The organism is uncultured Arcobacter sp. (assembly GCF_937982575.1).
Classification (GTDB): domain Bacteria; phylum Campylobacterota; class Campylobacteria; order Campylobacterales; family Arcobacteraceae; genus Arcobacter.
Window position 1 is genome coordinate 115,344 of sequence record NZ_CALJLR010000005.1, and the last position, 57,671, is coordinate 173,014.

General features: G+C 29.3%; 68 protein-coding genes (2 of these 68 cut by a window edge). 10 read left to right on the forward strand and 58 right to left on the reverse strand.

All coding sequences use genetic code 11. The features are described 5' to 3' along the window. The 4 genes in view from gltX to bamA are tightly spaced (at most 52 nt apart) and all read right to left on the reverse strand, a layout consistent with a single transcriptional unit that may run on beyond the window. A protein-coding gene (gene gltX, locus Q0617_RS04085) for a glutamate--tRNA ligase (RefSeq protein ID WP_298750753.1) crosses the window boundary here: on the reverse strand, positions 1 to 873 show its 5' portion. It extends 408 nt beyond the left edge of the window; 873 of the gene's 1,281 nt are visible here — the first part of the coding sequence; its start codon is at positions 871 to 873; its stop codon lies off the left edge, out of view. Between the two features lies 1 nt (position 874). Next, positions 875 to 2,113: a pitrilysin family protein gene (locus Q0617_RS04090; RefSeq protein WP_298750755.1), complete on the reverse strand. Its 1,239-nt coding sequence runs from the start codon at positions 2,111 to 2,113 to the stop codon at positions 875 to 877. 52 nt (positions 2,114 to 2,165) lie between these two features. Continuing rightward, entirely contained in the window at positions 2,166 to 3,212 is a 1,047-nt protein-coding gene (locus Q0617_RS04095) for a dehypoxanthine futalosine cyclase (RefSeq protein WP_298751185.1), read from the reverse strand. Between the two features lie 38 nt (positions 3,213 to 3,250). Then, positions 3,251 to 5,512 (reverse strand): outer membrane protein assembly factor BamA, encoded by a 2,262-nt coding sequence (gene bamA / locus Q0617_RS04100; protein ID WP_298750757.1) that lies wholly within the window; start codon positions 5,510 to 5,512, stop codon positions 3,251 to 3,253. Positions 5,513 to 5,620: 108 nt separating this feature from the next. Between bamA and Q0617_RS04105 the strand changes: the two genes are divergently transcribed. Further along, positions 5,621 to 6,451, forward strand: coding sequence for a prephenate dehydrogenase (locus tag Q0617_RS04105; RefSeq protein WP_298750759.1), 831 nt, complete (start codon positions 5,621 to 5,623; stop codon positions 6,449 to 6,451). On the opposite strand, the gene folP is transcribed toward Q0617_RS04105, so the two are convergent. From folP to Q0617_RS04130, 5 genes are read right to left on the reverse strand one after another with little or no spacing between them, the layout of a single operon-like run. Next, a complete protein-coding gene (gene folP, locus Q0617_RS04110) occupies positions 6,448 to 7,257 on the reverse strand; it encodes a dihydropteroate synthase (RefSeq protein WP_298750761.1) in 810 nt (269 codons plus the stop codon). The two genes, Q0617_RS04105 and folP, sit on opposite strands and share 4 nt — an antisense overlap. Before the next feature lie 8 nt (positions 7,258 to 7,265). After that, positions 7,266 to 7,889, reverse strand: coding sequence for a DNA polymerase III subunit delta' (locus Q0617_RS04115; protein ID WP_298750763.1), 624 nt, complete (start codon positions 7,887 to 7,889; stop codon positions 7,266 to 7,268). A 2-nt stretch (positions 7,890 to 7,891) separates the two neighbouring features. After that, positions 7,892 to 8,443, reverse strand: coding sequence for a HobA family DNA replication regulator (locus Q0617_RS04120; RefSeq protein WP_298750765.1), 552 nt, complete (start codon positions 8,441 to 8,443; stop codon positions 7,892 to 7,894). 2 nt (positions 8,444 to 8,445) lie between these two features. Next, positions 8,446 to 9,654 (reverse strand): aspartate kinase, encoded by a 1,209-nt coding sequence (locus Q0617_RS04125; protein WP_298750767.1) that lies wholly within the window; start codon positions 9,652 to 9,654, stop codon positions 8,446 to 8,448. A gap of 17 nt (positions 9,655 to 9,671) precedes the next feature. Next, the gene (locus Q0617_RS04130; protein WP_298750770.1) at positions 9,672 to 10,175 is read right to left on the reverse strand and encodes an RNA pyrophosphohydrolase; all 504 of its coding nucleotides are present in this window, start codon (positions 10,173 to 10,175) and stop codon (positions 9,672 to 9,674) included. 55 nt (positions 10,176 to 10,230) lie between these two features. Between Q0617_RS04130 and hemW the strand changes: the two genes are divergently transcribed. The 5 genes from hemW to Q0617_RS04155 are packed head-to-tail and all read left to right on the forward strand — an operon-like array spanning position 10,231 to position 14,983. Next, positions 10,231 to 11,292 carry a radical SAM family heme chaperone HemW gene (gene hemW / locus Q0617_RS04135; RefSeq protein WP_298750772.1) on the forward strand — a complete coding sequence of 354 codons (1,062 nt, stop codon included), beginning with the start codon at positions 10,231 to 10,233 and terminating at the stop codon, positions 11,290 to 11,292. Between the two features lie 59 nt (positions 11,293 to 11,351). After that, the gene (prmC, locus tag Q0617_RS04140) at positions 11,352 to 12,173 is read left to right on the forward strand and encodes a peptide chain release factor N(5)-glutamine methyltransferase (protein WP_298750774.1); all 822 of its coding nucleotides are present in this window, start codon (positions 11,352 to 11,354) and stop codon (positions 12,171 to 12,173) included. A gap of 13 nt (positions 12,174 to 12,186) precedes the next feature. Beyond that, a complete protein-coding gene (locus tag Q0617_RS04145; RefSeq protein ID WP_298750776.1) occupies positions 12,187 to 14,154 on the forward strand; it encodes a M3 family metallopeptidase in 1,968 nt (655 codons plus the stop codon). Positions 14,155 to 14,200: 46 nt separating this feature from the next. Beyond that, the gene (locus tag Q0617_RS04150; protein ID WP_298750778.1) at positions 14,201 to 14,695 is read left to right on the forward strand and encodes a hypothetical protein; all 495 of its coding nucleotides are present in this window, start codon (positions 14,201 to 14,203) and stop codon (positions 14,693 to 14,695) included. A gap of 12 nt (positions 14,696 to 14,707) precedes the next feature. Further along, positions 14,708 to 14,983 carry a hypothetical protein gene (locus tag Q0617_RS04155; protein ID WP_298750780.1) on the forward strand — a complete coding sequence of 92 codons (276 nt, stop codon included), beginning with the start codon at positions 14,708 to 14,710 and terminating at the stop codon, positions 14,981 to 14,983. Here the strand turns inward: Q0617_RS04155 and Q0617_RS04160 are convergent, their stop codons facing one another. The 39 genes from Q0617_RS04160 to Q0617_RS04350 form a co-directional block, all read right to left on the reverse strand. After that, entirely contained in the window at positions 14,984 to 16,039 is a 1,056-nt protein-coding gene (locus tag Q0617_RS04160; protein WP_298750781.1) for a tyrosine-type recombinase/integrase, read from the reverse strand. It abuts the gene before it with no gap. A 164-nt stretch (positions 16,040 to 16,203) separates the two neighbouring features. After that, complete coding sequence (locus tag Q0617_RS04165) at positions 16,204 to 16,482, reverse strand: hypothetical protein (protein WP_298750784.1); 279 nt, start codon at positions 16,480 to 16,482, stop codon at positions 16,204 to 16,206. A gap of 881 nt (positions 16,483 to 17,363) precedes the next feature. After that, complete coding sequence (locus Q0617_RS04170; protein WP_298750786.1) at positions 17,364 to 17,501, reverse strand: hypothetical protein; 138 nt, start codon at positions 17,499 to 17,501, stop codon at positions 17,364 to 17,366. Positions 17,502 to 17,504: 3 nt separating this feature from the next. After that, positions 17,505 to 17,669 carry a hypothetical protein gene (locus Q0617_RS04175; RefSeq protein WP_298750788.1) on the reverse strand — a complete coding sequence of 55 codons (165 nt, stop codon included), beginning with the start codon at positions 17,667 to 17,669 and terminating at the stop codon, positions 17,505 to 17,507. Next, a complete protein-coding gene (locus Q0617_RS04180) occupies positions 17,666 to 17,974 on the reverse strand; it encodes a hypothetical protein (RefSeq protein WP_298750790.1) in 309 nt (102 codons plus the stop codon). Before Q0617_RS04180 ends, Q0617_RS04175 begins: the two co-directional genes overlap by 4 nt. 3 nt (positions 17,975 to 17,977) lie before the next feature. Next, on the reverse strand, positions 17,978 to 18,544 hold the full coding sequence (locus Q0617_RS04185) for a hypothetical protein (RefSeq protein WP_298750792.1): 567 nt from the start codon (positions 18,542 to 18,544) through the stop codon (positions 17,978 to 17,980). Between the two features lie 11 nt (positions 18,545 to 18,555). After that, positions 18,556 to 18,741 carry a hypothetical protein gene (locus Q0617_RS04190; protein WP_298750794.1) on the reverse strand — a complete coding sequence of 62 codons (186 nt, stop codon included), beginning with the start codon at positions 18,739 to 18,741 and terminating at the stop codon, positions 18,556 to 18,558. A gap of 2 nt (positions 18,742 to 18,743) precedes the next feature. Continuing rightward, entirely contained in the window at positions 18,744 to 19,442 is a 699-nt protein-coding gene (locus Q0617_RS04195; protein WP_298750797.1) for a hypothetical protein, read from the reverse strand. 2 nt (positions 19,443 to 19,444) lie between these two features. After that, positions 19,445 to 19,735, reverse strand: a complete 291-nt coding sequence (locus Q0617_RS04200) for a hypothetical protein (protein WP_298750799.1) — start codon at positions 19,733 to 19,735, stop codon at positions 19,445 to 19,447. After that, entirely contained in the window at positions 19,735 to 20,079 is a 345-nt protein-coding gene (locus Q0617_RS04205; protein ID WP_298750802.1) for a hypothetical protein, read from the reverse strand. Before Q0617_RS04205 ends, Q0617_RS04200 begins: the two co-directional genes overlap by 1 nt. Next, positions 20,079 to 20,444 (reverse strand): LPXTG cell wall anchor domain-containing protein, encoded by a 366-nt coding sequence (locus Q0617_RS04210; protein WP_298750804.1) that lies wholly within the window; start codon positions 20,442 to 20,444, stop codon positions 20,079 to 20,081. The genes Q0617_RS04205 and Q0617_RS04210 overlap by 1 nt, the downstream gene beginning before the upstream one ends. Beyond that, entirely contained in the window at positions 20,444 to 20,737 is a 294-nt protein-coding gene (locus Q0617_RS04215; protein WP_298750805.1) for a hypothetical protein, read from the reverse strand. Before Q0617_RS04215 ends, Q0617_RS04210 begins: the two co-directional genes overlap by 1 nt. A 9-nt stretch (positions 20,738 to 20,746) precedes the next feature. Then, positions 20,747 to 21,694, reverse strand: a complete 948-nt coding sequence (locus Q0617_RS04220; RefSeq protein ID WP_298750807.1) for a hypothetical protein — start codon at positions 21,692 to 21,694, stop codon at positions 20,747 to 20,749. 336 nt (positions 21,695 to 22,030) lie between these two features. Then, positions 22,031 to 22,669 (reverse strand): hypothetical protein, encoded by a 639-nt coding sequence (locus Q0617_RS04225; protein WP_298750809.1) that lies wholly within the window; start codon positions 22,667 to 22,669, stop codon positions 22,031 to 22,033. After that, positions 22,666 to 22,845 carry a sporulation protein Cse60 gene (locus tag Q0617_RS04230; RefSeq protein WP_298750811.1) on the reverse strand — a complete coding sequence of 60 codons (180 nt, stop codon included), beginning with the start codon at positions 22,843 to 22,845 and terminating at the stop codon, positions 22,666 to 22,668. The genes Q0617_RS04225 and Q0617_RS04230 overlap by 4 nt, the downstream gene beginning before the upstream one ends. Positions 22,846 to 22,941: 96 nt before the next feature. Further along, entirely contained in the window at positions 22,942 to 23,217 is a 276-nt protein-coding gene (locus tag Q0617_RS04235; RefSeq protein ID WP_298750813.1) for a hypothetical protein, read from the reverse strand. 1 nt (position 23,218) lies between these two features. After that, positions 23,219 to 23,785 (reverse strand): hypothetical protein, encoded by a 567-nt coding sequence (locus Q0617_RS04240; protein ID WP_298750815.1) that lies wholly within the window; start codon positions 23,783 to 23,785, stop codon positions 23,219 to 23,221. A 16-nt stretch (positions 23,786 to 23,801) separates the two neighbouring features. After that, positions 23,802 to 24,179 carry a hypothetical protein gene (locus Q0617_RS04245; protein ID WP_298750817.1) on the reverse strand — a complete coding sequence of 126 codons (378 nt, stop codon included), beginning with the start codon at positions 24,177 to 24,179 and terminating at the stop codon, positions 23,802 to 23,804. A 3-nt stretch (positions 24,180 to 24,182) separates the two neighbouring features. Beyond that, positions 24,183 to 24,422 carry a hypothetical protein gene (locus Q0617_RS04250; RefSeq protein WP_298750820.1) on the reverse strand — a complete coding sequence of 80 codons (240 nt, stop codon included), beginning with the start codon at positions 24,420 to 24,422 and terminating at the stop codon, positions 24,183 to 24,185. Further along, complete coding sequence (locus Q0617_RS04255; RefSeq protein ID WP_298750822.1) at positions 24,419 to 24,601, reverse strand: hypothetical protein; 183 nt, start codon at positions 24,599 to 24,601, stop codon at positions 24,419 to 24,421. The genes Q0617_RS04250 and Q0617_RS04255 overlap by 4 nt, the downstream gene beginning before the upstream one ends. Continuing rightward, the gene (locus Q0617_RS04260; protein WP_298750824.1) at positions 24,591 to 25,205 is read right to left on the reverse strand and encodes a hypothetical protein; all 615 of its coding nucleotides are present in this window, start codon (positions 25,203 to 25,205) and stop codon (positions 24,591 to 24,593) included. Before Q0617_RS04260 ends, Q0617_RS04255 begins: the two co-directional genes overlap by 11 nt. A gap of 199 nt (positions 25,206 to 25,404) precedes the next feature. Further along, positions 25,405 to 26,481 carry a chemotaxis-specific protein-glutamate methyltransferase CheB gene (gene cheB, locus Q0617_RS04265; protein ID WP_298750826.1) on the reverse strand — a complete coding sequence of 359 codons (1,077 nt, stop codon included), beginning with the start codon at positions 26,479 to 26,481 and terminating at the stop codon, positions 25,405 to 25,407. Between the two features lie 13 nt (positions 26,482 to 26,494). Continuing rightward, entirely contained in the window at positions 26,495 to 27,172 is a 678-nt protein-coding gene (locus Q0617_RS04270) for a chemotaxis protein CheD (RefSeq protein WP_298750828.1), read from the reverse strand. Next, positions 27,166 to 28,011, reverse strand: coding sequence for a protein-glutamate O-methyltransferase CheR (locus Q0617_RS04275; RefSeq protein ID WP_298750830.1), 846 nt, complete (start codon positions 28,009 to 28,011; stop codon positions 27,166 to 27,168). The genes Q0617_RS04270 and Q0617_RS04275 overlap by 7 nt, the downstream gene beginning before the upstream one ends. Before the next feature lie 2 nt (positions 28,012 to 28,013). Continuing rightward, positions 28,014 to 30,077 (reverse strand): chemotaxis protein CheA, encoded by a 2,064-nt coding sequence (locus Q0617_RS04280; protein ID WP_298750832.1) that lies wholly within the window; start codon positions 30,075 to 30,077, stop codon positions 28,014 to 28,016. Between the two features lie 14 nt (positions 30,078 to 30,091). Further along, positions 30,092 to 30,460 carry a response regulator gene (locus Q0617_RS04285; RefSeq protein ID WP_298750834.1) on the reverse strand — a complete coding sequence of 123 codons (369 nt, stop codon included), beginning with the start codon at positions 30,458 to 30,460 and terminating at the stop codon, positions 30,092 to 30,094. A gap of 71 nt (positions 30,461 to 30,531) precedes the next feature. Then, positions 30,532 to 32,709: a polyribonucleotide nucleotidyltransferase gene (locus tag Q0617_RS04290; RefSeq protein ID WP_298750836.1), complete on the reverse strand. Its 2,178-nt coding sequence runs from the start codon at positions 32,707 to 32,709 to the stop codon at positions 30,532 to 30,534. A 2-nt stretch (positions 32,710 to 32,711) separates the two neighbouring features. Beyond that, complete coding sequence (locus Q0617_RS04295; RefSeq protein WP_298750838.1) at positions 32,712 to 33,380, reverse strand: phosphoribosyltransferase family protein; 669 nt, start codon at positions 33,378 to 33,380, stop codon at positions 32,712 to 32,714. Beyond that, entirely contained in the window at positions 33,381 to 35,477 is a 2,097-nt protein-coding gene (lptD, locus tag Q0617_RS04300) for an LPS assembly protein LptD (protein WP_298750840.1), read from the reverse strand. It lies immediately after the preceding gene. Beyond that, positions 35,470 to 35,910 carry an RDD family protein gene (locus Q0617_RS04305; protein ID WP_298750842.1) on the reverse strand — a complete coding sequence of 147 codons (441 nt, stop codon included), beginning with the start codon at positions 35,908 to 35,910 and terminating at the stop codon, positions 35,470 to 35,472. The genes lptD and Q0617_RS04305 overlap by 8 nt, the downstream gene beginning before the upstream one ends. 4 nt (positions 35,911 to 35,914) lie before the next feature. Next, positions 35,915 to 37,183 carry a phosphoribosylamine--glycine ligase gene (purD, locus tag Q0617_RS04310; protein WP_298750844.1) on the reverse strand — a complete coding sequence of 423 codons (1,269 nt, stop codon included), beginning with the start codon at positions 37,181 to 37,183 and terminating at the stop codon, positions 35,915 to 35,917. A gap of 237 nt (positions 37,184 to 37,420) precedes the next feature. Continuing rightward, positions 37,421 to 38,053 (reverse strand): uroporphyrinogen-III synthase, encoded by a 633-nt coding sequence (locus tag Q0617_RS04315; RefSeq protein WP_298750846.1) that lies wholly within the window; start codon positions 38,051 to 38,053, stop codon positions 37,421 to 37,423. Beyond that, positions 38,046 to 39,629, reverse strand: a complete 1,584-nt coding sequence (locus Q0617_RS04320) for a SulP family inorganic anion transporter (protein WP_298750848.1) — start codon at positions 39,627 to 39,629, stop codon at positions 38,046 to 38,048. The genes Q0617_RS04315 and Q0617_RS04320 overlap by 8 nt, the downstream gene beginning before the upstream one ends. Before the next feature lie 15 nt (positions 39,630 to 39,644). Beyond that, complete coding sequence (gene der / locus Q0617_RS04325) at positions 39,645 to 41,087, reverse strand: ribosome biogenesis GTPase Der (protein WP_298750850.1); 1,443 nt, start codon at positions 41,085 to 41,087, stop codon at positions 39,645 to 39,647. 93 nt (positions 41,088 to 41,180) lie between these two features. Then, the gene (gene raiA / locus Q0617_RS04330; RefSeq protein ID WP_298750852.1) at positions 41,181 to 41,723 is read right to left on the reverse strand and encodes a ribosome-associated translation inhibitor RaiA; all 543 of its coding nucleotides are present in this window, start codon (positions 41,721 to 41,723) and stop codon (positions 41,181 to 41,183) included. A 95-nt stretch (positions 41,724 to 41,818) separates the two neighbouring features. Further along, positions 41,819 to 43,858, reverse strand: coding sequence for a DNA translocase FtsK (locus tag Q0617_RS04335; protein WP_298751187.1), 2,040 nt, complete (start codon positions 43,856 to 43,858; stop codon positions 41,819 to 41,821). A gap of 103 nt (positions 43,859 to 43,961) precedes the next feature. After that, positions 43,962 to 44,906, reverse strand: a complete 945-nt coding sequence (lpxD, locus tag Q0617_RS04340) for a UDP-3-O-(3-hydroxymyristoyl)glucosamine N-acyltransferase (RefSeq protein ID WP_298750854.1) — start codon at positions 44,904 to 44,906, stop codon at positions 43,962 to 43,964. A 36-nt stretch (positions 44,907 to 44,942) separates the two neighbouring features. After that, a complete protein-coding gene (ilvN, locus tag Q0617_RS04345; protein WP_298750856.1) occupies positions 44,943 to 45,440 on the reverse strand; it encodes an acetolactate synthase small subunit in 498 nt (165 codons plus the stop codon). Next, positions 45,433 to 47,127, reverse strand: coding sequence for an acetolactate synthase large subunit (locus Q0617_RS04350; protein ID WP_298750859.1), 1,695 nt, complete (start codon positions 47,125 to 47,127; stop codon positions 45,433 to 45,435). The genes ilvN and Q0617_RS04350 overlap by 8 nt, the downstream gene beginning before the upstream one ends. A gap of 146 nt (positions 47,128 to 47,273) precedes the next feature. On the opposite strand from Q0617_RS04350, the gene Q0617_RS04355 reads away from it, so the two are divergent. After that, on the forward strand, positions 47,274 to 48,086 hold the full coding sequence (locus Q0617_RS04355; RefSeq protein WP_298750861.1) for a hypothetical protein: 813 nt from the start codon (positions 47,274 to 47,276) through the stop codon (positions 48,084 to 48,086). Here the strand turns inward: Q0617_RS04355 and Q0617_RS04360 are convergent. The 3 genes from Q0617_RS04360 to Q0617_RS04370 are packed head-to-tail and all read right to left on the reverse strand — an operon-like array spanning position 48,075 to position 50,653. Further along, positions 48,075 to 48,989, reverse strand: a complete 915-nt coding sequence (locus tag Q0617_RS04360) for an exopolyphosphatase (protein WP_298750862.1) — start codon at positions 48,987 to 48,989, stop codon at positions 48,075 to 48,077. The genes Q0617_RS04355 and Q0617_RS04360 overlap by 12 nt on opposite strands. Next, positions 48,989 to 49,546 (reverse strand): CDP-alcohol phosphatidyltransferase family protein, encoded by a 558-nt coding sequence (locus Q0617_RS04365; RefSeq protein ID WP_298750865.1) that lies wholly within the window; start codon positions 49,544 to 49,546, stop codon positions 48,989 to 48,991. The genes Q0617_RS04360 and Q0617_RS04365 overlap by 1 nt, the downstream gene beginning before the upstream one ends. 9 nt (positions 49,547 to 49,555) lie before the next feature. Continuing rightward, a complete protein-coding gene (locus tag Q0617_RS04370; protein ID WP_298750867.1) occupies positions 49,556 to 50,653 on the reverse strand; it encodes a diguanylate cyclase in 1,098 nt (365 codons plus the stop codon). 104 nt (positions 50,654 to 50,757) lie between these two features. On the opposite strand from Q0617_RS04370, the gene Q0617_RS04375 reads away from it, so the two are divergent. After that, positions 50,758 to 51,003 carry a hypothetical protein gene (locus tag Q0617_RS04375; RefSeq protein WP_298750869.1) on the forward strand — a complete coding sequence of 82 codons (246 nt, stop codon included), beginning with the start codon at positions 50,758 to 50,760 and terminating at the stop codon, positions 51,001 to 51,003. A gap of 4 nt (positions 51,004 to 51,007) precedes the next feature. Beyond that, positions 51,008 to 51,439, forward strand: a complete 432-nt coding sequence (gene trxC, locus Q0617_RS04380) for a thioredoxin TrxC (RefSeq protein ID WP_298750871.1) — start codon at positions 51,008 to 51,010, stop codon at positions 51,437 to 51,439. Here trxC and Q0617_RS04385 read toward each other — a convergent pair. Next, a complete protein-coding gene (locus Q0617_RS04385) occupies positions 51,436 to 52,188 on the reverse strand; it encodes an ATP-binding protein (protein ID WP_298750874.1) in 753 nt (250 codons plus the stop codon). The genes trxC and Q0617_RS04385 overlap by 4 nt on opposite strands. Positions 52,189 to 52,342: 154 nt before the next feature. Here Q0617_RS04385 and Q0617_RS04390 point away from each other — a divergent pair, with 154 nt between their 5' ends. Beyond that, on the forward strand, positions 52,343 to 52,528 hold the full coding sequence (locus tag Q0617_RS04390) for a hypothetical protein (protein WP_298750876.1): 186 nt from the start codon (positions 52,343 to 52,345) through the stop codon (positions 52,526 to 52,528). A 33-nt stretch (positions 52,529 to 52,561) separates the two neighbouring features. Here Q0617_RS04390 and Q0617_RS04395 read toward each other — a convergent pair whose 3' ends face one another. The 6 genes from Q0617_RS04395 to soxB all read right to left on the reverse strand — a co-directional run. Beyond that, the gene (locus Q0617_RS04395; protein ID WP_298750878.1) at positions 52,562 to 53,728 is read right to left on the reverse strand and encodes an HD domain-containing phosphohydrolase; all 1,167 of its coding nucleotides are present in this window, start codon (positions 53,726 to 53,728) and stop codon (positions 52,562 to 52,564) included. Between the two features lie 5 nt (positions 53,729 to 53,733). Beyond that, positions 53,734 to 54,519 (reverse strand): alpha/beta hydrolase, encoded by a 786-nt coding sequence (locus Q0617_RS04400; protein ID WP_298750879.1) that lies wholly within the window; start codon positions 54,517 to 54,519, stop codon positions 53,734 to 53,736. Between the two features lie 17 nt (positions 54,520 to 54,536). Then, entirely contained in the window at positions 54,537 to 54,974 is a 438-nt protein-coding gene (locus tag Q0617_RS04405) for a DsrE family protein (RefSeq protein WP_298750881.1), read from the reverse strand. 1 nt (position 54,975) lies between these two features. Next, positions 54,976 to 55,425, reverse strand: a complete 450-nt coding sequence (locus Q0617_RS04410) for an MOSC domain-containing protein (RefSeq protein ID WP_298750883.1) — start codon at positions 55,423 to 55,425, stop codon at positions 54,976 to 54,978. Next, positions 55,422 to 56,225 carry a thioredoxin fold domain-containing protein gene (locus Q0617_RS04415; protein WP_298750885.1) on the reverse strand — a complete coding sequence of 268 codons (804 nt, stop codon included), beginning with the start codon at positions 56,223 to 56,225 and terminating at the stop codon, positions 55,422 to 55,424. The genes Q0617_RS04410 and Q0617_RS04415 overlap by 4 nt, the downstream gene beginning before the upstream one ends. Positions 56,226 to 56,319: 94 nt before the next feature. Beyond that, positions 56,320 to 57,671 carry the 3' portion of a thiosulfohydrolase SoxB gene (soxB, locus tag Q0617_RS04420; RefSeq protein ID WP_298750887.1) on the reverse strand. The gene runs 415 nt beyond the window's last position, so only the last 1,352 of its 1,767 coding nucleotides appear in the window; its start codon lies beyond the right edge, outside the window; it ends in the stop codon at positions 56,320 to 56,322.

Sequence of the window (57,671 nt, forward strand, 5' to 3'; positions counted from 1 at the left end):
TATATCAAATTTTGTAGCAGAGTTTGATATTTTTGTAATATTAAACCACTCAATTGCCTCTTCAATAGTAAAGATTTCAATAGGAGTTTCATTTCCTAGTAATACTAAATAATTGGCAATGGCACTTGGTAAAAAACCTTCATCAATAAGCCATTTCAGGCTATTTTTTTCTTCCGTTAATTCATTTAAAATTACTGGAAGATGTATATAGTCTATATTCTTAGTATAATTAAGTGTATTTCTTACATGAATTTGTTTAGGAGCATCTAAAATGTCCTCTTCAGTACAAATCACTGTTGATATATCATAAAGCATATCATCTACAGCACTAGCATAATTAGCTGTAGCTGTTTTGTCATGTTTTAATATAAAAAAAGAGTCTACTTCATCTGGTTCGTATGAAGAAACACCCTTTAATAAATCTTTAAACTTTATAGCCTCTTCTGGCTTCTTTATTCTAACAGTAAAGGGCGCATTGCAGTTTATAACAGTCTCATCAGATAGAGTTTCACAAAATCCATCATACACATATGGTTTGTCATCTTTTTTTGCTTTTGCTTTAATTTCTTCTAATTTTTCTTCAGAACAAAAACATGAAAATGCTTTTTTTTGACTCATAAGTTGCATAGCCATTTTTTGATGGTACTTTAAGTTCTCACTTTGATATACAACTGCTTTATATTCAATTGAAAAAAGAGTTAAGAGTTCTAATATCTCCTTATCTTTTCCTTCAATATTTTTATCTTTATTTGTATCATCTATTCTTATTAAAAGTTCTTCATTTAATTGCTTTGAAACAATATAATTAAATAAAGCAAGCTTCATATCTTCTATATTCATATCTTTTGTTGGACTTAGTGCAAATCTTAACAATCTATTTCCTTACTATTGAAAATGATAAATTTTTTATTTCAGTATGAGATTTAATATACTCATTAATCTCTTTTAAAGTCAGTTTTTCTATTTTTTCTAGCTCTTTATTTGAATAATCTTGTTCTAAACCTCTATAAAATAAGGTAAAAGCACGATTTAATCTTTGACTTAATGTTTCAACTCTTAAAGGTTCGCTTCCTGTTAAAAAGTTTTTTGCTGCTTTTAATTCATCTTTTGTAATACCATTTTTTACAAAATCATTAACTATTTTAACAACTAAATCTTTAGCCCCATCAGCTGATTCATTTTTAGTTTGTAAATAGCCTGTAAAGTAAGAGTGAGACTTGTTAATTGAAATTTGCCCATATGCACTATATGCTAAACCTCTTTTTACACGAATCTCTTCCATAAGTCTAGAACCAAAACCACTACCACCAAGTACAAAAGATGCAACCTTTGCAATATAATTATTTTCATCATTAACTTTTGTATTAAAAGGGCTTCCAAAATAGATATATGCTTGTTGGGTATCTTTAATCAACTTTTTTACTGTTTTTTCATTTGAAGCTTGAATATTGATTATTTTTGACTCTTTTCCTTTTGGTAAAATTGTCAAAAGAGGTTCTAGTTTACTCTTCATATCTTCTAGATTTATATCACCACCAACTACAACTATTAAGTTCTCTAAAACTAAAGTTGAATCAATAAACTCTTTAATATCATCTAATGAGATTTTTGAAATAGATTCAATTGTACCATTTGTTGGGTTTTCTAAAGCTGTATCTTTAAAAAGTATTTTATGTAATTCATTTCTAGATACGTAATCATAATCATTCTCTTTTCTTTTTAAAGATCCATTTAATATTGTTTTTATTTTTTCTAATGTTTCATCTTTATAGTTGGGCGATTTTAGTAATTGATTTAATAGATCTAAAGAATCAGTGTAAACATCCTTTATTGATGATAATTCAATAACAAAGGTCTCAAAACCATGAGAAACATTTAAAGAAATTGCTAAATTTTCTAATTTTTGAGCAAATTTTGTACTTCCGTCTTTTAGTGTACCTTCATTTAAAAGTCTAGAAGCTAAAGTTGCTAATCCATTTTTATCTTTATCTTTTATTGAGCCACTATTTTTAAAAACTAGTTGTAAATTAAATGTCGGTAATGAGTGTTGTTCTTCAATAACTACTGGTATATTTATATTTTTTATTTTAATATGCTCAATTTGGGCACCCATTAAAAATCCTTGTATTAAAATTATGATTAGTATTATATTTTTCATATTAGAACTAAAATCTTTCTAATATCTCGTATGCAGTATTTCTTTTTGCTGGTTTTTCTCCAACATCACGTATTAATTGAATCATTTCATCTTGATTCATACAGTTTGTAGCACCTGCAGCTGCTACAACATTTTCTTCCATCATTGTACTTCCAAGGTCATTTGCACCAAACTTAAGTGCCATTTGTCCTATATAACTTCCTTGGGTTACCCATGAGCTTTGAATATTTTTAAAATTATCTAAGAAAAGTCTAGAAACTGCTAGAAGTCTTAAGTATCTATTAGAAGATTGTGGTTTTATGTCAGGTAACTCTTCTATTAGTTTTGTATTTCCACTTTGAAAAGACCACATAATAAAGGCTCTAAATCCACCTGTTTCATCTTGTAACTGTCTAATTAAATCCCAATGTTCAATAATCTCTTCATTGGTTTCAACAGTACCAAACATCATAGTTGCAGTTGTTTTCATACCAATTGAGTGGGCAAGTCTATGTACTTCTAACCATTGGCTAGCATCAATTTTTTTAGGTGCAATGATATCTCTTACTCTATCACTTAATATTTCAGCTCCAGCTCCTGGAATAGAACTCAAACCTTTAGCTTGTAATCTTTTTAAAACTTCAAGTATTGTGATTTTTGATACTTTTGCAATATATACTATTTCAATAGCAGAAAAAGAGTGCAAGGTAATTTGAGGAAATTTTGTATGAATATGCTCAACTAAATCTTCATAATAATCAATTTTTAGTTTTGGATGAACTCCACCTTGCATAAGAATTTGTGTTCCACCAATTTCAAGAAGTTCTTCTATTTTTTTGTCTATTTCTTCATATGATAATACATATGAATCACCATCTCGTCCATGTCTATAAAAAGCACAAAATTTACAATCTACCCAACAAACATTTGTATAGTTAATATTTCTATCCACTACAAAAGATGTTATTTTTTCAGGGTGAAGTTCAGCTTTTCTTTTTGTAGCCATTTCACCTAACTCAACTAAAGAGGCATTTTCAATTAAATCCAATGCCTCTTTTTTAGTAAGTCGATTTATTATACTCATTTTTTTAACCATTCTTTACTCTTTTATTTTTAAAAAGATGAACCTAAAGCGAATTCAAATGATGATGTTTTATCACCCGCTTCATCATCTAATGCTTGAGAGAATATAAATTGAAGTGGTCCAAATGGAGAAACCCATTCAAATAGTGCTCCTGTTCCACTTCTTGATATCTCTGACATAGAGTTCTTCCCTATCATACCATAGTCATAAAAAACTCCCCATCTCATTTTAGATTTTGTTACTAATGGAAATGATAACTCAATACTATTAGTAAACATTTGTTTATATACTGTTTTATTAATTAAGGCATCGTCAGGACCAAAGGCATAAGATTCATATCCTCTTAAGGATTTTGGTCCACCCATATAAAGTGAATCTCCACGAGTAAGTTTTCCATTATCAACTAAGAAATTTAAATTTGCTCTGTATCTAAAAATCCAATCACTATCGATATAATCTTCCAAGGAATGAAAATATTTAAAATTTGTTAAACTTTTCATATACCTTGAATCTCCACCAATACCAGCATACTCTAAAGACGTTCCTGCATTTATACCACTTCTTGGTAACATATAATCATCAGTATTATTAAAATTAAGATAAGGAGTAATTGAACTTGTAATATAATCTTGATTAACTCCTGAAGGTAAGACTTTACCATCACTTGTATTTGTATCTGTATATGTCTCTTCAACCATATCAAATCTATATTTTGCACCAGCATATAAATTTCTTACAATTTCACGTCCAGCAGAAACTGAAAAACCATTTGATACTTTAGATAGTTCATAAGCTCCATCTACTGTTCCAGAGTAATCAATTTCATCTTCTCTATTATGAATTTCAACTGTTCCATTGTATTTACTGTCATAAATTGCTGGATTTGTCAACGATAGAGAATAATTCTGAGTTTTTTCAGAGAAGTCCACATTTACATTAACTGCTAAACCTGAACCAAATATATTTTTCTCATTAATTCCTGCATTTATCATTAATCCATCATAAGAGCCATATCCTCCACCTAAGGTAATAGTACCTGTTGGAGCTTCTTTAACTTTTACAATTAAATCCATAGTCTCTTCTGAAACTCTTTTTTGCTCAATTGTTACATCATCAAAATAACCTGTTCGTTTTAACTTACTTCTTGAATCTTCAAAATCAGTAAGACTAAACAGATCCCCGTGTGCTAAATATACATCTCTTCTAATAACTCTATCTAGTGTTCTATGATTACCAGAGATAATTACATCATTAATATAGACTTTTTTACCTGGAATAATATTAAAAACAATATCTGCAGTTGCTTTTTTCTCATCTTTTTTTATATCATATACAACTTGAGTAAAAGCATATCCTAAGTCTGCAACTTTTGTTTTTAAGAATTTTTGATCTTTTCTAAGCTTTTCAATATTAAATACATCACCTTTTGAAAGTTTTAATTCACTATATAAACTCTCTGGATCTATGATTGAAGCATCAACATAAATTTTAATATCATTTGTTTTATATTGTTGCCCCTCTGATATAAAAAAGTCTAACACAGCGTCATTGGAAGCAAAATTAATCTTTAAAAATGGATCTTTTACAACAGAATCTAAATAACCATTTTTAAAGTATTGATCCCTTATTCTTGGGCCATCAATTTCTAATTGTTCTAAATTAACCTCTCCACTGTTTTGTCCAAACCACCATGATACAAAATCTTCTTCATTATTTACTGTAACTTCTTCAAAATCACCCACATCTAAACTGTCTGAACCATAATAGTTTACTTTTTTAATGATAATTTCATCACCAACATTTACATTAAATGTAACAGCAACAGCATCTTGTCCTAAGTTTTCTATTTCTACTTCAACAACAGAATTAACATAACCTTCACGCTCTAAATTTTTTAGTAAAATTTCTTTTGCTTGTTTAATTCTTGAAGTTGTATACATATTCCCTTTTTTTATACCCATCATTGAGTACAAGGCCTCTTTATCTTCATCTCTACTTTTATAGTTGTTTATTTCTATATTTGCAATTGAAGGTTTTTCTTTAAATATAAATTCTAAATTTCCATCATTATTATTAACAGAGATATCATCAAAATATCCAAATTTATAAAACTTTTTAATTGCACTATTTATTGATTTATTATTAATTTCATCACCAACTCTAAGTTCAATTGTATCATCAGCAATATCCTGAGAAATTTTTGATAAATTTACATATTTTATAGACTGTATCTCTTGTGCATGTAAAAATGTAGCAAGTACTAAAGAGGTATATAAAGCAGATTTTTTCACGTTAATCCTTATAGCTATTCTTATTAAAGTAGTTAATATAACTAAATAAAGTTTATAGGATGGTTAAGATATAATCTTTTTTTATATAATTTAATAAAGGGTAAAATAGTGAATATAGGAATTGTAGGACTAGGGCTTATGGGTGGTTCTATTGCCAAAGCTGTCAAAAAATATGCAATTGCAAAAAATGTGTATGGATATGCAAGAAATGAACAAACAGCAAAAGAGATAAAAGAGTTAAATTTAGTTGATAAACTTATGAGTTTAGAGGAACTAAAAAAGAATTCAGATGTAATCATTTTAGCTATTCCAGTTGACTCAATAATTTCAATGTTTGATGATTTAAAAGATGTTCCACAAAATACCACTATTATGGACTTAGGCTCAACAAAAGAGTTTATAGTTAAAAATATACCAAAAGAAATTAGAAAAAACTTTATAGCAGCTCATCCTATGACAGGAACTGAAAAGTTTGGTCCAAAATCAGCAATGGATGGACTCTATGAAGGAAAAACTGTTGTTTTATGTGACCTGGAAGAAAATGATGAACTTCATAAAAATAGAGCAATAAAAATATTTCAAGATATAGGGATGAGACTAGTTTTTATGAAAGCAAGTGACCATGATATTCATGCTTGTTATATGTCTCATTTACCCCATGCAATTTCATACTCTTTAGCAAATACTGTAATGAATCATGAAGACCCAAGATCCATTATTGCCTTAGCTGCAGGGGGATTTAAAGATATGAGTAGAATAGCAAAATCAAGCCCTAATATGTGGATAGATATTTTTAAACAAAATAGAGAAAATCTTTTAGACTCAATTGATTTATTTGAAGTTCATATGAAAAAAGTTAGACAAATGGTTGAAAATGAAGATTATGAAGAACTAAATAAATGGATGAAAAAAGCAAATAGCCTACATGAGATACTTTAAAGTATCTCAACATCATTTATAGCTTCTTGTACTTTAATAGCCTGAAAATGTTCTTTTACATCATGACACCTTACAATAGAAGCTCCATTTTTTATTGATGCTAAATGAATAGCCAAAGTTCCAGGAAGTCTCTCTTGGGGTGAAGATTCCACAATACTATTTATCATAGACTTTCTACTTGCTGCCATTAATAATTCAAAGCCAAAATGAGTAAAATACTCTAGGTTTTTAATCAGTGTTAAATTATGCTCTAAATTTTTTCCAAAACCAATGCCTACATCTAATATGATGTCATTTATTCCAAATTTTTTTGCTTTTTCAACTCTTTGTTTAAAAAATTTATCAATATCAAAAACTACATTTTCATACTTAGGACTTTTTTGCATATCTTGTGGATTGTTTTGCATGTGCATGATGATAACTTGGGCATTATACGATGAAGCTATTTTACACACTTCATCATTTTCTAATCCTGTAATATCATTAACTATGCTAAAACCTCTACTTAAAGCATAATCTAAAACTTTTGGAGCATAAGAATCTAAAGAAAATTTTACTTTTTCATATAGTTTCTCTTCATAGATTAAATCAATTATTGGTTTAACTCTACTAAGTTCTTCCTCCCATGATACAGCAACACTTCCAGGACGACTTGAAACACCACCTAAATCTATAATATCTGCACCATCAATAATCATTTGTTCTATTTTTAAAACTGCATTTGAACCATAAAATCTACTATTTTTAAAAAATGAATCTTCATTGGCATTTATAATGCCCATTATTTTTGTTTTATTTTTTTTCATAAAGTTTTTTATCTATGCTTTCTATGAATTACTGTTAAAAGTAGAGTAGTTAAAATATGAATTGGTCTAGAGTTTAACTCAAGTAGTTTTATAGCATTTGAAAATGCATCTAACTCTTTTTTTGTAAGTTTTATTTTTTGAGAGTTTATTTTAAATAAAATTGACTCTATGATTGCTTTTGATTCTTTTTTCCCAATTTTTTGATTATCTTTCAAAAATTGATACAGACTTTTTAAATCCATTCTAAAAAAGTCAAAATCTACTTCAACTCTCTCAATTCTCTTTTTTAAATATTTATGCGGCATACGAGAAAGAATAGTTGGTAAAATATTTGATTTTGAGGTTGTAACAATTATAAATACAATATTTTTAGGTGGTTCTTCTAAAACTTTTAATAAAGAGTTCTGAGCTTCTGTTCGAAAACTACTTCCACAAAGAATTATATATTTTGTTTCATTTGATGAAATATATGCTTCTTTTATGGTTTGTTGAGCTTGTGCAGTTAAAAAATCATCTTTTTCTTCATTTCTCACAACCCTATAACTATGTAAGGGTAAGGTTTGAATTAAGTCTTTTAAAGTTTCATCTATATTATTAACAATAAGTATTGTTGAATTATTATTCTCAATCAAGATTAACTCTCAACATTTATCTCTGCAAAAAGTGCTGCACTTAATGTTTTATTATATAATCTAAACATTTGTAAAAGCTTCATATCAAGTGCTATATCACTGCTTTTTAAGTTAAAAGCATCTTGCTTTTCTTCATCCAATAGCCAAAGAAAAGAGGATTTAGAAACTTTTGGAATAAAAGCTCTTGAATCCTGGCTTCTTCCTATGTACCAAAAACAATAACCATTTGGAAAAGAGATATTTAACATATCTTTTAAGTAACTAACATCATCTTCACTTTGCACATTATCTAAGAGTTTGTAAAAAGATTTAAAGTCATAGAAAGGCAGATAAGGTCTATTTAAACTTTTTTTATTGATATTTGTGAGGATATACTCTAAGAACCAATTTCTTTCATCATCACTTATAACAATAACTGAACATCCTTTATCTAAAATACTACTTATAGATTTTGAAACTAAAGGAGTCCATTCATATTTTTTTTCTTCCAACCAAGGAGATAATAGCTTATCATCTCTTATTGTATCAACCGTCCAGTTTAAAAACTCTTGCACGTCTATTTATCCAAATCATAAGCATCATGTAAAGCACGAACTGCTAACTCTGCATATTTTTCTTCAACAATCATTGATATTTTTATTTCACTTGTAGAGATAATTCTTATATTAATATTTTCATTTGCAAGGGCTGTAAATGCTTTTGAGGCAACACCAGTATGAGATTTCATTCCAACACCAACAATAGAGACTTTACAAATCTTCTCATTATAATCGACATTTTCAACTTCATCTTTAAAATTTACCATTACATTTTTACAAATTTCCCAATCACTTGTTGGAATTGTAAAATCTAAAGCTGTTTTACCATCTACTGCAACTGTTTGAACAATCATATCAACATTGATATTTGCATCAGCAAGGGCAGTAAAAATTGATGAAGCAATACCTGGTCTATCAATAACCCCATACATTCCAACTCTAACTTGATTTTTATCCAAAGCAATTCCACTTACTATTGGTTGTTCCATAATATTCTCTTCCTTTGTTATTAAAGTACCTTCAACTTCAGGAGTAAAGCTACTTCTTGATACTAAATTTACATTTAATTTTTTTGCCATTTCAACTGATCTATTTTGTAATACCTTAGCTCCTAAACTAGCTAGCTCTAACATCTCATCATAAGATATTTTTTCTAGTTTTTTAGCTTTTGGTTCAATTCTAGGATCTGTTGTATAAATACCATCTACATCTGTGTATATTTCACAAAAGTCTGCTTCAATTGCTCCTGCGATGGCAACTGCAGTTAAATCAGAACCACCTCGTCCTAAAGTTGTAACTTTACCTTTTTGAGTAACACCTTGAAAACCCGCAACAACAATTATTTTACCATCAGCTATTGCATTTTTCATATTTGTTGTATCTATATGTTCAATTCTAGCCTTTGTATGCTTTTCATCGGTTACAATACCTGCTTCTCCACCACTCATTGAAACAGCACTATATCCAGCTTCATTTAAAGCAATTGAAAGTAGGGCTGAAGTGACTCGCTCACCTGAGCTTAACAACATATCAATTTCACAAGGAGTAGGTTTTTTAGAATAACTCTCAGCATATTCGATTAACTTGTTAGTCTCTCCACTCATAGCAGAAACTACAGCAATAACATCATGACCTTCATCTTTGATTTTTTTTATAATAGTTGCAACATTTTGAATTCTATCTAGAGTACCTACACTAGTACCACCAAATTTTAATACTTTTAACATTTAACTCATAATCCTTTTTAAATATAACCCTCGTTTTTAAAATACTTCAATACTTGTTTATATACAGTTCTTTTAAAAAAAGTTATATAATCATAAATATTTTTTGTTGGAACAAATTTATATTCACTAAACTCAGGAGTATGATGAGTATAAATATCTATTTTTGCACCTACATTTAACTTAACTAAATAGTACTTCTGTATTTGGCCATCATATGGCTTCATTTTTTCAGCAATTGCAGGAGGAAAGTCGTAACTTACCCATTCTGGATACTCTGCGATAATTTTTATATCATCTGTACCAATCTCTTCTTTTAATTCTCTAAACAGAGCTTCTTTTGCACTTTCTCCTTCATCAATTCCCCCTTGAGGAAACTGCCAGGCATTTTCAACGTCAGTTCTTGAAGCTATGAAAAGCTCACACTTTTGAGGATACTTTGCTGATAAAACAATTGCTGCTACATTAGGTCTGTAATTTTTACCATTTACACTTGTAGGTATTTTCTCACTTTTATCAATCATAAATATCTTTTCCCTTATAATAAGGGAAATATTATAATAAACTTAGGATTAAAAATTGCTTTTATACATACATATTCCATTTTGTGATAGTAAATGCTTTTATTGCGCATTTAACTCATATGTAGATAGGTTTCACTTGAAACAAACTTATATGAAAGCTATTGAAAAACAACTAATTTACGACATTGAACACTATTTAAAAGATGAAAAGATAGAAACAGTATTTATAGGAGGAGGGACTCCTAGTTGTGTAGATTTTAAAGAGTATGAAAATATTTTTAAAATCATATCACCACATTTAATTGAAAACTGTGAAATAACTAGTGAAGCTAACCCAAATTCTGCAACAAAAGAATGGCTTCAAGGTATGAAAAACTTAGGTGTAAATAGAATCAGCTTTGGAGTACAAAGTTTTAATGATAAAAAACTAAAATACTTAAATCGTGCACATAATAGTAATAGTGCTATAAGTGCTATACAAAATGCAAAGTGTATAGGTTTTAATAGTATTAACTGTGACATTATTTATGGAGTTCAAGGTGATAGCTTTGAAAAATTAAAGTATGATTTTAATATGATAAATAAACAAAATATTGATCATATAAGTGCATATTCTTTAACCTTAGAAGAGGGAACAAAGTTCTTTAATAAATCTCATGTAAAAATAGATGACGAAGAGTTATCTTATAAACTATTTGATTACTTAAAAGAGTTAGGTTATGAGCAATATGAAATTTCAAACTTCGCAAAGTCTCAAGATACTCAATCTAAACACAATTTTGGTTATTGGAAGTATACAAACTACTTAGGCATTGGAACAGGTGCTGTTGGATTTATAGATAATTTTAGATACTATCCCAATAAAAACATTGAAGAATACATAGAAAACCCCCTTGCTTATGAAAAAGAGTATATGGAGGATGTTGATATAAAAACAGAAAAGGTATTATTAGGACTGAGGTCTAATGTAGGAGTAAAGTTAACTGTTTTTAATGAAAATGAATTAAAAAAAATTAAAATATTAATAGATGAAAAAAAGATATACAAAATAGATAATAAAGTTTATAATTACAATTTTTTACTCGCAGATGAGATATCTTTATTTGTATTAGATTAGATTCTATTAAAGAGTAATTTATACACTATTAGTATAATACGTTTTTTAAAGGAGTTTAGTTGACAATAAAAGAGTGCATAAAAAAATATTCACAAGAACTTAAAAATGTAACCCATATACCAGCAAAAGAGATAGAAATATTGATTATGTTTTTATTAGAAAAAAATGTTATTTGGATGCATTTAAATGGAAATGAAGACTTTACAAAAGAAAAAGAACTAAAAAATTTAGTGAAAAAAAGAGCTACTCATTACCCCTTGGAGTATCTAACAAAAAGAGTCTCTTTTTATGGAGAAAATTTTCTTATCAAAGAGAATGTACTAATTCCAAGACCAGAGACTGAGATATTAGTTGAGAAAGCATTTGAAACATTAAAGCAAATAAAAAATCCTAAAATTGTAGAAGTCGGAACTGGGAGTGGAATAATTTCTGTAATGCTATCAAAACTTCTGCCAGAACTAAAAGTTGTAGCAGTAGATATAAATAATGATGCATTAGATTTAGCAAAAGAAAATGCAATAAAACATAATGTAGAGAGTCAAATTTCTTTTATAAAATCTGATTTATTAAAAGAAGTAGACGAAGATTTTGATATGTGTATATCAAATCCTCCTTATATATCAGATAATTATGTTTTACCACATAATGTTAAATTTGAGCCTACTAATGCTTTGTTTGGAGGAACAATTGGTGATGAACTACTAAAGGATTTAATCCAAGAAGTTATATCTAAAAAAATAAAATATCTATATTGTGAGTATGGATATGATCAAAAAGAATCAATAAAAAATTATATGAAAAAATTCAATGTCAAATCACTAGAGTTTTATAAAGACTATAGTGATTTTGATAGGGGATTTTTAATAGAGTTTAATAATTAATAAAAGGAATAATATGTTTGAAGAATTCAATATAAATGATTTAGAGAGTAAAAAAGAGTTATTAGAAGTAAAACTAAAAGAATCAAAAGAGCAAATAGATAAGCTTTTAGAAATAGATAATAAGAGTTTTGATAATTTTGTAAAACCATATCAGGAAATAGGGGAGAGCATAAATATATTCTTAACACCTATTTTTCATATCGATTCTGTTAAGAACTCAAAAATAACAACAAAAGTGTATGAAGAATGCCTTCCTTTAATCTCCAACTACGAAACTGAGCTAAGTCAAAATGTAAATATTTATACATCTTTAAAAGATATACAAGATAACTATAAAGATACATTAAGTACTATACAAAATAAAGTGCTTGAAAATGAAATAAGAGACTTTGAATTATCTGGTTGCCATTTAAATAATAATTTAAAAGCTAGACTAAAAGATATAAATTTAAGACAAAGTGAGTTATCTCATAAGTTTTCACACAACCTATTAAATGCAACAAATTCTTATGAAATGATAATTGAAGATTATGAGGATGTAAGAGAAATCCCAGAATCAGACTTACAATTGGCAAGTTTTGAAGAAGAGGGTAAAACAAAATACAAATTCACCCTACAAATGCCTTCATATGTAGCTTATATTACCTATGGTACAAATAGAGAAAAAAGAGAAGAGATTTATAAAGCATATTGTACTAGAGCACCAGAAAATGGGAAAATCATAGAAGAGATACTAGCATTAAAGGATGAAAAGTCAAAAATACTGGGCTTTTCTTCTTATGCACAGTACTCATTAAGTACTAAAATGGCCAAAACAGAAGATGATGTTATAAATTTTCTGTATGAATTAGCCAAAAAAGGTAAAGATGGCGGTAAAAAAGAGATAGAAGAGATTAAAGAGTTTGCAAAAAAAGATGGAATAGAAGAACTAAAATCTTTTGATATCTCTTACTATTCAGAAAAATTAAAAAAAGAAAAATATGATTTAGATGAAGAGTTTTATAGACCATACTTTGAAAAAGAATCTGTTTTAAAAGGATTCTTTGAGTTTTTAAATTCTATATTTAACATAGAGTTTAAAGAAGCAAATACAGCTACTTGGGATGATAAAGCAACTGCATATGATATCTATGAAAAAGGAAAATTATCTTCTAGAATTTATATTGATTTAGAATCAAGAAAAGATAAAAGAGGAGGTGCATGGATGAATAACTGGAACTCATATTATGTTGATAAACATAATAATTTACATTTGCCAACAGCTTATATAGTATGTAACTTTCCTCAATCTAGTAATCAAACAAAATCACTCTTAAGACACTCAGATGTAGTTACTCTTTTTCATGAAATGGGTCATGCCTTACATCATCTTTTAAGTAAAGTTTCCGAACCATTTATTAGTGGAATCGCTGGTGTTGCTTGGGATACGGTAGAATTTCCTTCACAGTTTTTAGAATATTTTTCTTATGATAAAACAGTTTTAAAACAGTTTGCAAAACATTATAAAACAGGTGAAACTTTATCAGATGAGGCTATTGATAAAATCATAAAAGCAAGAAACTTTCAGTCATCTTTAAACATGATAAGACAGGTAGAATTTGCACTTTTTGATTTTAAACTCCATCAAAAATTATACAAAAGTGAGGATGAAGTTCAAAAATTATTAAATGAGATTAGAGATGAAATTTCACTAATAAAACCACCAAAATATAATAAATTTCAAAATAGTTTTTCACACATATTTGGAGGAGGATATGCAGCTGGTTATTACTCTTATAAATGGGCAGAAGTATTAAGTGCAGATGCATATTATATGTTTATAGAATCAGAAAATACCTTCAATAAAGAGCTGGCTTTAAAGTATAAAGAAACAATTTTAGAAAAAGGTGGTTCATCTGATATGAATGAACTTTTTTATGAATTTGCACAAAGAGAACCAAGTGTTGATTCTTTATTAAAAATTGATGGAATTATTAGCTAATTTTTGGCACAATAGCACTTGATATAATATCAGATAAGGATAGTTAATGAGTAATAATAGTGATACAATTTCTAAATTGAGCGATGCTCTTTCAAATTTAATAAATGCATATGAAACTTTACAAAAAGAAAAAGAAGAGTTAGAAAAAGAGAACCAAAAATTAAAAAATGATATAGAAGATTTAGATGCCTTAAATGGTGATTTAAATAGTAAATTAAATGATATAAACTCTACAAATGAAAAGCAGGGAAGTAACATAAACTCTATGTTGAGTAAGATAGAAACTATATTAAATGTAGGTGATAGAAAAAAAGAAACTAACCAAAATGAAGTAGCAGAATCTTCTTATTCAAAGGAGACCTCTTTAAATATTGAAGAAGAGGAAGAGTTCTTAACTACACCAGTTGTATCTAGTGATACTTTTGCAAAACCAAAAGCAGAAGCTGTAAAAGTTGATGATATTCAACTAGAAAAAAAATCAGATGAAAAAATTGACCTAAATAGGATGGCTTCTTTACTCAATGGATTTAATAATAAGTAGTAATAGTTTAGTATGATATTACTTTTAAATAAAATATCTCTATATTCAACATTTGGAGTGGATGATTTTGACTCTTTAGATGGAGCTATAAATAACATGGCTCCATCAATGGTTGAATACTATTTGTCAGATTTATCAAATGGTATTGAAAATATATATCTAAATAAAAGAAACATACAAAATAGCCTAAATATAGGAGACTTTGCCATATATTTAGACTATGAAGATGAAATATACTTAGAAATAAATGATGAAAAAGAAGATTTTGAAACATCTAGTTTATGGTAGCTAGTCCATTAAATTAGTAGTTGCTTTCAATCTTTCTTTGTCAAAATGGGTGTAAATACGTGAAGTATTTATATCAGCATGCCCTAAAGCTTCTTGTACAAGAATAAGATCATGGTGTTTTTGATATAAAAGTGTTGCAAAGCTATGTCTTAGCATATGGGCACCGTTTTTTTCTTTTCTTATTCCACAACTTATTAATAGCTTTTCAACTATTCTACTTATATAGGCTTGAGTCAATCTATTTCCTTTTTTATTACAAACTAAAAAATCATCTTCACAAACCCTTTGATTTAGCCAATAGTTCAACTCATTTTGAATTATTTTTGCTTTTATCATAACAACTCTTGGTTTATTTCCTTTTCCTCTTACTTGTATTATAAATACATCATCTTCTTTATATATATCTTTTAATTTTAGATTTAGCATCTCAGAGACACGAATTCCTGTATAAATTATAATTTTTAGAATTAATCTATTTCGATACATAACATCTTCTGAAAACTCAAAACTTTCAATAGCATCTAAAAACCTTGTAATCTCATCTTTATTCATGTAAGAGGGTAGTTTAGTACCAGATTTACCACTTAACCCACCCCAATTTTTTAGTTCTATTTTAAACATGTATGAATTATTGTCTTTAGTTTCATTTTGTTTGTCAATATATGAAAAAAGAGCAAGTAGGGCAATCCTATGGTTTTTTTTAGAGGCATCGGATAGTCCACTTGTACTTGTGGCTAAAAAATCACTCAAAAGCTCTTCATCAATCTCTTTCATAGAAGCCAAACCTAAATCTGTCAAAAACTTATATAATTTTGCTATTGGATTATAATATGTATTGATTCCTGATAAACCTATATTTCTAGCACTTTTTACTAATATTGTTAATTCATCTAAATTCTTTGTACCTTTAACCAAATCTTTAATTATCATGGCTAATTTATCTTTATCATTTACATTTGAGTTGCTAAGTGATGTTAATTTATTTCTTATAAATCTTTCAATCCAAAAGAGAAGTGTTTTGTCAAAAGTATCACAAAAGTCTAAATCATATCTCATAAGAGTACCTTTATATTAAAGTTTGAAAATTATAGTTGCCAATTTCAGCTAGGATTAAAGAGAGAAATAATAAAATTATTAATGTTTTAAACATTAAATGACCTCCGGTATAGGTTGTTTATCAGATAAGAAAAAGCGCCAACTTTTTCTTATCATCTTTGAGTTTATTTTTTTAATCTATCACTTGGTAATAAATTAAGAAAGCAAATCAATTCTTCGTCATCTAAATTTAGCAAAACTTTCCTTAAAACTTCAGCCCTAGTTAGTCCATCGTACTTAATTCTTAAGCTCTTGGTCTTACGTTTTATTATAGCAATCTCGTACTTTTTAAACCTCATATTGAAATTTATTTCAGCAGTAAGTTTACTTGACTTTAGTCTTTCAGCGGTCTTTTTTTGTAGCTCTTCAAGCTTTTTTTTGTCTTCTATTTTTCTAGTAGCCATTTTATAGCCTTATTTCTTTATTTATACTTAATAAGCATATATCTTACAAATTTATAGTGAAATTTTTGTGTAACTTTAACATTATTTTACTCATTATACCATAGGGTCAAAATGACCTTATCTTAATAGGGTCAAAATGACCTTACCCATAGGGTCAAAATGACCTTATCTTCTATATTAATAAGTAAAGGTCTTAAGAAGTAACTATATGTCTTAGTCTTACTATAACTTAATTAAGGATATCAGACAGTAGCATTTCGCCCGGTGGGCTTCATGCATGATAAGGTTTTCGCCCCAAGGGCTCAAATATGAGTTCGCCCCGTGGGCTCACAAGATGGCAAAAAGGATATTTATGCTCCATGCGTCGCAAAATAAAGAATTTAATGAGGGCTAAAGCCCAATAATGAGTTTTGACAAGCAAAACTTTTTTTAATAGTATCTTCTAGAGAAGATATAACGAAACGTTATATCTTCAGTTTATGAAGTTTTATTTGTATAGGTTAGTGTTGATATGTTTTAAAGAAGTTTTTGATTATTTAGTGTCATTGCGTTTGATTATGATATGTTTTAAAGTTACTTTCTAACCATTTGAGAAAGAAGAGAGAATTTTTAAAAAAAGAAAAGAAAAGTTTGATTATAAAATAGGGCCACCCGCGGGCTCATTTTTTAGTATTGAAATTGTAAATTTTCAAACTATTTACGTGATTAACGTTTTTAAAACGTGATTTACATAAAATATGTGTGATTTACATAAGTAAAGTTCATTTTGGTATTCCTGGAGAAGAGATATCTAACTGGAGTAAGTCCAAAACGGACTTATTTTGTCAGCTCGAGAAGTTAACAGGTGGCTCATTTTGAGATAAAAGGCAAAGATTATATCTTTACCTTTTTCTAAATGCAGTAGCTAAAGCAATAAGAGCTAAACCAATCAAAACATTTTGAGCTATTTTATCAATACTTTTGTTTAGTTCTAGTGCGTGAGCTGTTGCTACGTTTTCAAGTTCTAGTTTATCAAACATTGTTTACCCTTTGTTTTTCTTTAGCATTTCAATTTCTGCTTCATGAACTGCGACTATTTTTTCTAAATTTGTATGACTTCTTGACATATCTTTTAAATATTTAAGTCCGTACAAAAAGCCTACTTGCCAATTTTCTTGGATAAATTGCATTAAATCTAATTCATTCATGCGTGAGCCTTTGAGTAGAAATAATACCCACCACCTACAAGAGCTAAAATAGGAAGATATCTTAATAATTTAGCTCCACTTTTTACACCTGCTCCAATATCTGACAAAGTATCATTTATTGTAGTTCCAGTTGTTGCAACTTCTTTTTTTAAATCAGTTCCAAGAGCTGTTGCTTTTTCTAGTGTATCAAATTTATATCCAGTGGTTTCTTCTATGGTCTGCATTTTGTCATAAGACATATCAACACCTTTTGGCTCTAATACTTCAATATTACTTCCGTTAATTGTAGTCCATGCACCAAACATGATTTACACTTTATAAACTGAAAATTTTTTGGCGTTCATGTATTTGCTTTCAGTTGTTGCACCTAGTGAACTATTAAACCATCTTTTATAATATGCCCATCTTCCAAAATCTGTATCAGGGATAGATTCGGGAACTCTTAAATATAATAATCTTGCCATTACGATTGATAACATCGGGCTTTTTCTTAAATCTTCATATTCAGCAGTTAGAATATCAACATTTAAAAAAGTTTTAATTCTTTTCAAGAGCTCTACGTGTTTGATGTCTGAAAATGTTTTTTTAACATCTATAAAAGTAGGTTTATCAAATTGAGTTAAACCCTCGCCATAAGTAAGACTATTGTCTGCTACTTGTCCGTTTTTTGATTCTACTGCAATAGTTTCTGCAAGTAGTAATTTTGCATTTTCTACGGTTGTAGGAGATATAACCTTACACGCCATATAAATATAAGCTTGTATTTGTACATTTCCACCTATTAAACCATAGTTTTTATACTCTGTTGAATTCATGATATAAATTCCTCCTAATAGACTAGCCCCAAGTAGGGCTAATTTTGTATTTTTGTTCATATGAACACCTTTTAAGCTTCACTTTGTGGGCTTAAATCTTCTAAAATTGCCGTTTTTTCATCTTCTGAAATAGAAACTAATTTAAAATTTGTAAAAAGTTGTCCTGCTAAATCTACAAATTTATACTCAAATAAAGGATTATTATCCTTATCTTTTCCAATTTCATTTTTTAATATATTTGCTATTAAATTAGCCATAATTAAGCCTTTAAATCATATTTGATTAAAGTATAATGAATTACTCCGTAAGTGTTGGAGCTATTACCTTTTACTTTTATATTCATTCCTCTGACATTTGGCAAAGAGATTACTCCGTCATTAATACTGTATATATTACTAATAAGTTCTTTGGCAACGACAGCACCATCAATTTCGCAATAAATAGAGGTATAGGCTACCGTTGAATGCCCAAGATTAGAAGATGATAGGATAATATCAACCCTATCACAGTCTAAAGTGGTATCTAATAAAGTTGAAAAAGGACTTAAATTATAATTACCTTTTATGATCTCTTTAAAATCGTATGGATTAGAAATTTTGTCTAAAGCAGTTAAAAGTGCAGAACTAAAACCAGTTACCTCTGCAACGCTTCCAATAGTATCAATTTGGCTTACTACTGGAGAAGTTAAGATTTGAAAATTTTCGATAGTATCACTTTGACCTATTAAAATAGCTCCATCTTCAACTACATCAGCACTTACAAAAATTTCTGTAACATCTTTTGCACTTATTGCAAAATTTACATTTAATGGAATTTCAGATGCTGTGTTATCATTTAATCTAATTCTTACATTTGCGTTTGCTGGTGCTTTCATTAAGATAATATAATCAAAACTTCCAGCGATTTTTTTGTTATCCAATCCATTATTAATGGATAATGGAACCATGTTATATCTCATGATTATCCTTTCTTTAAATGTTTATATATGTAAGAGCCACCGATTATTAATCCAACTAACATTAGTTGTTCATGAGCTTTTGTTTTTTGCAAAAAGTTCGCAGTTTCTAGCTGTTGCTTTTGTTGCTCTTGCTCTAACCCAGCTTTTACAAGTGCTAATTTAACTCGTTCAATATCATTACCATTTTCAATGGCATCTGCTATTACTTTTGTATCAATATCAACATTGGTTACGGGTTTAATATCTAAAGTAGTGTATGTGTAAGTGCTTTGACTTCCTCCACCTCCACCCATTAGTAACTCCTTTTAAATTGGAACACTTTTTGATTATCAAGTATTCCAACGTATTTTGTGTGATTTTTAAAATCATCATTTTTACCTATTCTTAAAATAGGAACACCAAAAGAAAATATAAGGTTTTCAACTTCTTTATGAAATTTTAGAAAGGCTTTGTTTTTATGTTTAGTCCACCCATATTTAGCCCATATTACACCATCTTTAAAAATGAATACATAGGCACTATTTGGGTTTACTTTTTTATCAGCAATACAAAAACCATCTTTAAAAAATGGCTCTTGAATTGCTTGTCCATCTTTGACAAGTTCTTCTAAAAAATCATAATTAGAAAGTAAAAACATTACTTTTTCTTTTTCTTCTTAACTAGCATCATGCTAACAACTCCAACACCAGCTAATCCAGCAACTATATATATTAAGTTTGGATTATCTTTAAAAACATTCCCACTTGTTCCAGCTGTTGGAATATTTTCATTTTGAAGTCTTGAAGTTGAAGCAGTTCCACCACTTCCATCTCCACCAACACCAACACCAACTGAAGCTGAAGCTGTCATGCTCTCATCAAGTTTGGGTGCAACTGTTGCACTTTGTTCGGACCTTTTTTCAAAGTCTGCACTATTACTATCTCCAATATTCATTACTGGGCTAAAGTCAATAGCTGAAACAATAGAAGATGTACTCATTGAGCTACCACCAAACATACCCATTATGCACCACCCATAATATATAAACCTACTAAGGCAATGCCACCATAAATAAGATATTCTTTTTTTATGGTTGGCGTTGTTGAGCTAGTAGGCTGTTGTTGCAACGCTTCAAAATTTTGTTGCTCTGGTGTTGTTTCATCTACTGTTCTAATTTTATTTTTTACAATATCTTCTATTGCATTGTATGTAGAATGATACTTCCCATCACTTCCAAACTCTCCTAACAGGTTATTGTTACCATCTTCATCTTTTGAAACTGATTGCCAAAATTCATCTAAGAAATTACCAGCCATGATAACTCCTTATTTCGCAGGTTTAGGAACGCTTTGCAAAGTCTCACTTAATAATAAAATTTTGTTAAGCCCTGATTGTTTAGTAACATCAAGAGTAACAGTAAGAGTATTGTAAACGCCACTTGTATTTAATGCATCAGTAACTCTACCTCTAGGCATAAAATCAATTAAATGAATTCCATTTAAATCGCTTGGAACTGTTAAACCAGTTTCAAAAACATTTCCAGCTCTTATTGCTTCGGCTGGTAAATCTACAAATGTTGTAGTACCTGAATGAATCTTAATGTTATTGATTACTGAATTACTTCTAATTCCATCAACTGTTGCAACAATATCTAAGGCTTTATATAGCTTTCCAACTGGTAATTCAAATGTCATCTCATTTGTTGAAGAAGTAACTTCTTTTGAAGCAGATGTTTCTCTGAAAAGTGTTTCAGTTGTATTTGCATCATTTCCAGTAAAATTAACAAGAGCATTTGAATAAACTTCAATTTCTGCATCTGTTACAGTTATACCAGTTCCAATAGTTGCATCACTTCCCCAGTTTACAATTAAATCTAAGTTTGTGAATAACTTAGTATTTAAAATAGTGTCATGGGCTCTTACAGTTCTAGGCATAGAAAAAGGAATCATAAACCAAACATAAGACTCTTTATCAGCTCCATCTGCTGTGATAATTGATTGATTACCTTTTTTACCAGTTGATTTCAAATTTGTAATATGAAATTTACTTGAAGGCATTTGTTTAATAGTTAAACTACCATTTGCAACTACTTCAACATTGTTGATTAAGCTGTAAAGTGCTTCATCTTTAAAAACTGCACTTGAGTTAGTATGTGTAACTTTTAATTTACAAAGTAAGTTTTGTACAAAAAAGTTTCTTGATAATGCAACACTTTCTTGAGTTCCTGCATTATATGGAACTTTCTTTTCAGGTTTAAGGAAAATATTTGCCATTATAATGCTCCTTGAATAACTGGTCTAACATACTTTTTAGCTATGATAATTCCAGCTAAAGCACCGATTGCTAATCCTAAATCTGTTTTAGTAAACTTTGGCATATTATACTCCTTGCACTTGTGGGATATATTTCCCAGCTACATCACTAATTAGCACTACTGCTAAACCTATCATCATACCTTTTGTTATAGAATTCATTGTCATGAACTCCTCCTTTAAATTGTTTTTTAAGGCTTAAGCCTTTATAATGTAAGTCTTGATTGAGTGATGTTGGTCAGGGTTATTTAGACGGTTTTTAAGTGTGCTTGGGGAATTGCACTTAAAAGCCTTTTTTTATGCCGATAAAATGGCTAAGTCTTTAGCTGTTGTTTTGATTATCTCCTTTTTTTCATCTTCAATTCTATAAAAACTAAACTTTTCTAAATTTACAACTATATCCTCTGCATCTTTTGATACAGTATCGCTAACATACTTTTTATCCGTAGGCTCTGTTAATCTTGAAAAATAGAATATATCTGTAAGAGCTGTTAAGTTTCTTGATATATTTGCAGGTCTTCTACAAGTATAAATAATATCTATCTCGTTATGTCTACCATATTGCACCAGTTGATTAAAAAAGCTTTTTTTGTTTGTTCTTGTATCAAAGAACATATCTATTTCATCTATCACAAAACATATCTTTTTCATCTTATAGACTGTTTGAGCTAATAGCTCTGCATCTTCTATATCAATAGCTCTTACAACTAACTCCAACTTATACTGCATAAAGATTTTATAATTATCTCTTTTTGTTATCCATGCAATAAAAGAAGATACACTCATAAAAACTATTCTTCTAGTGTTTTCTTCATATTGGAATCTTGGGTCAAGGATAATAGTAGGCTTATCAGTCAAAATCATTTCTTTTTCTGTAAGCTTAGTTTTTCCATAACCTTTTTTTCCAATAATTCCTTTTATTTCATTTTGTATCATTTTGTATCTTCTTTATAAATAATTAAAGCAGTATATATAAAAGCTAAACCGTTAGCACTAGTAATATCAAAATTGATATTCACAATGCTATCATCATCAATTGTAAATAAAAAATCATTTAAATTTCTTTTAAATCTATCTATTTTTACTTCTCTTATAAATTCTGATTTAAGCAAAGTGAGCCTCCTAGTAACTTCTCGAGCTGACAAAATAAGTCCGTTTTGGACTTGCTGCAGTTAAGATCTACTTCTCCAGGAAGACCAAAATGAACTTTACACATCAAACAACCTTTTCTGAGCTGTCTTAAAATCATAAATTCTTTGGTTCAATCCGGACAATTCAAAATTTAGAGAATCAATCATTTTTTGTTTGTTCTCTATTTCTGCATTTAAATCTATAATCAATATAACACTATCAGGGATAACAGTTTCCCCACTCTTATATCGTTTAATACTACTTTGTGATGTTCTAAAGAATCTAGCTAAAACTTCATTGTTCTTATGACCTATGAATTTTATAAACCTTTCGTACTTTTCATCTTTTGACATATTAAGCCTTTTTACTAAATTTTGCTCTTACTTTTTGGAATAGGGTAGGAACATTATTAAAACCAATTAAGCCATCAACTACAAGAGCTGTTGCACTAATACCTAAAATCACATTATTGAATTTATCAGTTTTTAGAACTCCATCTGCTCTAGCTTCATCTACTTTTGCAACTGCTGAATTTTTGAACATTTCAGTAGCTATTGGGTTTAGTATTGCCTCTTGTCCCTCTCTTTGCATCTTAAAAGATTGTAAAAGATTTAAACCAACATTTAACATATTCTCACTTTCACTAGAAGAGTGAGGGGCTTTTGCTTTTGATTTGTTCACATCAGGAACATCATCATTTACACCTAAGATAATATCTATAAGAAAAGGTTTACTTCTACCTTTTAAGCTGTTAAAAGAGTATCTATCTTGTTTAGGCTCTGCTAACTTCGCTAACTCTTTATTTGTTAAAAGTTCTAGTTCTGCTCTTGTAGGCTTATCACTTGTTTTTACTTCCTCTTGCTCAAATGGGAACTCATTTTCTGTTCCCTTTTGCTCTTGCTCTTGCTCATTCTCTTTCATTTCTCATTACCTCATATTACGAAATTTGGGGGTTTTGCTCTTGTTTTGGCTCTTTTCTAGTGTGATAGATACCTAGACAAGCTAAACAAATACAACCAATACCAATTGTAAAACCAAATTTTTTAAAAATAGAACTTTCTTTTTTTTCTTCCTCTTCAAGAGGTGGGGGTGTTAATTCTTGCTTTGCAGTTTCAGCCAACTTATTACGCTCTTTAACTTGTGTTTGAAGGTCAGGAGTAGAACTATTATCCACACTCTTATCATCATTAGAATTATTAGTGTTAGTATTCTCAACATTTTGGATTACTTCCTCTATCTCTTCTTCACAATCAGGGCAAACATTGTTTGCGTTTAACTCTTCTTTTTCTTCATTGCATGATATACATTTAGGCATATTCTACTCCTCTAAAATTGCTTTTATTCTCTCTACCTTTTCAGGGTCTAAAGAGTTCCATGTGCTTTTACTCATAGTTGTAAGCATATCCACAACACTATCGTTTGAGATACCGTCATTCGCTTTTTCCACTACTGCATCAACTACGCTTAAAACTGCACCAATAGGCGTTGCACCAGCAACAACCTTTGCAACATCTAAACCACTATCTAACCAATCTAGCCAACTATTATTTTTACTCATTTTTTCTCCTTGTTTTGATTTTCAACTTTTATACCTATCTTGTCTAAGTAGTGGACTAATTCTTCAAGTTCAATTCTTAAATTGATTAGGTTCTTTTCATCTTCCCAACATACACCAGTAGTTAATCTTCTTTTTATATTCGGGATAACTTTTTCCTCAATAAATTCATCATCTAACATCTTTTTTCTCCTCTTGTTTTGATTTAACATAGTTTGTTACTGTTTCGTGATTTTTATATAATTTTTCCCATATATAATAAATAGTTTCTTTTTCTTTAGTAGGGTTATATTCTCTGTTAAGAGTAGTATTTACGATATGCCCTTTATCATTTATGAGAATAGGGGTTTTTGCTCCATCTGCTTTGGTAACTGTACACTCAAAACCTACGGCAAACTGTTTACACCAATTTCTAAAATGATGTATTGAATTAAACTTAGGTATTCGTAAAATAGGGGGCTTTTGTTTGTTTCTGTCTAGGTAATATTTATAGTTAGTATAGATGTGTCTTACTGCTTCATTCTTATCGTTTGCTGCTCTTTTTCTATCAACATCTATCCAAATAAGCTCTTCTTGGCTTAATTTGTTTATAGCTCGTACAACTGTTTTATAAGATGTATGACTAGCACTTGCAATATCTTCGTTTGTTAAGATACATTTCTTTTCTTTTGAGCCTATGATATTATGAATAACAATAAATATCATCTTTTCATTGTTGTTAAGTTTTGCATGATTGAAAATATCAATAGGACAGTTTGGGGAATAGTGAAGTTTAAATTTAGACATGATTAACCCCGTTTAAAGTTAAACATTTATATAATCTAAACCTTTCATAAAAGAAATAATAATTTTTCTTAATACTAGCTAAGAAAGCATTGTAAATGGAACTTGACAGTAACAAAAATATCGATAATATCGAACACCACAATAGCTTAGTTTGAAAATTATAGTTTTCAATACTAAATATTATATCAAAATAAACTTATCATCTTTTTTTATTAGTTGAAAAGTCTACCATATATTGCGCTATATCTTCTAAATGTACAATATCTTTTACTGCTCCAGCTTCAATTGCTTTTTTAGGCATACCAAAAACAACACAACTCTCTTCGCTTTGAGCAATTGTATATGCACCATTATCAAATAGTTCTTTAATAGCAATCATTCCATCATCACCCATTCCTGTCATCATAATAGCCATTGCTGATGAGCCAATAACATTATTTACTGATCTAAACATTATATTGACACTTGGTTTATGATGTGAAACTCTTGTACCATCTATTAGTTTTGTATAATAATCACTACCTCTTTTTTCAATACTTAAGTGCATATTACCTGGTGCTAAAAAGGCTTTACCTTTTTCAAGTTTCATTCCATCTTCAGCCTCGTAAACATCAAGTGTCGATTCATTATTTAATCTTTGAGCAAAAGATCTTGAAAATCCATATGGTATATGCTGAGTAATTACTATTGGAGGTAAATTATTTGGTAAAGACTTAAAAACTCTTAGAAGAGATTCTACTCCACCTGTAGAAGAGCCTATAGCAATAACTCTAGAACCTGATAGTCTTGCAGGATTAGAAGGAAGTAAAGCATCTGGATGAATTTTCTCACTTGTTTCAAAACTACTTTTCTTTTTTGTTTCAACTTCTGCTTTTGGTTTTTTTAATGTATATCTTTTTAATAAAAAGGTAAGATTTAGTAAGTTATCTTTTACTCTTTCTTGAAAAGCTACCATAGATTCACCATTTGCTGGCTTTTCAATATAACCCACTGCCCCATCATCAAAGATATCATTTCCCCTTGCACCCTCACCTGAAATAACAACAGCAGGCATTGGGTGTAACCTCATAAGGTTCCTTAAGAATGTTACACCATCCATTTTTGGCATATTAATATCAATAGTTACTAAATCTGGCTCATATTTTTTTATTTTCTCTCTGGCATCAAAAGCATCTACAGCTTCATCAATAACTTCAAATTCATCGATAGAATTAATTATATCTCTTAAAATTTTTCTCATCGATAATGAATCATCAATTACAATTACTGTATACATAATAAAATACCTTTTAAAATAATTCTATATCCATCTCAGGAGCCGGTTCTGGATCATTTCCAAATAAGTCCACACCACCAACATACTCTTTGAGAACTGGTGCTTTTGTAATTTCCACTTGTAAAGATTTTTCCTCTTGAATAACCTTAGAGTCTGTTTCATTTTTACTAGTAACTTTTATAAATGTTTCAAATTCATTAGTCATCAAAATTAATCTTGCGTGATCCCCTCTTGTATGCTCTGAAAGTATTTCAAATCCTTCAGATCTGCAAAAATCTTTTGCAAACTCTACGTTTCTATGCCCTATTGAGTTATTATTCGTAGCCATTAGCTGCATAATATCAGCACCACCAGAAATTTTTGCTTTTAAATCTTTTTTCGAGCAACCCAATTTGTACATTTCATTTAACATCGCTTCAACTGAATAAAGTCCATATTTCATATCTTCATTTGAATTATTCGTTGTTGGCAACAAAAAATGGTTCATAGCTTTTATTTTTTTAACTGTATCATAAAACATAATAGCAACACAAGAACCAAGCAGAGTTTTAAAAGCAATATCATAATTATCAGAACTAACGGCAAACTCTCCACCTATTACAGTGTGTGCTTTATACCCTTTTATTGTCTGAGTTGATAGATTATTGGCAATTTTTTCTATACTTCCATCTTTATGACCTAATATTACCAAGATATTTCCTTCTCTTTAATAAAAATGTTTTGCCCTATTCTTTTTACATATGCTTCAAGTTTTCCAGGACTTTCAGAATGTCCAATATAAAGTGTTCCACCCATTTTTAGATGCCTAAATAGTTTAAAAAGAATTTTTTCTTGATCTTCTGAAGAAAAATATATTAAAACATTTCTACAAAACACTACATCAAACTGATTTTTAGCAAAAGGGTAGTTTTCATCATTTAAGTTCATAACTTGAAACTTAATCATTCTTTGAAGTTCTTCTTTTACTTTTATTAAAATTTCTTCAGAAACTAAGTTCTTTTCAACTCGTTTTCTAAAATATTTTTGAGGTTTTAACCAAGAAGGGAACTCTTTTGAACTTTTTGAATATCGATATATACCATTTGCAGCATATTGAAGAACATTTGTATCAATATCTGTTGCAATAATTGATGTATTTATTTTTTTACCTAGTTCTTCTTGTGCTTCTAAAATAGTCATTGCCATTGAATAAGGTTCTTCTCCCGTTGAAGAAGCAGAACAATACAATTTTATTTCTTGATTATTTTTACATAACTCTGGCAAAACTCTATTTTTTAAATCTGCAAAATGAAACTCTTCTCTAAAAAAATGAGTCTTATTTGTTGTAAAAGCATTTATAAACTCTGTTTTATAATTACCCTCTCTAATTGCATCCAAGAGTTCATCCAAGGTTCCATTAAACAAGGCATTTCTCTTTAGTTTATGAAGTCTATTTGAAATCATAATATCTTTATTTTCAGTAAGCGTTATTCCTGTAAAAGAGTATAACAACTCTTTTACTATTTCATGTAAATGAAGAGTATTGTCCATATTTAAGAGGCTTTTACAATCCCTATTTCTTTTTCTTTTTTAATTTGTGCATTAATAATACCTAATACATCTAAAATTAATCCTATACTACCATCACCTCTTACAGTCGCGGCACCTATTCCTTGAACAGGTCTAAAGTTTTTATCTAAAGGTTTAACCACAACTTGATATTGATTTAAGAACTCATCAATTGCTATTGCAATTTTTGTATTACCTTGTTTTACAACAATTAACATTCCATCTTCAAGTTTATGATAAGCAGGCTCTACTCCAAAAAGACTATGAAGTTTTACGATAGGGATAAACTCTTCTCTTAGCATCAATAAGTCTTGTGCACCATCACCTATTTTTTTAATCATTTCATGTGTTGGTTGTAGAGATTCTACAATAGAATTAAGAGGTAATATATATCTTTGTTCACCAACAGCAATATCTAGTCCATCAAGAATTGCAAGTGTTAATGGAAGCATAATAGTAATAGTAGTACCAGCACCCATTGTTGTATCTAAATTAATTGCACCACCAAGCTTATGAATATTTGTTTTTACAACGTCCATTCCAACACCACGACCAGAAATATCTGTAACTTGATCAGCAGTTGAAACTCCAGCTCCAAATACTAACATTGCTTTTTCATTGTCAGTCATTTTTGAGAATTGATTTTCGTCAATTAGTCCATTGTCTAGAGCTTTTTGAGCAACTCTATCTCCATCAATACCTTTACCATCATCTTCAATTGTAATAATCATTTGTCCATTTGCTTGTTCAGCAGAGATGATAATCTCTCCCATTTCATTTTTACCTGAGGCAGATCTAGCTTCAGGAGTCTCTATTCCATGGTCTAAAGAGTTTCTAATAATATGCATTAAAGGATCTGTTAATCCTTCAATCATTGCTTTATCAATTTCAACATTATCACCAAAATGTTTGAAATCAACTTTTTTATTTAATTTTTTAGAGATATCTCTAACAACTTTAGGGAATTTAGAATAAATAGATTCCATAGGTACCATTCTAATACTCATTATAGAATCTTGCATATCTCTAATATGTCTTTCTAGTTGTTCTAATCTTTCATATACTGAGTTTTGTACTTTATTATCTTCAATTGTTGAAGTAAACTGTTTAAGCATAGCATTAGTAATTACTAAATCACCAACATTATTCATTAATAAATCAATTTTATCAAGATTAACTCTAATATTATTTGTTACAGCAGGTTTTTTCTCTTCTCTATTTCTTGAAGCAGGTCTACTAGCTGCTGGCGTTGCTGCTTTTGCTGGTGCTACTGCTTTTGTAGCAGGTGCACTTGCTGCAGGTTGTTGAGCTTTTTGAGTAGGTTTTTCTTCAACTTCTTCTACTTTTACTTTTATTGTTGAAGCAGGTGTTATATCTTCTGCATCATCAAAGAAACCAAAGTTTTCATTATCATAGTCATACTCTTTAGAATTAGAAATTTTCATATCTTCACTAAAGAAACCAAAAGAGTCATTTTCTAAACTCTCTTCTTCATTGAAGTCATCTTCAAAAATCCCATATGAATTTGATGATGAGCTAGAAACACCCTCATTTCCAAAATCACTTGAAGTTTCTTCTGCTGATGACTCTTCTTGAATAGGTTCAGATTCTACTGCTACAACTTCTTCTTGTGCTGAAACATTCTCGCCATTAATATATGCTCTAATTTGTACTAGCATTTCAGATGTCATTTCTTCAAAAGTTTCTCTAGTTATATCTTCTGCAACTTCTAGCTCTAAAATCTCTTTCATTATATCCATTGCATCAATTAACGTACCCGCCATTTCAGGGATAAAAACTATTTGATGATTTCTTAATTTATCCATCATGTTTTCTACATCATGAGTAAACTCTGCAAATAATGGAAGTTCTACAGAAGCACCACTACCCTTAAGGGTATGTACATCCCTAAAAAGTTGTCCCATCTCGTCATCTGTAAGTGAGCCATTATTTTCAGCTTCCAATAAAACATTATCTGCAGACTCGAAAAGTTCCACAGCTTCTTCTAAAAACATCTCTCGATATTTTGATATATCAAAACCAGCCATATTATAATACCTTTCTATCTATTTAAAACTATGTTAACAGCTTTTAGTAATTGATCTGGAACAAATGGTTTTACAATCCAACCAGTTGCACCTGCTGCTTTTCCTTTTGCTTTCATATCATCACTTCTTTCAGTTGTCAATACTAAAATAGGTTTTGTTTTATATTTATCTACTTTTCTTAATTCACCAATTAATGTTAATCCATCCATATTTGGCATATTTACATCAGTAATAACCAAATCAAATTCGTGACCTTTTGCTTTCTCTAAACCGTCTACACCATCTACTGCTGCAATAACGTCACTATATCCACCCTCCTTGAGAGCGTATGTTAACATATCTCTTAACATAGTCGAATCATCCACTATTAAAAGTTTTGCCATAGTATTTCCTTAATACGAAAAAATAATATTTTATAAATAATAACTAAAGAACTATTAATTTAGTATAAAAATTAAATATTAGCCGATGCTAATTCAATTCTATCTCTATTTACTTTTAACACTTTTAGTTCAACTTTATCACCAACACTTAAAACATCTGTTACATTTTTAACTCGCTCTTTTGATATTTTAGAGATATGTAATAGACCTTCACCACCTTTTGGAAGCTTCATAAATGCTCCAAAATCAACAATTCTTTCCACTATACCTTCTAAAACTTCTTCTTCTTTGTATATAGTATCAAAAATAATTTTTTCGCTTTGTCTTCTTGCTGGTGCATTATTTGATATAGTTTTAATATGTTCACAAGCATCTAAAACATTCTGTTTACATTCACCTGCTACTTTAACATTACCACTATCTCTATCTAAATCAATTGACACAGAGAATTTTTCAATAATCTCTTTTATAGTAGAACCTGCTTTTCCAATAACTACCATGATTTTACTTGGGTCTATTGCAAATTGTTCCATTAATGGCAGTGCTAAGCTTGGTACGATATCAACAGCCGCTGCTTCCATAAGTTCTAAAATATGTTCTCTACCCTCTTTTGCTTGTAAAAGAGCCTCTTTTAAAACATCTAACTCTATTCCACCAAGTTTAATATCCATCTGTAAAGCTGTAATACCTGACTTTGGACCAGCAACTTTAAAGTCCATATCACCATCATGATCTTCTAATCCCATAATATCAGTTAATACACAATGTTTATTGCCTTCCACAACCATACCCATAGCAACTCCAGCAACTAAACCTGAGATTGGAACACCTGCTGCTTTTAAAGCCAATGAACCACCACATACAGTTGCCATAGATGACGAACCATTAGATTCTAGTATTTCTGATACCAATCTTATTGTTTCTCCAAAATCTCTGTCAATAGTTGCTTCTAGTGCTCTTTTACCTAAGTTTCCATGTCCTAACTCTCTTCGACCAACTCCAAACATAGGTTTTGCTTCACCAACTGAAAAGCCTGGAAAATTATAATGAACCATGAAATTTTCCATAGAAGTTGATTTTTCATTTAAAACTTCATACATCTGTCCATCTTTAGCACCTGCTAAAGTTCCCACAACTAATGCTTGAGTTTCACCTCTAGTAAAAAGACAAGAAGAGTGAGCTGAAGGTAAAATATTTGTCTCAATTGATATAGGTCTAACAGTTCGTAAACCTCTTCCATCTGCTCTTACATTTTCATTTACAATCATTGATCTAACAACATCTTTTTTTACAATAGATACAGCTTCATAAATATCTGAATAAGGAAGCTCGTTTGATATACAATACTCATCTTCTGCAATCTTTTTTGCTAAATCTTTTAATTCTGTTGCTCTTTCACTTTTAGCTAATTTTTTTACAGCATCTTTTACATCATTTAAATATTTTTCTTGAACATGTGAAATTAAATCTTTTGAGATAGAAAATTCAACTAATTCAATCTCTTTCATCTCTTTACATACATTTTCAAATCCACTTTCATATGTACTATTAACTTCATAAAGTGCTTTTTGAGCAACACCTATTGCTTCAACTAACTCATCTTCACTCATTTCATTTGTTTTGTGTACTTTTGTAAATGCTTCAATGTCAACTTCAATCATTTCTTCAGATGAAATTGCTTTCATCTCTATCATTAGAAGTTCATCTTTTGAACCTGCAACATATAAGTCTAAAGTTGAGTTTTCCATATCTGAACTGTTTGGATTAATAACATATTCACCTTCAATTCTAGCAACTCTAACTCCTGCAACTGATTTTTTAACTGGTAAATCAGAAGTATAAAATGCAGCACTAGCAGCATTTAAAGCTAATGCTTGTAAATCAACATCTTTATCAGCACTTAAAACCATAACTGTAATTGTAGTAGGATAAACATAACCTTTTGGAAATAGTGGTCTTAAACTTCTATCTATAATTCTTGAAGTTAAAGTCTCTAATTCACTTGGTTTACTCTCTCTTTTGAAAAAACCACCTGGCATCTTTGCAGCAGCATATGTTTTTTCTATATATTGAACAGTCAATGGAGTAAAATCTTCAGAAACAGGATTATCAAACTCACTAACAATTGTTGCTAAAACAACTGCTTTACCACATTTTGCTAAAACAGAGCCATTTGCTTGTTTTGCAACTTTATTAAACTCAAATATTTCCTCTTTTCCATTTAATTCGAACTCACATACAGTTGACATAATTATTTATCCTTTATATTTTTAATATCTTCAAACGTTATCTCTTCTAAGTTGTTATAATAATAATCAATAGAGATAAAATGATCTAAACTTTTCACATAATACAAATCATCAGCAATAGATTCAATAGTTTGTATACTGGCATTTGGCAGTATTGGAATTGCAACTGAAACTGACTTAGCACCTAAATTTATTGCTGTTTTAATACAAGCCATCATTGTAAGACCTGTATTTAACCCCTCATCAACAAGAAGAATATTCTTATCTTTTATATCTTTTATTCTTTCTCCTGATCTAAATTTACTTAACTTATTTAAAATCATACTATCATAAACATATTTTGACTTTGAAAAAATAAAATCTAAACTTAAATCAAAAGATCTTGCTAATTCTTCATGAATTACAACCTCTTCACTCTCTGTTACAATTGCAATTTCACACTCTTCATTATGTGGCGCTACAACTTTTTCTGTAAAGAGTATTTTATATTGTGCATCTAATTTTTTTGCAATGGTTTTAGCAATTGAATAACCACCATAAGAAGAAGCAACAACTATCCAATCTTCTAGTTTCATCTTTTCAATTGGTAAAACCTCTATTAGTCTATTTGCAGCATCTTCTCTATCTTTGAAATATATTTTACTACCACTACATTTAAGTTCAAAATCCAATTATTTTTCCTCTTTAACCATATATGCTTGTTTTAAGCCACCTAAAGGTTTTAATGTTAACTCTAAGTAAACTATATCTTGCTTAATAGAGTTTGCAGTTGTTGAAGCAGTTGGTGTAATTGACTTCTCAAAAGATAAATCTAAACTCCAACACTTATCATTAATACCAAAAACAAAAGCTTGTTTATTTCTAATTTTATCTTTAATATTATAGTTTTCGTTATATGATAAACTATAATCCTTATAAAAAGTAAATCCAGTATCTACAGCATATGATTCTAATTCCTCTTTTCCTGAGTTTGCTGTATTTTTTGATAAATAATGACTTGCCCTAAAAAAATAGTTTTCATAATTTAAAGAAAAACTTGTTGATGATTCAGTTACTTTATTATCTAAATTACTGTAAATAATTCTATTTGCTATACTTCCAAGAAAATAGTTATATCTAATTTCATTTTCTAAATCACCTAATTTTGTATTATTAAAATCATCATAAATAATTGATTGACTGATTTTATGATTAATTATCTCTTTTAAATCTTCAATATCAGTCCAAGATTGATTTATTGCAAAAGTTATAGTTTTTGTTGTTTGTGATAGGGGGAAAGGAGATAATTCACTTGATGTATTAGATAAAGGATAAATATCACCTTTTGATTTTACAACATTTGGAATTACAAAATCTGTATTAAAATTAATAGTATGTATTCCTGTTTCATATTTTTTAATTAGATTACTATTTACAGAAATTTTATGTCTATTTTCAATAAATGTTGCATTCTCATAATTTGTTGTTCCATTATCATACTCTATTTTTGATACAGAAATTTCTTCTTGTAAAATTAACTTTATATAATCATCAAAAAAAGAAAAACTATAAGATAGTGGTGCAGTGAGATCTGTCTTAACAGCTTCTAAGCCATTTTGCCTTGTATAATTAGTCACTTGTAAATCTGCTGAATACAAAAGTTTATCTAAATAGAAGTTATCAGCAAAAGAATGCAATTGAACTTGTGGTAGTTGCTGTAAAGTTGTATCATTTGATGAAAGGTCTGTATCTAAATAATGACGTAAATAGGTTCCAAGGTAATAATCATTGTTTTTATAATAATAATTAATCTTTGATTCTATTTTTTTCTCTATTGTTGAACTTTTATGAGTAGAGTCTTCAACATTATAATATTCAATATCATTAATCCACTTTATTTTTGCAAATAATCCATCTTCACTCTCTTTACCACTTAGAAGTTTACTTCTTGTATAGTCTAAACTCCATCCATAATGTTTTTCATTCTCTAAAGAATTTTTTGATACATATTCACTATTCTCTTTAAAAAACCCTGCTCCAATTTCAAGACTAGAATACTCTGAATCAACATATCTATAATATGCTGATAATCCATATCCTCTATTTAGTCTAACTTGAGGAACAAGCTCTATATCATAATCATCAGCAGGAGCTATAAAGATTGGTTGAGAGTATAAAAACCCTTCAGAAGATGAGTATCCTACGGTAGGTCGTAAAAGACCTGTTCTTCTTGTAGTATCTGTTGAAAAACCAAAGTAAGGGGTATAAAAAACTGGTACATCTTTTATATAAAGCCTAGCATTATAAACATCCAGCCATTGATCTTGGGTATCATAATCTGCACTTGTAACTCTTATATTCCAAGCAGGATCAATACAATCACAACTTGACATAATAGAATTCTTAAAATGATAAAAGTTTTCTTGCTTATTTGCATTATTTGAAGTAATCCATACTTCAGATTTTTTATCCAACAAAAGAATCGGATTTTGAGTTAAGCTTTCTTCATTTAAATCCATAAATGCATAGTCACTTTGTGTTTGAACAAGATTGTCTTTTAAAATTACAACATCATCAAAAAGTTCTAATGTCCCCTTTTCTTTGTCATAAATTACTTTTTGAGCAGATATATAATACTTAGGAGAAAATATAACAACATCACCTTTTGCAATAACTATATTCTCTTTACTATTTAAATCATTTGATAATATTTGAAGTCTTTCGTTTTTTAACTCTTTTGAAAAGAGTGTACCAATAAGTATTGGCAAAATTAAAAATAATTTACGCATCTATAACCAATGTTTTTGAAATTTTGTCATGAAATGTTTGTCTACCATCATTAAAAAATGAGAATATAAACCCTATATAAAAAAACATTTCACTTAAGATTCTACCAAAAGATCTTAAAGCTGATTGGATTAAATTAACTCTAGAAAGGTCATCAAAGTCAACAACCCTTACTTTTGCTATTATTTTACCAACAGTTGCACCATAATACCATACAAAAAATGTTTGATAGATAAACTTCAACACTAATACCTGTAAAACAAACTCATTCATTAAAACTAAAACCGTAGTTAAATCACTATCATTTTTAGAAATTGTATCCCAAAAAATAATCAATACAATCAACGTGATTAACACATCATCAATTATAAATGCTTTAATTCTTGAATTAATTGTAGCTAGTTGCAAGTTATTCATATCATTCTTTTGAGTCATAAAACTACTTTAGTGCTTGATATGCGATATCTGTTCTACATTTTTTGCCAGCAAAATGAACCTGCCCACATAACGCATATGCTCTATCTCTTGCTTGTTTTATGCTTTTACCAAAGCCAACACATACTAAAACTCTTCCACCTGTTGCAAAAAGCTTGTCATCTTCTTTTTCAACACCGGCATATGAGATATGTGTATTATTTAAAATATCTCCATCAACTATATCATCAACAATAATTTCTGCTGCTTCACTTGAACTATATGGATAGTTTTTACTAGCCATAACAACACCAACACCAAATTCATTTTTAATCTTGATATCTAAAGATTTTAAATCTTTTGTTGCACCCTTATAAAAAAGTTCAGAAACAGGAGTTTCAAGTAACGGCATTATTATTTCACACTCTGGATCACCAAATCTTACATTATATTCTAAAATAATTGGTTCACCATCTACAACCATTACACCAATAAAAAGAACACCCTCAAAAGGAGCACCCTCATTTTTCATACCTTCTAGAGTTGGTTTAATAACTCTCTCTTCAACTTTTTTATAAATATCATCATTTACTAAAGGGGTTGGTGCATATGCGCCCATTCCACCTGTATTTGGCCCAGTATCCCCATCCCCTATTCTCTTATGATCTTGTGCAGCTGGTAATACTTTATAATTTTCACCATCACAAATGGCAAAAATAGATAACTCATATCCATCTAAAAACTCTTCAACAACAACTGATGTTCCTGCATCTCCAAAAGATTCACCACTAAGCATATCTGAAACAGCTTGCTTAGCTTCATCTTTTGATTGAGCTATAATTACACCTTTTCCTGCACACAAACCATCTGCTTTTACTACTATTGGTGTTTTGTTCATATCATCAATGAAGCTATGAGCTTCATTTTCATTACTTGTTTCTATAAATGCTGCTGTTGGAATATTATATTTTTTTAATATATTTTTCATATAAACTTTTGAACCTTCAAGTCTAGCAGCTGCTGCACTTGGTCCAAATATAGTTAAATCATTCTCTTTAAAAATATCTACAACTCCATCTACTAAAGGAGCTTCTGGTCCTACAATTGTTAAATCAATACTGTTTTCTTTTGCCCATAAAGCTAATTCGTTATAATCTTTTATATTTATATTAGTACCTAAATTATCAGTTGCGCCATTTCCTGGCATAAAATATATATTGTGTTTATTCTCTTTATATATAGCTAATCCAATAGAGTATTCTCTACCTCCACTACCAAGTATTAAAATATTCACTATGATTTTCCTTAAAGTTGTAAGTTTCCAAGTAGCCGTTAACCATCAAACCGGCCCTAAAAGCCAACACTAGCACATAAGAATTATATTTTAGGAGCAGAAATACTAAAAGTAAACGCTTCACACCAAATAATTACATTACGCACAAAAAAACAGTATCGGACCCTCAACAATGGAAATCCCGAACTACTTAGATAATATTATTTTACCTAATTATGATTGAATTAAAGATTAATTTTATTGAAATTTTTTTGCTAGTTCAATACAAGAGTCAATTGATTGAATAGGAGATATTTTATATTCTATATTTTTTGGCATATATTTTGCCGTTGTTTTTCCTATGACTATAGCTTTATATGTCTCATTCCAAGCTATTTTATCAAAAAAACATTTTATACATGAAGGAGAAGTAAATATAATAATTGAGTGTAAAGAAGGGGCTTTAAACTCTTTTTTACTGCATATTGTTTTATATACCGTAAGTTCATCTATGTTTATTTTGTTATCTTTTAAGATATTAAATAATTTTGAAACACTCTTTTCACCCTTTACATATAAAACTTTTTTATTTTTTAATAAAGGAATCAACTCATAAGCAAACTCATCACCATGTGAATGAGTACCAGTAAAGACTACTTTTGAGTTATATTTTTTTAAAATATTTGAAGTTTTTTCTGCAATTGCATATGAATCTAATTTTTCCCAGGGCATATTTAATTTATCAAGGGCATAAATAGCATTTTTGGAAGTAAATATCAATGAATCATATTTTTCTAAGTCAATTTTTATATCTAAATACTCAATATCGAAGACAGGCAGACTAGTAACACCATCATATTTTACATTTGATAATAAAATAATATTATTCATTTATATGCAACTTCTCTTTTTGTATCTCATTTATTGCTAAATCTATATCTTTATATATTTTGATACTTTTGAATAGTTCACTATCTTCAATTTTAACAAGTCTTCTTCTATCTCTCTCTTTTACTACAAGTGAAACCTTTATACCATACTCATTTAGTAAGTTTATCGTCTCTTCTATAGTAATAATTGCTGAGATATCTAAAAAAGGTATATTTTTACAATCAATAATAATATGTTTAGCTCTTAAAACTTTTTTTATTCTTCGCTCTAGTAACATAGCACTTCCAAAGAAAAATGCTCCATCAATTTTTAATATTCTTATATCATAATTGTCAATATCTATATCAAAAGGACTATCTTTAAAAGATTTTATTGTTTGTATTCTTGTCTGTTTAGATATTTTGTAAACAGCCGATATTGCAGCAAATGTAATACCTGCACCAACAGCCATAATCAAATCTACAAATACAGTTAAAAGTAATACTGTAATCATGATTAGTAAATCATTTTTATGTAAAACTTTCATAATTCTAAAAAATCTATAATCAATAATATCAACACCAACTTTTATCAAAATCCCAGATAATACAGCTAAAGGTACTTGTGCAGCATATTTTGCAAAAAATACTACTGTTATCAAAAGCATAATTGAGTGAGTCATTCCTGAAATATTTGTTTTACCACCACTTTTTATATTTATAACAGTTCTCATGGTTGCACCTGCACCTGGTATTCCACCAACAAATGAACAAAGTGTATTTCCAATACCCTGCCCTATTAACTCTTTGTTTGGTCTATGCTTAGTTTTTGTCATGGAATCAGCAACTAATGAAGTTAAAAGGGTATCAATAGTTCCTAGAAGTGCCAAGGTAACTGCATACATCAATATATCACTTAATTTAAGAACATCAAAATTAAAAGGAAGAACAAACTCTGGTAAAGAAGTTGGTATTTCCCCTATAACTTTTACCTCAAAGCCATAATAGATTGTAAAAATTGTCATGACAATAAGTGCAATTAAAGCAGAAGGTATAATTTTTGTTATTACTTTAGGTGTTAAAAACATTATGATTAAAGTAATATATGCAATTACTAAAGAGTCATCATTGGCTAAATGTAAAGTGTTTGGAATCTCAACTAGGGTTTGAATAACTGAACCAAAACCATCAACTCCTAAAAAAGGGTTGATTTGTAAGATTATAATAATAACCCCAATTCCTGACATAAAACCAGAAATAACAGGGTAAGGAATAAATTTAATCCACTTACCAATACCTGAAAACCCAAATGATATTTGAATTAATCCAGCTAAAAATATTACTGTCATTACAGATGCTAAATCATTTTGGAAAGATACAATTGCAGCAGCAATTATTACAGTCATAGGACCAGTAGGACCTGATATTTGAGTTGCAGTTCCCCCAAATAGTGCAGCAAAAAAACCAAGTATTATTGCCCCATAAATCCCAGCTTGTGCACCTGCGCCACTTGCAACTCCAAAAGCCAAAGCTAATGGTAAAGCGACAACTGCAGCAGTTATACCACCTAAAACATCATTTTTAATATTTTTAAACAAAAAAACTCCTTTTGTTTATTGAGCTGTATCTTCTTCCTCTTCTCTTTGCCCTTTTTTACGAGTTAAAATATGAATAGGTGTTCCTTCAAAATTCAATTGTTCTCTTAAAATATTAATTAAATATCTTTTATATGAGAAATGTAATAAATTTGGCTTATTCATAATAAGTGCAATTCTTGGAGGTTTTGTCTCAAATTGCGTTGTATAGTATATTCTTAAGTATGCCCCATTTGGACTTGGTAGAGCATGCCTTACTAGTGCATGTTCAATAATTCTATTTAAATCAGAAGTAGAGACTCTTTGACTATAATTCTCATGAATCTCAATTAATTTATCTTTTAGTTTATCTATACTTCTACCAGTCTTTGCAGATACAGCAATTATTGGAGCATAATATAGAAATTTAAATTTGCTTCGAACTGTCTCTTGTATTTTTTGGAAGGTATCCATATTCTCATCCCATTTGTTTAAAACAATAATTGTACCTAATCCATATTCATCAACTAGCCCAGCAATTTTTTCATCTAAATCAACAAGTTCAGAAGAAGCATCCAATACCACTAAAGCAAGATTTGCTTTTTTAAGCATCTCTTTTGTTCTCATTAAAGCAAATTTTTCAATTCCTTCAATACTTCCTCTTCTTCTTAATCCAGCAGTATCAACAAAAGTGATATTTTTATCTTTATACTCAAAGGACTCATCAACAGGATCTATTGTTGTCCCTGCTATTGGTGAGACAACAGATCTCTCTTCTCCTATTAAAGCATTAAGAATAGATGATTTACCAACATTAACTCTACCTATAATGGCTACTTTAATATTATTATCATCAACTTCTTCAACAATCTTTTCATCTTCTAAAGGATATTCGCCTTCTGCATACTCTTCATCATCACCTAAAATTTCTCTGTTTTTTATGATTTCACTCTCTGGTAATTCTGGTAAGACATTATAAATCCAATCAAATAAATCTTTTGTACCTCTATTATGAGAAACTGATATTCCAAAAAGATTTTCATCTTTAATACCAAATTCAAAGAAATCCCAAAGTCTCTCTTTTTCTTTATCATTATCAATTTTATTTACGACTAATGCTAATTTTTTTCCTAAGGCTTGAAGCTCATAAAATAATTCTTTATCTTTATCATCTGGAAGCTTTTTACCATCTACCATAAAAAGTATTATATCAGCCTCTTTTGCAGTCTCTACAGCTTTTCTTTTTACTGTTGAAAAGATTGCATCATTTGTTTCATCTATACCACCGGTATCTAACATCAATGCTTTTTTATCAAATATGTCTACTTCATGTTTTCTTACATCTCTTGTAGTACCTGCTTGTTCTGATACTATGGCTATTCTTTGTTTTGCTATTCTATTAAAAAGTGAACTTTTACCAACATTTGGCTGTCCAACTAAAGCTATTTTCTTTAATTCATCTTTACTATTAACTGCTTGCATCTATGTCCTAATTTTTTCAATTTCGTATTATAACAAAAAAAAGGGCGTTAGCCACAAGACTAACACCCTTTTTTAATAATTCTCTAAAAAATTTTAGTATAAACCAAATTTTCCTTCTTCACTTGTTCTATATAATACTCTCATATTATCATCTTTGTCATAGAAAACTTTAAATACAGCACTAGAACCTTTAAGTTCAGTTAATGCCTCTTCAATATCTACTGGCTTATATGAAGCTAATCTTACTGGAATAATTTCACTTTCAAATTTATCTAATTCAGCTGCAATTGCATCTTCAATTTCTGTTGAAACAACCTCTGTAAGCTTTGTAGCTTTGTGAGCACTTACTTTATCATGATGTCTTCTTAAAACTTTTGAAACTCTATCAACTGCAATATCAACTGCTGTGTATAAATCTTTATCTTTTTGTTTTACAACAATTGTATCTAAATGTGCTACATTTAATGTAAATTCAAAAACGAATACAGGCTTACTGTTTCTCTCTTCTTTATCAATAATAGAATTAACTGAAATAATATCTAAGTTATACTTTTTAAAAATTTCTACTGAACTATTTACATAGTCTTTTATCGCATCTGTTAATTCTATGTGTCTTCCTACAATACTTGTATTCATAACATACTCCTTCTTACTCTTAATATAATTAATATAATAACACAATCATTATTAAAATAATAATAAAATTTACGTATTATTTATTAATTATAGCCCTAAAGTAAGATATCCCTATTACCTTTTGCATTTACCTCAGATAAAACGCCTGTCATCTCCAATTGTTCGACTATTGTAGCAGCTCTGTTATAACCAATTCTTAGTTTTCTTTGTATATATGATATAGAAGTTTTTTTGTCATTTAATACAACCTCTTTTGCATCTTCATAAAGTTCATCTAACGCTGACATATCACCACTAGAAATAGCAGTACCTGTTCCTTCTTTATCTTTTACAAAATTCATGTCATATTCAACTTCTCGTTGTGATTTTAAGAAGTCTACAACTTTTTCTATTTCATCCTCTTTTGACCATGGAGCATGAAGTCTTACAAGCCCTGAACTTCCAGGAGGTGTAAACAACATATCTCCTCGTCCAAGTAGTGATTCAGCACCCATTGCATCTAAAATAATTTTAGAATCTACTTTTTGCCCTACTTTGTATGAAATTCTACTTGGTAAGTTTGCTTTAATCAATCCTGTAACAACATCTACAGATGGTCTTTGAGTTGCGACTATTAAGTGAATACCACTTGCTCTTGCCATTTGTGCAAGTCTAGCAATAGATAGCTCTACATCTTTTCCACTTGTCATCATAAGGTCTGCTAACTCATCAATAATAACAACAATATAAGGTAAAGGATCAAATGCCTCTTTTTTAGATTTTTCGTTATAGTTTTCTATGTTTTTTGTTTTAGTTTGAGACATAAGAGTATAACGTCTTTCCATCTCTAAAACCATATTTGATAGGGCTAAAATAGCCTCTTTTGGTTTTGTAATAACTGGAGTTAAAAGATGTGGAATATCATTATAAATTGAAAACTCTAGCATCTTTGGATCTATCATAATAAGTTTTAAATTATCAGGTGAATTTCTATATAAAAGTGAAAGAATCATTGCATTTAAACCAACTGACTTTCCAGAACCAGTTGTTCCTGCAATAAGTAAATGAGGAAGTTTCTTAAGGTCTGTAATAAAAGGCTTCCCAACAATATCTTTACCTAAAATCATAGTAAGTGGAGATGCGGCTTTATTAAATATTTCACTATCAAGTAACTCTTTTATATAAATTACATGCATATTTTCATTTGGAACTTCAATACCTATTACATCTTTTCCTGGAATTGGAGCTTGAATTCTAATTGTTTCAGCTTTAAGAGCCATTGCTAAATCATCTTGTAAGTTTAATACTTTTGATACTTTTACATGGGGTGCTGGTTTAAACTCAAATGTTGTAACAACAGGTCCTGTATAAGTTCTTACAACATCACCTTCTATTTTAAACATTAATAATTTTTCTAATAAATCAGCAATCTTTTTATCAATAATATCTTCATTTATTTTTGAAGTAGAGACTTTTGCAGGAGTTTGAAAAAAGTTGCTACTAGGAAGTTTAAAGTCTTTTGGTTTTTCAGACTCTCCAACTTCAATTTCATCTTGTAGCTTTTTATTTTCCTCTAATTCATCTACGATTATAGAGTGTTTTTCTTCACTGTTTTCAGTAATTTTTTCTTCAACTGGCTTCTCTTTTTTACTCTTTTTCTCATCAGAAGAAGTTTCCATGATTAATATTTCTGCAGTGTCACCTACTTCTTTTACAGTAAGTCTCTCTTCTCTTCTTTTTTCTCTTTTAGATTCTGAAGGTTTTGGTTGAAATAAAACCACATCTTTTTTAATATTTGAAGCTATTTTTTGCACATCTAGCTTTTTTATCTCTTTTCCATCAATAAATATTAAAAATACTATTAAAAATCCTATTAGAACTAATAACCATAATCCTGCAAATCCAACAAAAGGGTATAGTGTGTCAACTATACTATTTCCAATAACTCCTGAATATATATCTTTTTTTGTAAAAATTAATGATTGTAAAATCAAAGCTGACAAAAGAAATGTAAATACACCAAAATATTTTAGATACTCTCTACTCTCTTCTTGTATAAAGTTTATTTTATATAACGGATATACTAATAAAAAAAGATAAACATATGATAAATACCCAAAATAAGTATGTGAATACACTGCAAAAATAGAGCCTATTTGCCCAACTGTTGCCTTATCTGATACAATTGTTGCATACTCAAAATATACTATTATAAATAGTGATATTAAGGATAATATTTTTTTAACTATTTGAGACCCTTTATTTTAATAATTTTGAAATTCTAATTTGTAGTTTTAACCATATCTTATGTTCCATTAAAGGAAAACCAGCCCACTGTTTCTTAGGCTCTGTAATACTTTTAGTTACTCCACCACGAGCTGCAATTGTAGTAAATGGTGCAATCTCTAAATGTCCTGCAGTTCCACTTTGTCCACCCATAATAACATATTCATTAAGTGTTGTAGAGCCTGATAGTCCAACTTGTCCTGTTAATATACATCCTGTTCCAAGTTTACAGTTATGGGCAATATGAACTAGATTATCAAGCCTTACCCCATCACCTATAATTGTAGATTTAAAAGCAGCTCTATCTATTGTACAGTTTGCTCCAATTTCTACATCATTGCCAACTTCTACATTACCATTTTGATAAATCTTTATGTATTTTCCTCTATTTTGTGCAAAACCAAAGCCATCACTTCCAATTACTGTTCCAGAGTGGATTATACAATCATTACCTATATTACAATCTCTGTAAACGGTAACATTTGCATAAATGATAGTATTATTTCCAATTTTTACATTATCACCAATATAAGCACCACTCATTATTGTACAGTTATTGCCTATTTTAGAGTTTTTACCTAAATAAGCATTTGGCATAATTGTACAGTTTTCACCTACTACACAATCTAAGCCATCTGTTTCTACAACTTTTGGTGCAAATAGTTTTGAAGCAAGTGCTAGTTTTATATAAGGCTCATCACAAACTAAAGCAATAGTATTTTCTGGCACTTTAGATATAAATTCTTCTTTTACTAAAACAGCTGCTGCAGTAGTTTTTTCTAAATCATTTACATATTTTTTATTTTCTAAAAATGTTAATTCATTTGATGTAGAATCAAGTAAAGTACTCAATCCACTTATTTCAACATCACTATCACATTTTATATCTAATTCATGTGCAATATCTTTTAATTTCAATAATTATCCTTTAATTCAAACGACAAGTAAAAATACTTATCGTTCCATTGCAACTACACCACTTTTAACTATTTCTATAGGGTTATAGTTTTTGATAACTTTTACAAAATTTGCAATTCTACTTGGTGCATCAGTTGCAGATACAACAATACAATCTTGAGTAACGTTTTGTATAGAACCATTATAAGCTCGTGCTAACACATCCACATCACTTAAGTTTTGATCCACAGGAATTTTTATAAGTACAGTCTCTTTTTCAACAACGTCAAAATGCTCATTTACTCTTAAAACTGGAATTAATTTATTTAATTGTTTAACAATTTGGTCTATCACTCTTCTATCACCTGTTGTAACAATAGTCATTCTAGAGTACTCAGAATCACTAATTGGAGCGACTGTTAAAGAGTCTATATTATACCCACGTGCTGAAAACAGTCCTACTATTCTAGATAAAACATTATTTTCATTTAAAACAATAACAGAGATAACTTTTCTTGCATTATCAGTATCATAGTAGTGATTAAAATTATTCATTGTTATCTCCTAATAGCATCATTTCATTTAGTGCATGTCCATTTGGAACCATTGGTAAAACCTCTTCATTTCTATCAACAATAACTTCTATCATTGCAACTACTTTTTTCTCCATTGCATCTTTTAATGCCGCATCAAACTCTTTTTTAGTAGTAACTCTATACCCTATTCCACCAAAAGCTTCAACAAGTTTTACAAAATCAGGTTGTGCACTTAAATCAGTTTCAGATAATCTATTTTCATAAAACATTGTTTGCCATTGTCTAACCATTCCAAGATAGTTATTATTTAATATAATATTAATAACTGGAAGTTTTTGCTCAACACAAGTCATAAGCTCTTGAATATTCATCAAAATAGAGCCATCTCCTGTGAAGTTTATAGAAACCTTATCTGGCATAGCTTTAGCAACACCCATAGCACCTGGAAGTCCAAATCCCATAGTACCTAATCCACCAGAAGTATTCCATTGTCTTGGATATGAGAAAGGATAAAATTGTGCTGTCCACATTTGATGTTGTCCAACATCAGTAGAAATAATTGCATTTTCTCCAACTAGTTCCCCAACTCTTACAATTGGCCATTGTGGTTTAATTTTTGTATCTGAATCAATAAAAGCTAAAGGATGCTGTGCTCTGTAATCTCTTAACAATGTCACCCAATTAGAGTAATCATTAAACTCAAATTCACCTACTGAGTCAATCATTCCTTGAACAGTTACTTTTAAGTCCCCAACAATTGGGAAGTTTGTATGTACAAGTTTTGCAATAGAAGCTGGGTCGATATCTACATGAATAACTTTTGCTTTTTTAGCAAACTCATCAAGTCTTCCAGTTACCCTATCATCAAATCTAGCACCCAATGAAATCAATAAATCAGCTTCATGTGCTGCCATATTTGCAGCATATTCACCATGCATACCTAGCATACCTAATAGCAATGGATTATCATGTCCCATTACTCCTCTTGCCATAAGCGTTTCAACAACTGGAATATTTAACTTCTCTGCTAACTCTCTTATTTGATATGCACAATTTGATAAAATAGCTCCACCACCAACGTAAAGCAATGGTTTTTTTGACTTTGCAATTGCTTGCATAGCTCTTTTTAACTGCTTTTTATTGTAATTTACCGTTGGCTTATATGTTGGAATATTTACCTCTGCTGGGTAAATATAATCTGCAACTTCAGCTGTTATATCTTTTGGAACATCAACATGTACAGGTCCTGGTCTACCAGTACTTGCTATATGAAATGCTTCTTTAATAATTCTTGGTAAATCTTCAATCTTGTTAACTAAATAATTATGTTTTGTACAAGGTCTTGAAATACCAACAGCATCAATTTCTTGAAATCCATCAGTCCCAATGATTGTTGTTGGCACTTGTCCTGTAATTACAACTAAAGGAATAGAATCCATATAAGCATCTGCCAATCCTGTAACTGCATTTGTAAATCCAGGTCCAGATGTAACTATAGCAACCCCAACTTTGCCAGTAGCTTTTGCATATCCTTCAGCAGCATGAATAGCCGCTTGTTCATGTCTAGTCAATATATGTTCAAAATGTGTTTGTTTATAAATTTCATCGTAGACATTCATAATAGCGCCACCAGGGTATCCAAATACTACATCTACCCCTTCATTTTTTAATGATTCTGTTACCATCTTTGCGCCTGTCATTTTCATTATACTTTTCTCCGTTATAAAATAGCTAATTATTTTACAAAAAGTTTGGTTAATCCATCTTTAATTGGGTCTAAAAATAACTTACTCACTTAATATCTTATTTATAATTTTTCTATTATAATCAAGCATAATCTTAGGAGTCTAATGTGGAAGTAAATAATCTTAATAGTGTAAGTAATGTTAGTGTAAATAATGTACCAAAACAGTATGTAGATAAATCAAAATTTGATGGTTCAGTTGGAATAATTGACGAAAACAATGATGCTTTAAAAGTCTCAATTAATGAAATTTATAATAAAAAAAGAGATGAACTATCACACTCCTTAAGAAACCTAAACGAAGGTATTGCAGCTACACAAATATCTGTAAATGCACTAGGGAAACAGCAAGAAAACCTAAACCATATTGGAAGTGCTTTAATTAAACTAGAAAATAGTGGTGATTATGAAAATAAAAGATTTGAAACAGCACAAGAGATTTCAGATCAATTAAATGAATATAATAAAGAAGCTGATAACGCTAGATATAATAAAAAATTACTTTTAGATGACCAATATGGTGATGAAATAATTAATGTAGTAACTCAATCAAAAAATTACCAAATAAATGGTGTAAATACAAAAGCAATATCACAAGATTTGGTTACTAGTTTACAATCTAATAGTCTATCTTCAAGCGAAGATGTAACTAGTGCATTAGGAAATGTAGATGAAGCACTAAAAAAGAGTCGAACTTTTTCAGAAGATTTCTCACAAATGAATAATGAAATGAAACAAGTTGCAAGGGGAACACTAAACGAACAAATAAATTTATTGAAAGATAACACAAGATTAAAAGATATGAATTTTGGTTCTGATTTTAGTGATTTTTCAAAAACTAATATTACAACACAGTTAGGTAATCTAGCTGCTTCTCAAGCACATATTATCCAAGAACAAACAAGTAAATTACTTGTTTGATTTTAAAGCATAATCAATAGCTACGCCCTCACGTAGACCATCATCAAAAACTATTGATTTGTCTTTATTTAAAATTTCATAAAATAGCTTATAAATAAATACTCCTGATTCTATAAAATCAGTTCTACCAGGACCCACTAGATTAAAAATTTCTTCTTGAGACAAAGACCTGAATTTATTTAAAAAAGATTCGATTTCTTCTAAATATAACTCAGTTCCATTTATCAAGTCCCTATTATAAGTTGCAAAAGTAAGTCCGAGTTTTACTGCGGCAATGGTTGTGGGAGTTCCAGCAGTTGCTACGAAGTTAAAATTTTTTAAATCTATATTCAAAGCAGTTATAAATTTGGCTATTTCACTTTTTCTTTTTTCAAGTTCAGAGATTATAGTTTCACTATTTTTATGTTTTTGAGCAAGGGTTACAATACCTATATCAAAACTTTTTGCAAAATGGCTATCTCCACTATTTATAATTAACTCAGTAGAACCACCGCCAATATCTATTAAAATAAAATGTTCAGACTCTTTTTTCTCTCTTTTTAATGCATACTTAATAGCCAAAAGAGTTAATCTAGCCTCTTCTTCGCCATCAATTATTTTAAAATCAAGTTTGCATTCATCTTTAAATCTTTTTAAAACTTCAGATGAATTTTTGGCCATTCTCATTGCTGCAGTTGTTACACAAATGGCATCTTCTGGATTATACTTTAGTTTTGCAATAGATCTTTTTACTGCATCAATTACCCTATCTTGAGCTTCATTTGATATTTTATTTGTATCAATAAGTCCATCAGCCATACCAACAACTTCTTGATATTCATCTATAATTTTATGATTTAAACCATCATAAAGTAAGGTTCTAAAAGAGTTAGAACCTAAATCTACTGATACTATATTTTTCATTAAGGGTGAGGAATTTGGATTTTTGAGTTAAGTAAAAAACCTATGATAATCATAAAAATTAAAACAAATGTTTCAGGTAAAACTCCTGTCAACCATACAAGATAAACAACAAAAAGTAAAATTGCACCTAAAGGTGTTGGTATACCCGTAAAGTACTTTTCTACCTCACCCTCTTGTGCATTGATATTAAACTTTATCAATCTTCTAAGTCCAGAGATTACGTAGTATATAAAAGTAAAAGCCACTACTATAGTATTTAACTCCAACTCTTTACCATCAATTATGGCAAAATATATAAACATACTAGGAACTACTACAAAAGATAAAAAATCAGCATAAGAATCTAATTGAATTCCAAACTCTGTAGATAGATTATATTTTCTTGCAATTTTTCCATCAACAATATCAAATGCTCCTGCAATCCAAGCAAAAAGTGCAGCACCAAAAAATTGGTCGTGGGTTATAAAATAAATAGCTAATATACCAGCACTTATATTCATAAATGTAGCTAAATTTGCTAGATTAAAATGATTGTGTTTATCAAATAAAAAACTCAATTTTTTCCTTTAAATTGTATATTGGTTTCTACCATTTTGTTTTGATTTATATAAATTTTCATCTGCCAATTTATATAATCTATTTGGAGAGGTATTTGAACCTGGTTCATAAATAATTGCACCAATTGATATTGTTACAAATTCATTTGCTTTACTTGTTTTATGTTCAATTTTCAAGTATTCAACTAATTTTATAATTGCCTTTAAACAATTTTCTAAAATCTCTTGGTCAACATCAAACAGTATTGCCCCAAACTCTTCTCCTCCAAGTCTAAATACATATTCATACTCTTTATTGAAATATTTCTTTAGTTCAGTTGCCACAGCTTTTAATGTCTTATCACCCATATCATGCCCATAGGTGTCATTATATTGCTTGAAAAAGTCTATATCAAACATTACAAAGGCTGTTTCCCATTTGTTGGCATTTGATACAGATGGAATACTATCAAATATTGTATCAAAATATCCTCTATTATATAATAGTGTCATAGAGTCAGTTATAGATTCTAATTTATATTTTTTATTTAATACCGTCAAATGATTATCTTTTTTAATAATACTGTATGTCAAATAAATAATTATTGCAAAAGAGAAAATTACCAAGGCAACTATATTATAAAAAAGTAATTTTTTCATTTGTTCATATCTATTTAAAAAATCAATTCTTTGATTTTTTGCATTATTAACTTCATACTCTATTAAAAAATTTATTTTTTGTATCATAATAGTGTATTTCATGGTATTTTTATCCATAAAAGAGACTTCTATATCTTCATTTATAGAATTAACAACTTTTCTCTCTTCATAAGTCTTATATGACTTAAAATAGTCATTCCAATCTTTTTCTATATTTTTCTGACTTTTTTTAATTGAACAAAGTTTTTCTTTATTTTGTAGACAAATTATCATATCTTTGTAGTTTGAAGATATGCTTTGCAGGTTTGTAACTGGAACAAAATTTCCAAAGTATATTTTATCTATGTGCTTTTTTAAATTCTCAATTTGAGAATTAAATATAAAACTAGCTGTAATAAGCATCATAATTATAGTGACTAACAATAATACTAATTTAAAACTAACTGAATCAAAAATACGTTTTTTCATTGTGATTATTATATTAAAATTATGATTAAATCTAGTGAAAAATTTTATTTGCTTTTTATTATAAAAACTAGTAAAATATAAAATAACGTTCGAAAGGACTTGAAATGGAAATAAATAGTAATCTAAATGCAATGAGATTGCAAGAAGTTAAGTTAAATGACTCAGCTAAAGATATTGCAAATCCTAAAAATTATGTAAATAATTCAGATTCAAAATCGCAAGAAGTAACACCTGACCTTATAGAAGCAATTACAGCACAAATACCTATTCCAATTGCTTATGAAGCAAATGGAACTAGTATTAAAGTACAAGATGAAGTTTTTGCATCACTTTTAAATATAAAAGCTTAATTTTATGGATAAAATAAAAGTTGTTTGCTCATCTTGTAATAGTGTAAACTCTATTCCTAAAAAAGACTCTTATAAAGTTGCCAACTGTGGTAGCTGTAAAGAATCATTACTAAATACTAAACCTCTTGATTTAGATGATTCAAATTTTGATATTCAAATTGTGAATTCTGACATACCTGTACTTGTAGATTTTTGGGCACCTTGGTGTGGGCCTTGTAAAATGTTTGCACCCATATTTAATGAAGCTAGTTCAAGATATCCATTAAAAGTGAAATTTGCAAAAGTAAATACTGAAGTTGAACAAAACTTAGGAAGTAAGTATCAAATAAAATCAATCCCTACTTTAGTTGTATACAAAGCAGGAGTTGAGCTAGAGAGAGTATCCGGGGCTTTAGACCCAACAAAGCTTGGAATACTAATTAATAAGTATATTTAGTCTAATAACTCTTTATCAAAAAATGTAGAAGTTTGAATATTTTTAAATGCTGCTTTCATTGAAACAAACATTTGAGGGTTTTCCTCTTCCATTTTTTCTAATAACTCTTTAGTTGATGCTCTTGCATGAGGCATTTTTATATCAAATCTCATTGCAGGACAAGCTTCATCACCAATTACACTTATCTCATTTGTTTGGGCAAAAGCTCTTAATTGTCTCTCTCTACAAAAAATAAGAGGTCTAATTACTTCTAATCCATTTTCTGCTTTATAACGTGGTGGCATAGAACGAAGTGCACCATTATATAAGAAGTTCATAAAGAATGATTCCATTGCATCATCTAAATGATGCCCAAGGGCTAATTTATTATAACCTTGTTCTTGTGCTGTTGAGTATAAGTACCCTCTTCTCATTCTAGAAAAAAATGAACAAAAAGATGAGTTCTTTCTTATTTTTTCTTTTGATAGTTCAAATATTTCTGTATCAATAATTTCATGCTCTATTCCATGTTTTTCACAATGTTTTGCTAAAAACTCAACTTGTTCACCCATTCCATAAGTAACAGTTACTGCTTTAAACTCAAAATTAAAAGGAGTAACTCTTTTTAGGTGATTTAATGCATGTATAAGTGTTGTAGAGTCTTTCCCCCCTGAAAAGCCAACAAGTACTCTATCACCCTCTTTTATTAAACCATACTCTGCATTTGTTCTTCCAACTACACTAGAAATTTTTTTACTTAATTCAACCAATTTTTCTTATCCTAAACTTTTTTCGCGATTATATCATAAATGATTGAAAAAATGAAATTTAAACAAGATTGAAATTATAATCATAATACTCAACTATTTTAGTTCTATTTTAGATTATATAAATATAATTTCAATAAAAAATAAAGAGAAAATAATGACAAACGAAGAAATTCAACAGTTTAAAGACAAAATTAGAGAAACTATAATGCCAATGGCAGAGAATATGAAAGATGAAGAGATAAAAGATTTAATTAAACATGTTGAAAAGGAAAATCCTGATTTACCAGAAGGCTTTTCAAATATGCTTTTTGAACAAATAACTATGATGAAAAAAAACTAAAATAGTTGATTTAAAACTCCCCTAATTATACTTTTATTTATTAGGGGTAATTGCCACACTAATATCTTCTACTATTGAGATATCAATTTTACCCTGCTTTGCCAAATCTTTTAGTATATCAAGACTTTCTTGATGTGAATAAGCTTTTCTATAAACCTTATTTATCCTTAATGAGTCATAAATAACTAAAATAGCTAATAACCTATCTTTCAAGCTTAGATCTTTAGCTGCTAAACTATAGGGATATCCACTTTTATCAACTCTTTCTTGTACTTTAATTGCCCATGAATTAATATCACTAAATCCTATAATATTACTTAATACTTTATTTGTATAATAAGGATATGCTTTAATCTCTTCGTACTCAAATTCATCTAAAGCAGAATTTTTATCAATAATTGAAGAAGAGATACATATCTTTCCTATTTTACAAAGAGATGCAGCAATTAATAATGTAAATTTATCTTTATGCTCAAACTTATAAAAATCAGACATCTGTTCAACGTAAGATAAGAGATGAGAGTCACTGTTATTAATAAAATATAAATCTGAACAGATTTTTAAAACCTCTTCAAATTTTAAAGTGAGAGTAAAATCATATAGATTACCAAATATAAAATATAATATCTCATTTTCATTTTGTAAATCAAGCCAGAAACTACACTTCTGTGATATTTCTAAAAAAATATCTGTTATTTTTTTAGAAAAAAGTTCATTCTCACTACTTTTTACAAAATTTATAAGCTCAGTTCTTTCTTTTGTGTTAATACTTGACAAATTAAATCTATTTTCAAGGGCAATTGCAAAAGATAAAATTTGAGAAAAAAGTGGCGTCTTATCCCCTTTTAAACCATATAATCCGCTACCATCAAAATACTCACTTTGATATTTTAAGATATTTTTATTTTCTAATAAAAAAGGGAAACTCTTAGAAATATCATTTGATGATTCACAATACTCTTTTGATAGATTAGAACAGTTGAATAAACCTATAGAATGCAACAAACTATAAGAGCATAAATCACTCATCTCCTGAGGAGTTAAGTTTAGTTGCCTACCTATGTTTAGGCTTAGGTAAGCAACTCTTTTTGAGTAGTTTATAGAAGTAGAGCATTTGTCTTTTCTAAGATAATCAATAGGTAAAGATAAAGCCAGTAAGAAATTATTTAAATTAAAACTAAGCTCTTTTTTCTTGTCCATAAATTCTATTCTTCTAAAAGATTAATTATAGCTTCTACTGAAGTATCAGTCATATCTAAATCTAAGTGAACACCATTTTTAACTTCTACTATTTTTACATCTAAACCTTTTTTAGATGCTAATTCATAAAAGTTTTTAGTAACTTTAGCAGGAGATATTTTATCTTTTTCTCCATATATTAATAAAAATTTTGTATCTTTACTTACCTCGTCAATTACATCCACAATTGATACTAGACCTGTAGCTTTATCCTCTTCATGGATATTATATCTACCGCCAACTAAAACGGCATTATTAATTAAATTTGGTTCAAAACCTGTCAGGGTTCCACCCATCATAGCACCAGCACTGTGTCCTATATAGGTTACTGTTTGGGCTTCAAATCTATACTTTAACTCTTTTACTAAGTCTGATAAAAAATGTATATATTCTTCTTTTGCTGCTAAATTTTTTACACCTTCATGTGCTAAAGCTGTAAAATTATTAGTTGATGAATTAGAATATCCAGGAAGTGCTACTGCAACTGTTGTAATATCCGTATTAAAAGATAGTATTTCAGCAAAAGGAGAGTATCTACCTAAAGTATTTGTTCCATCTGGCCAAGTACCATGAACTAAAATATTTAAATACCCTTCCCTATCACCTTTACTAGTAAAATATTGAATACACTCTCCACCTGCAAATAAAAAGTTCTCACCTTTTTCTAAACAATCTTCATGATTAATTTTTTCTGCTTGTACATTCAATGACACTAAAACCAATATTGTAATTATTAAAAATAATCTTTTCATGTTTAAACTCCTTTAAATTAATAAGCTATAACGCCTACATATCCTGCAAATTTTCGTTCGATTAAATCTACTATACCCGCTTGAACATATGAGACATCATCAATAAAATCATCTTCTGTCCATTTCATTGTTTCCATAGTGTTTCTACAACCTATAAACTCTACATCATACTCCATCAAAGAAACTATTCTTTTTAAAGTAGCTTTATCATAATCTTTTTTTAAAGCTCTCATTCCATTTCCATAGGTTACTACTACAACTTTTAATGTTTCAGCAGGATACTCTTTTAAGATATTATAAATTGAACTTAAATTATGATTTACCTTAGCTACCTCTGAATCATATAATTGAAATACAACTCTTCTTGGATTATCAAAAGTAGGCTTTGGATCACTAAACTCTGAACTAGAAAATCCCATAACTGTTAATAAAATAACTAAAATAAAACTCTTCATATTATTCCTTTATATAAACCTCAAAATCTTTTTTAATTGTACCATTTTTTAATATCTTACAATACAATCCTCTACAATCTTTTACTATTTTTGGTAATTGTTTATCAAAAATAGATAAATGATTACATATGGTGCATTTTTCAGTTATTTTTATTTCACTTTCCCCAATCACAAAGGTAGTTCCTATGTCAAAATCATGTGGGTTAAAATCAAATATAATATTTTCTCCTAAACTACCAAACTCCAAAGATATACCACTTTGCTTAGATTTTTCATAACTATTAAGTCCTAAAATCATAACTGTTTTATCCAAGTCTTTTTGTGCAAATTTATCATTTTGAATACCATAACCTTCAATTAGATTTAAAAAATCTGTTTTAGGTCTTGGCATAGAGCTTTGTGAGTCTTTTTTTGCACTAAATGTATCTAAAACTTTTCCTATGAATCTCATTTATTAATATTTTCCTTTAAAATTTGAATAAAATCATCTTTTACCCAAGCTCCTGGATATGTGTTTAAAAGTTCGTTTTTATTGGATACAAAGAAAAAAGTAGGTGTCATTCCATAAAAGCTCTTTTTTAAATTAAAAGGCAATTCAACACTATCTACATCAACTTCCAAAAAAATAAAGTTTTTATCAATCATAGTTTGTATATCTTCTAAATCTAAAACTTCTTTTTTCATCTTTTTACAAAAATAACATGTTTTTGAAGTAGCATATACAATAACTGTTTTATCTAGTTCTTTTGCCTCTTTTAAGATCTTATCTTCTTCATAACCATCTTCTAAAACTTTTATAGCTTTTGGATGTTCTAGTTCCCATTGTTTTTTATATTCCATAAAATAGTGTGCTAAATTATTAGCCTCTTCGTCACTTATTTTCATAGGCTCTTTTTTCTTATAATACTTTGTTATCATGGGGTCACAAACACTATTGTTTAAGTCAGGATTAGCTAAATAACTTTTTAGAAACTCTTCTATTTCTATAACTCTCATCTCAGGATCTTCGGGGTCACCTATCTTTTTAGAGCTATCCATTATTGCATAAGCTAACATATTTTCAGTAGGAGTATCCAAGTTATATAACATATTCTTCTTTTCAAAAAAATTTGTTTTTAAACTTGAAATAGAGATATAACTTCCATGGCAAGAAGAACATTTCTCATCAAATATCTTTTTACCCTCTTCATAATCTGCTAATAAACTTGAAGTAAATATAAATACAAAAAGTATCATAAACCTAAATAGCATCAATCTTCCTTGTTTCTTAATTTAAAATAGAGTTCATTAACTACATTTTAAATTGAGAAAAGTACAGGTAACTGTACTTTTTCAATTTTGAAGATTAGACAATCCCTGGATTACCTTTTATTCCAACAATATCTGGAGTATCAACTTTTAAGTTTTTAACATGTTTAATACTTTTTAGATATGTCTCAACAGTCTCCCAAACTGGCTCCCCTGGTGATTTTGAACCAACAGTAGACCAACCTGCAACTTGATACTCTTTACTTGCATGAAGTTTTTCTCCATTTCTAGTAAGTGTTATATCTGAAATTCTATCACCTATTTTAGCAGTAGGATTAATTCTATAAGAAATTCCACCAGTTCTTACCATATCTCCACCTTGTTGATAAAATGGATCTGGATTAAACAAGTTGTCGGCAACATCTTCTAAAATAGCTTTAATTCCTTCTCCTGTAATACCTCTTCTATAAGTTTCAGGATAAGTCATAGCTGTTTGTGTTGTTAAATCATCAAATGTAATAGCTTGACCAGGCATAACAGATGTTCCCCATCTAAATCCTGGAGATAAAGAAATCTCTGCATCTTTTACATCAACTAAAGCATCACAAATAATTTGATCCCAAGAACCATTAAAGTTTCCTCTTCTAAATAGAGTTTCATCAGTAGTTGCTATCTCTCTTGTTAACTCTTTTTTAAATGGTGCTCTTACATCTTCGATATATTTTTTCATCTCTTTATCTTCTGGAATTAGATCAGAAAAAATTGGCAATAAAGTAAATTTGAAATCTTTTATTTTTCCATTTTGAATATCTAAATCAAGTACATTTAAAAACTTACCATTACTTCCTGCATTACAAACATAAGTAACACCCTCTTCATTTTTAATAGGAACAGCTTCTGGAACACCATCATGAGTATGTCCACCCATTATGAAGTCTATACCTGTACAAACCTCTGCCATCTTTTTATCTGTGTCAAAACCATTGTGAGATAATACAACAACAGCATCAGGTTTTTCACTCTCTCTTATTTCATCAACTAAATCTTGCATTCCGTCATCATTAATTGAAAAACTCCAATCAGGAATAAATCTTTGAGGGTTTGCAATTGTTGTATAAGGAAAAGCTTGACCGATAATTGCGATTCTTGAACCATTTACTTCTTTTATAGTATATGGTTTAAAAGCATGCCCTGTATCCTCATCATAAGCTTCTACATTACCTTCAAATAATGAAGCTTCTTTAACTTTTACATTTTGAGCAAGGAATTCAGCATTTAATAGTTTTACATTTTCTAAAACTTCTTCGGCTCTATAAGTAAACTCCCAATGTCCAACAGCAACATCAACTCCAAGTAAATTCATGGCACCAACCATATCTTTACCTCTTGTTTGAAGTGCTGTCCAAGATCCTTGCCACGTATCACCACCATCTAATAAAAGTGTTTTTT

Bases quoted from the DNA above. Each gene is read 5' to 3' on its own strand.
- Q0617_RS04410 (WP_298750883.1), bottom strand. From the start codon at position 55,425: ATGAGATTCATAGGAAAAGTTTTAGATACATTTAGTGCAAAAAAAGAC.
- Q0617_RS04235 (WP_298750813.1), bottom strand. From the start codon at position 23,217: ATGTCAAAAGATGAAAAGTACGAAAGGTTTATAAAATTCATAGGTCAT.
- Q0617_RS04130 (WP_298750770.1), bottom strand. From the start codon at position 10,175: ATGATTGATAAAAGTGAGAAAATACCTACAAGTGTAAATGGTAAAAAT.
- Q0617_RS04210 (WP_298750804.1), bottom strand. From the start codon at position 20,444: ATGGGTATGTTTGGTGGTAGCTCAATGAGTACATCTTCTATTGTTTCA.
- Q0617_RS04220 (WP_298750807.1), bottom strand. From the start codon at position 21,694: ATGGCAAATATTTTCCTTAAACCTGAAAAGAAAGTTCCATATAATGCA.
- Q0617_RS04245 (WP_298750817.1), bottom strand. From the start codon at position 24,179: ATGCCTAAATGTATATCATGCAATGAAGAAAAAGAAGAGTTAAACGCA.
- Q0617_RS04150 (WP_298750778.1), top strand. From the start codon at position 14,201: ATGAGTAATAATAGTGATACAATTTCTAAATTGAGCGATGCTCTTTCA.
- der (WP_298750850.1), bottom strand. From the start codon at position 41,087: ATGCAAGCAGTTAATAGTAAAGATGAATTAAAGAAAATAGCTTTAGTT.
- Q0617_RS04260 (WP_298750824.1), bottom strand. From the start codon at position 25,205: ATGTCTAAATTTAAACTTCACTATTCCCCAAACTGTCCTATTGATATT.
- Q0617_RS04145 (WP_298750776.1), top strand. From the start codon at position 12,187: ATGTTTGAAGAATTCAATATAAATGATTTAGAGAGTAAAAAAGAGTTA.
- Q0617_RS04305 (WP_298750842.1), bottom strand. From the start codon at position 35,910: ATGACTCAAAAGAATGATATGAATAACTTGCAACTAGCTACAATTAAT.
- Q0617_RS04280 (WP_298750832.1), bottom strand. From the start codon at position 30,077: ATGGCTGGTTTTGATATATCAAAATATCGAGAGATGTTTTTAGAAGAA.
- folP (WP_298750761.1), bottom strand. From the start codon at position 7,257: ATGAAAAAAAATAAAACAAAAATAATGGGCATTATAAATGCCAATGAA.
- Q0617_RS04125 (WP_298750767.1), bottom strand. From the start codon at position 9,654: ATGTTAAAAGTATTAAAATTTGGTGGTACTAGTGTAGGTACTCTAGAT.
- Q0617_RS04255 (WP_298750822.1), bottom strand. From the start codon at position 24,601: ATGTTAGATGATGAATTTATTGAGGAAAAAGTTATCCCGAATATAAAA.
- Q0617_RS04160 (WP_298750781.1), bottom strand. From the start codon at position 16,039: ATGAGATATGATTTAGACTTTTGTGATACTTTTGACAAAACACTTCTC.
- Q0617_RS04155 (WP_298750780.1), top strand. From the start codon at position 14,708: ATGATATTACTTTTAAATAAAATATCTCTATATTCAACATTTGGAGTG.
- Q0617_RS04215 (WP_298750805.1), bottom strand. From the start codon at position 20,737: ATGGCTGGTAATTTCTTAGATGAATTTTGGCAATCAGTTTCAAAAGAT.
- ilvN (WP_298750856.1), bottom strand. From the start codon at position 45,440: ATGAATAATTTTAATCACTACTATGATACTGATAATGCAAGAAAAGTT.
- Q0617_RS04315 (WP_298750846.1), bottom strand. From the start codon at position 38,053: ATGAATAATATTATTTTATTATCAAATGTAAAATATGATGGTGTTACT.
- Q0617_RS04225 (WP_298750809.1), bottom strand. From the start codon at position 22,669: ATGATACAAAATGAAATAAAAGGAATTATTGGAAAAAAAGGTTATGGA.
- Q0617_RS04190 (WP_298750794.1), bottom strand. From the start codon at position 18,741: ATGGCTAATTTAATAGCAAATATATTAAAAAATGAAATTGGAAAAGAT.
- Q0617_RS04290 (WP_298750836.1), bottom strand. From the start codon at position 32,709: ATGTCAACTGTATGTGAGTTCGAATTAAATGGAAAAGAGGAAATATTT.
- trxC (WP_298750871.1), top strand. From the start codon at position 51,008: ATGGATAAAATAAAAGTTGTTTGCTCATCTTGTAATAGTGTAAACTCT.
- Q0617_RS04170 (WP_298750786.1), bottom strand. From the start codon at position 17,501: ATGTTTGATAAACTAGAACTTGAAAACGTAGCAACAGCTCACGCACTA.
- Q0617_RS04205 (WP_298750802.1), bottom strand. From the start codon at position 20,079: ATGTTTTTACTTTCTAATTATGATTTTTTAGAAGAACTTGTCAAAGAT.
- Q0617_RS04375 (WP_298750869.1), top strand. From the start codon at position 50,758: ATGGAAATAAATAGTAATCTAAATGCAATGAGATTGCAAGAAGTTAAG.
- cheB (WP_298750826.1), bottom strand. From the start codon at position 26,481: ATGTATACAGTAATTGTAATTGATGATTCATTATCGATGAGAAAAATT.
- Q0617_RS04090 (WP_298750755.1), bottom strand. From the start codon at position 2,113: ATGGGTGCCCAAATTGAGCATATTAAAATAAAAAATATAAATATACCA.
- Q0617_RS04405 (WP_298750881.1), bottom strand. From the start codon at position 54,974: ATGAAGAGTTTTATTTTAGTTATTTTATTAACAGTTATGGGATTTTCT.
- Q0617_RS04360 (WP_298750862.1), bottom strand. From the start codon at position 48,989: ATGAAAAATATAGTATCAGTAGATTTAGGTTCTAACTCTTTTAGAACC.
- Q0617_RS04275 (WP_298750830.1), bottom strand. From the start codon at position 28,011: ATGGACAATACTCTTCATTTACATGAAATAGTAAAAGAGTTGTTATAC.
- Q0617_RS04185 (WP_298750792.1), bottom strand. From the start codon at position 18,544: ATGAACAAAAATACAAAATTAGCCCTACTTGGGGCTAGTCTATTAGGA.
- Q0617_RS04180 (WP_298750790.1), bottom strand. From the start codon at position 17,974: ATGTTTGGTGCATGGACTACAATTAACGGAAGTAATATTGAAGTATTA.
- Q0617_RS04350 (WP_298750859.1), bottom strand. From the start codon at position 47,127: ATGAAAATGACAGGCGCAAAGATGGTAACAGAATCATTAAAAAATGAA.
- Q0617_RS04195 (WP_298750797.1), bottom strand. From the start codon at position 19,442: ATGAGATATAACATGGTTCCATTATCCATTAATAATGGATTGGATAAC.
- lptD (WP_298750840.1), bottom strand. From the start codon at position 35,477: ATGCGTAAATTATTTTTAATTTTGCCAATACTTATTGGTACACTCTTT.
- Q0617_RS04285 (WP_298750834.1), bottom strand. From the start codon at position 30,460: ATGGCAAAACTTTTAATAGTGGATGATTCGACTATGTTAAGAGATATG.
- Q0617_RS04395 (WP_298750878.1), bottom strand. From the start codon at position 53,728: ATGGACAAGAAAAAAGAGCTTAGTTTTAATTTAAATAATTTCTTACTG.
- Q0617_RS04400 (WP_298750879.1), bottom strand. From the start codon at position 54,519: ATGAAAAGATTATTTTTAATAATTACAATATTGGTTTTAGTGTCATTG.
- Q0617_RS04250 (WP_298750820.1), bottom strand. From the start codon at position 24,422: ATGAGTAAAAATAATAGTTGGCTAGATTGGTTAGATAGTGGTTTAGAT.
- raiA (WP_298750852.1), bottom strand. From the start codon at position 41,723: ATGAATACAAGTATTGTAGGAAGACACATAGAATTAACAGATGCGATA.
- Q0617_RS04240 (WP_298750815.1), bottom strand. From the start codon at position 23,785: ATGAAAGAGAATGAGCAAGAGCAAGAGCAAAAGGGAACAGAAAATGAG.
- Q0617_RS04165 (WP_298750784.1), bottom strand. From the start codon at position 16,482: ATGGCTACTAGAAAAATAGAAGACAAAAAAAAGCTTGAAGAGCTACAA.
- Q0617_RS04370 (WP_298750867.1), bottom strand. From the start codon at position 50,653: ATGAAAAAACGTATTTTTGATTCAGTTAGTTTTAAATTAGTATTATTG.
- Q0617_RS04175 (WP_298750788.1), bottom strand. From the start codon at position 17,669: ATGAATGAATTAGATTTAATGCAATTTATCCAAGAAAATTGGCAAGTA.
- Q0617_RS04415 (WP_298750885.1), bottom strand. From the start codon at position 56,225: ATGCTATTTAGGTTTATGATACTTTTTGTATTTATATTTACTTCAAGT.
- Q0617_RS04200 (WP_298750799.1), bottom strand. From the start codon at position 19,735: ATGGGTGGAGGTGGAGGAAGTCAAAGCACTTACACATACACTACTTTA.
- Q0617_RS04390 (WP_298750876.1), top strand. From the start codon at position 52,343: ATGACAAACGAAGAAATTCAACAGTTTAAAGACAAAATTAGAGAAACT.